This window comes from Streptomyces anthophorae, assembly GCF_049310305.1.
GTDB lineage: Bacteria > Actinomycetota > Actinomycetes > Streptomycetales > Streptomycetaceae > Streptomyces.
This window is the reverse complement of sequence record NZ_JBLWQQ010000001.1, coordinates 1,362,305-1,416,893: the sequence shown is the minus strand read 5'-3', so window position 1 is coordinate 1,416,893 and position 54,589 is coordinate 1,362,305. Positions and strand designations below refer to the sequence as shown.

Genomic DNA, 54,589 nt, shown 5'->3' with positions numbered 1-54,589 from the left:
TGGATCATGGAGGGGACCAACCCCGACGCCAAGCCCTTCTTCAAGGAGGCCGCCGCAGCCTTCGAGAAGAAGACCGGCGCCAAGATCAAGGTCGAGTACCAGCAGTGGGCCAGCGCCCAGCGGAAGTTCACCACCGCCATCGAGGGCGGCGCCGACCAGGTGCCCGACGTCGCCGAGGTCGGCACCACCTGGGTTCCCGGCTTCGCCGACAAGGGGGCGCTCGTCGACGTCTCCAAGGAGGTCGACGAGGCCGGCCTGACCGACGACCTCGTCCCCGCCCTCAAGGACGCGGGCACCCTGGGCGGCAAGCAGTACGGCATGCCCTGGTACGCCGGAGTCCGCTCGGTCCTCTACCGCAAGGACATCTTCGCGAAGCACGGCATCAAGCCTCCGACCAACTGGGCGGAGCTGCGCTCGGCCGCCAAGACCCTGAAGAAGGACGAGCCGAAGATGCTCGCCTTCCCCGTCGCGGGCGGCGCGGAGATGTTCGCCACGCCCTTCATCTGGGGCGCTGGCGGCGAACTCGCCGTGAAGCAGGGCGGCAAGTGGAAGTCGGGCATCAACTCGAAGAAGTCCGTCGAGGGCATCACCGCCTACACCGACCTCGCGCTCAAGGACAAGGTGTCCCCGGCCAAGGTGAACACCTGGACCGAGAAGGAGGTCGGCGACGCCTGGAACAAGGGCGAGGTCGCCATGTCCCTCTCCGGCAACTGGACCCCGAAGGCCTTCACCGCCGCCAACCCCGACCTCAAGGGCAAGCTCGGCGCCATCCCGGTCCCCGGCAAGGACGGCGGCATGTCCCCGTCGTTCCTCGGCGGCTCCTACCTGTCCGCGTTCAAGACGGACAAGCAGGCGCTGTCGTGGGAGTTCATCAAGCTCCTCACCACCGGCAGGTTCGCCAAGAAGTGGGCCGAGCAGTCCAGCTACCTGCCGCCCACCAACACCGACCTCGACAAGATGCCCGACAAGGACGACGCGCTGGTCAAGCCGTTCGTCAAGCAGTTCAAGGACGGCGGCGCGAGCGTCCCCAAGGCCAAGTCGTACACCGAGATCCAGGCCACCCAGGTCATCCCGAAGATGATCCAGTCGATCCTGGCAGGCAAGTCCACGCCGCAGCAGGCGGCCGACAAGGCGACCAAGGAAATGGACGCCATCTTCGCGCAGAGCGAGTGACACCCACCGACGCACGGCGCACGTGACGGCGGCGGCAGGCGAGCGACTCCCACGGCCGAACGGGGAGTCACTCCCACTGCCGAACGGCGAGTGACTCCCAGGACCGACACCGGGGAGTCACTCCCGCGCCGCACCCCTCAACTCTCCCTGCACATCCGACCATTGAGAGCGCTCCATGAACCGCACGCTCGCCACCGGGACCGTGGACGCCCCGGAGAGCCAGGGCAGCCGGCCGCCCGTGCCCCCGCCCTCGCCCGAGTCCGAACGCCTGCTGAAGCGAAAGCGCCGGACCACCCTCACCCGGCCCTGGCTGCTGCTCGCTCCCTCCCTCGTCGTCCTCGCGGGACTGCTGCTGTGGCCGATGATCCAGGTCGGGATCCTGTCGTTGCAGGACTACGAGGTGAAGTTCGGCGGCGGCGTCGCCACCTTCACTGGCTTCGACCACTACGTCGAACTCCTCAGCGGCGATCTGCTGTGGAAGACGGTGCTGCCCAACACCGCGTTCTTCGCGATCGCCTGTGTCGGTCTGACGGTGGTGCTCGGCACCGCGGTCGCCCTGCTCCTCAACCGTCTCGGCACGGTCTGGCGGACCATCTGCTCCACCGCGATCATGGCCGCCTGGGCGATGCCCGCGGTCACCGGCACCTACGTGTGGATCTGGCTCTTCCAGCCGGGCGACGGCCTGTTCAGCGCCCTGGTGGGCGGCTCCGACTCCAGCAACTGGTTCACCGACCGCCTCTCCTTCTACGCCATCGGGACCCTCAACGTGGTCCACCACGGCTTCCCGTTCGTCGCGATCACCGTCTTCGCCGGACTCCTGACCATCCCCAAGGAGCTCTACGAAGCGGCGATGCTGGACGGCGCGAACGCCTGGCAGCGGTTCTGGAAGGTCACCGTGCCCGCCATCAAGCCGGTGTTCCTCGTGGTGACGATCCTGTCGACCATCTGGGACTTCAAGGTCTTCACGCAGATCTTCCTGATGCCCGGAGGCCAGGGCCAGAACGAGCAGGTCGAGAACCTCGGCGTCTACTCGTACCTCGAAGCCTTCGCCAAGGAAGACTATGGGACGGGCGCCGCGGCGGCGGTCCTGCTCACCCTCCTCCTGCTCGTGATCACCATCATCTACATCCGCACCCTGTTCCGGCAGGGCGAGGAGGACCTGTGAGCACCACCGACATGCCCGCCACGACGCGGTCCTCCCTCGGCTCCAAGGTCGGTCTGCCGGCGGCCGTCGCCGCTCTCCTGCTCTTCACCCTCTTCCCGATCTACTGGATGGTCTCGACGGCCCTGGACCCGAAGGCCCAGAGCCGCGGAGCGGACCTCCTGCCCGGCGGCCTCACCTTCGACCACTTCAGTACGGTCTTCGAACGCGGCAACTTCGGTACGTACCTGCTGAATTCGGCGATCGTCGGCCTGGGCACGGTCGTGGTCTCGGCGGCCCTCGCGCTGTTCGCGGCGGTCGCGGTCGCCCGCTTCAAGTTCAGGTTCCGCACCTCGGTGCTGGTCATGGTCCTGATCGTGCAGATGGTGCCGCTGGAGGCGCTCGTCATCCCGCTGTTCATCCAGATGCGCGACTACGACATGCTCAACAGCCTCCTCGGCCTGACCATCGTCTACACCGCGCTGTCGCTGCCCTTCGCCATCTGGACCCTGCGGGGCTTCGTGCAGACCGTCCCCAAGGAGATCGAAGAGGCGGCGTACATCGACGGCTGCTCCTGGTGGCGGATGTTCCGTTCCGTCCTGCTGCCGCTGGTCGCGCCGGGGTTGGTCGCCACGTCGATCTTCGCGTTCATCACCGCGTGGAACGAGTTCGTCTTCGCGTACACCTTCATGAAGAGCAGCGACAAGTACACGGCCGCGGTCGGCATCTTCCAGTTCTTCGGCGAGAACACCACGAGCTGGGGCCCGGTCATGGCCAGCTCCACACTGGTCACGGTGCCGGTCCTGATCTTCTTCGTGGCGGTCCAGCACCGGCTCGCGTCGGGGCTCGCGGCGGGGGCGGTCAAGGGCTGACCCCCGTGGGTCGGGGTGTTGGTGTCAGTCGTACTGCCACTGCCTGCTGTCCTGGTCCTCGTCGGGGATGGGGCCCAGGAGGGTCCAGCCGGGGCTGAGGGAGCGGGTGGTGCGGAAGCCGCGGGGGTCCGCGTACGCGTCGGGGTCGGTGTCGGCGGGGGCGTGCATGAGGGTGTAGATCGGGGGGTCGTTTCCGTAGAAGCGGAAGAAGACGCGATCCTTGTCGTGCGACTGGTACAGGATCACGTCGGTGCCCCAGAGGGCGTCGTACGTGGCCCGGTCCCGCGGAGTCGTCGGCTCGCACTCCTCGGGACGCCCGGCGTCACGGACGCAGATGCGGGGCTGGATCCAGGTGATCACTTCGGCCCTCGGGTGGGCGGCCGCCAGCTGGCGCATACGGGCGTCGGCCCTGGCGAAGGCGGCCTGCCGGGGCTCGATCCGCTGCTCCAGCTTGTCGAAGCGCCGCTCGTCGAAGCCGCTGCCGAAGTGCCACCCCAGCATGGCGAAGACGGCGACCCGCCAGGCCATGACGCCCGCCGCCACGACGATGAGCGTGACGAGCAGGATCCTGGCCGGCGAGCGCCGCCTTGCGCGCTGCTCGAGCTCTAGGGAGTCAGAACGACCCACTGATGGGCACCTCGACGTCTGCCTGGGCGATCGGCGGGGTGTACTTCCCGTCGAACCGGTCGTAGTGCTGCAGCGTAAACCAGTCGATGAAGCCGTACGTGGTGATCTCGTCGTCCGGGTCGAGACCGAAGTGGTCGTAGGAGTGGAAGCGCAGTGTCCCGGAGAACGTGTTCCCGCTGACCGTGTAGTCCTTCAGCTGGATCGTGTGTCCGTGGAACTGGTGGATGGCGATGGACAGCGCCCGCTGGTTGTCGTCGGTCGCGGAGAAGTCGTACACCGGGTACTGCAGGCCCGTGCGGTTGAACTCCTGGTACAGCAGGTTCTGGTCGAGCTTGTCGCCGACCGTGAACGGCGCCGTGTCACCACGGTTCTCCTGGAGGAGCCGGGTGATGATGCCGCCGGCCTTCTCGAGGTACTGCTGCTCCTGAGGCGATGCCGCGACCGCGCGGGACAGGGCGGTGCCGGAGCCGACCGTCTGGAAGCGGGTCGGGTCGAAGTTGTCGTCCACCGTGACGGTGCCTGCGCTCTCGCCGCCGCGGCCGTAGCGGAACCCGTTGTAGAGGTCGACGACCGCCTGCTGGTGGTCGTAGTCCGCGCCCGCCTTTCCGGCGTTCATGATGCTGTTGAACTCGCCCCACATCCAGGACTCCGGAGTGAACGAGGCGACGTAGAACTGCCAGCTGAGATCGGTCAGTTCGTCGTAGGTGTAGTCGTTGAACGTCAGGTCGTCCGCCACCAGCGGGTTCAGCGGCACCTTGACGTCACTCGGGTCGGCCTCCTTGCGGTACCCCTCCCGGTTCGCCGACTGGTGGATCAGCATGTTCGTCGGCACGACCACCAGGGGCTGCTTGTCGGCGTCGTCGCGCTTCCCGTCGCCGTCCGAGTCCCGCTTCAGCGGATCCGAGGCGAGCTTCGCGTAGACCTGGTCCGCCGCCCCCTTCAGCTTCCCGGTGACGACCTCGACCTCCTTGCCGTCCACGACCGAGTCGCCGTCCGAGTCCGGGTCGGCGGGGTCCAGCTTTCCGACAGGCAGCCCATTGCCCGTCAGGATGCGGCCGTCCCGGATCTGCCGCTCGTCGTAGTCGCTGATCCCGTCCTTGTCGGAGTCCTTGGACCGGGTCGCGTCCTGGGCGTCACGGCCGGCTTTGGTGCGGGCGCCCTGCTCGACCGCCTTGTCGAAGGCCCGGCTGTCGAGCACGACGTACTTGGCCGGGCCGCCGGCCGTGGCCGTGATGGTGTCTCCGTCGATCCGCTGGTCCGCCACCTTCACCAGGCGCTGGGACGTGTCGTCGTAGCGGTAGACGGCCGGCTCGGCACCGGGGCCGGTCCGCTTCGGGTCGATCGTGAAGGAGACCTTCGCCCGGTCGGACGCCTTGTCGGCCGAGAGCTGGAAGCCGTTGCCCAGATAGCCCGGCGTGGACTTCGGGAACTGCTTCTGGTCGGCCGGGAGCTTGGTGATGTCGAAGCCCTGCACCTGCCCGGGCCGCAGTCCCTCCGCTGCGGCGGAGGCCTCGGTGACGCCGCCGTCCGCAGTGCGCTTCACGTCGAAGGCGGACTCGGCGGTGCGCGGATCGGAGCCGATACGGCCCTCGGCGCCGTCCTCCACACCGTCGCCGTCGGTGTCGGCCTTGACCGGATCGGTGTGCTGGGCGAGTTCCTTGCCGTCCTTCAGGCCGTCCGCGTCGGTGTCCGGGTTGCCCGCGGCGGTCTTGAGCTTCAGTTCACGCAGGTTGGTGAGGGTGTCTCCGTCCGGGTCCTCCTGGCCGTCGGGGACGCCGTCGCCGTCGGTGTCGCGCTTGAGCGCGTCGCTGCGGTTGCCGAGTTCCACGAAGTCGGACAGGCCGTCGTGGTCGGTGTCCTTGGCCTTCGGGTCGAGCTTGGCGCGCTGCTCGATGTCGTCCGTGAGGCCGTCGCCGTCCGTGTCCTTGGTCGGGCTCGCGCCGTCCTTGGCGAAGTTCGCCCAGGTCGGGGTGTGCGCGCTGCCGTCGGGCCGGGCGCTGTACCAGAGCGTGGAGGTCTCGCCCGGCTCGATCACCTTGTTCGCCGGGGTGCTCTGGAAGGTGGCACGGTCGCCCTGCCCCGAGTCGAGCCGTACCGCGTCGGTGGCGGTGATCCGGTCGGGCAACTCGAAGGTCAGGGACCAGTCGTTGATCCTGTGCTGGGAGATGTTCTCGACCTGGAACCGCGCGAGGTAGGAGCCCTTCGGTGCCTTCTCGCGGATGGCCGGCGGGACCTTGCTCCGCAGCGGGTCGTCGGCGTCGAGCTTGCGGTAGGAGATCTTGACTTCGGTGTCTCGGTAGAGCGTCTTGCCTGGAGTCGAGCCGCCGTCGTCGTCGGCGCCGATGGCCGACGGTGTTGCGGCTCCGAGCAGAAGTAACACGGTGCTGAGCGGAATCGTGACGCGTCTGAACATGGTGCCTCCCACGGATGGAAAGTTCCCTGTCGTCGCGAAGTAGCCCCCGTTTCACGGCACTTCACTGGTCTGCCGGGGCAGCCTACACAGCTGTGAGTGACGGTCCCTCGATAGTCCGGAGGGGATATTGGGGAGGAGGTTACGACTCCGTTTAGGGTGGTTCGCGCAGGGGCGGGCCGAGGCGTTCAGTCAGCGCACGGCGGGCTCAACAGACGTCGTCCACGTGTGTCTCGAACTCGGCGCGGGTCATGGTCTTCCCGTCGACCAGCCACTGCCCGGGTGACAGGCGCTTGAGGTCGGCCCGCTCGAACGCGGTGAAGCCCGAGTAGCGGACGGTGTCGCCGTGCCCGACGAAGAAGTGCACGAAGTAGTCCACGCCGGGCGCCAGTTGGGTGGCGGAGCCCGGGGTGTCGATCCAGCTTCTGGGAGGCCTGAAGAGGCTGATCTCCTGTTCGCCGGTGATCGATGCGGAAGGGCGGGTCCCCCAGCCGTCGAGGACGGCGGTATCGGTGGGCTCGTCCTTCAGGGCAGCGGTGACCGAGACCCGGTAACGGTCGTCGTCCGCGCAGGGGCGCAGCAGCGCCCGTACGTCCCTGTCCGCGCCCTTGCCGATCGCCACCAGCGCGAGCTGGGGCGGAGAGCAGCCGGCGGCCAGCAGCGTCAGAGCGACGGCCACGCCCGACGCGGACAGTGTGCGTGTCATCCTGCTCTCGTTGACGCCGGCCACTGGCTTGCGCACGCTACGTCCTCCGAAGCCGCTCCGCTTGATCGTGTCCCATTCAAGCGCCACCCATCGGGCAGCGGAACCGGTTTGTCGCGCTCAGACGGTGTCGGAGTCGGACTGGACGAGGCGGGTGAGGGCGGGGCCGATGGCGGCGAGGGGGAGGACGAAGTCCACCTGCCCGGTGCTGATCGCGGCTTTGGGCATGCCGTGGAAATCGGCCGTTTCCGGGTCCTGGACGATGACGGTGCCGCCCTGTGCCTTGACCGCTTCGATGCCTTGGGCGCCGTCGCTGTCCGAGCCGGTGAGTACGCAGCCGATGACACCGGATCCGTACGCCCGCGCCGCCGATTCGAAGAGGGGGTCGGCCGCGGGGCGGGCGTAGTTGACCCGGTCCTCGTGCGTGAGCGCCAGAGTCCCGTCGTCCGCAACGCACAGGTGCCGGTCGGGCGGGGCGATGTAGACCGTGCCCGCCCGCGGGCGCTCCCCGTGTTCGGCGAGCTTGACCGGCAGGCGGGTGTGACGCGACAGGATGGCCACGATGTCCGTCTCGCGCGATCGTCTGAGGTGCTGAGCCACCAGTATCGGCACGGGCAGCGCGGGTGTCAGCCCGCCCAGGAGCGTGCCGAGGCCCTGAATGCCGCCGGCCGAAGAGGCGACCAGCACGGCAGCCCACTGCCGCTGGCCATCATCTGGGGGATACGTCTCCACTTGCGAAGGCTAGCGCGCCACGCGGTCCGGGCAGTGGACCTCGACGGCGTGGGCCGCAGGGGTGGGCCGGTACGGGCAGCGCGCCCGTACCGGCCCACCCCTCTCACAGCATCAACAGCGTGCGGTTCGCCGCCCGGCCCGTGGCCTGTAGCGGGAGGACCGCGAGGCGGATCAGGGCCAGGGCGTTGTCGTCGCCCGCGACGCGGTTGGTGGAGAGTTCGCCGCACGCCAGGCACTCGTGGACGATCAGCCACTCACCGTCCGGGCGGCAGGACACCGTCAACGCGGCCATCCGGCCCCGGCAGTCCGACGCGCGGTCGCCCGGGATCCGGGCGTCCACGTGCAGACTGGTCAGGCAGTTCGGGCAGTGGTTGCGGTGGCCGCTGCCCGGCGCGTCGAGCGACACGTCCAACCGGCAGCCCGCGCAGCGGAAGTCGCGGGTGCGGTGGCCGTCGCGCTGGGCGTGCAGGACGTCCTTGTCCCGCTGGCGGCGCCGCCGGGAAGCGGGGGCGTCGGACGACGTTCGGTTACGGCGTGGCATGCCGGGCCTCCCCGCTCACAGCGTTCCGAACGCTTCGAGGGGGAACGGCGGTTGGGCCAGTGGCCGTACCGCCATCCGCATCAGCACCAACTGGTTGTCGTCCGGGCTTACCGGGTTCGAGGTGAGCTCGTCGCACCGCACGCAGCGGTGGACGATCATCCAGTCGCCGGTCCGCAGGACGGCGATGGCGATCGGGGACATCCGGCCGTGGCACTCGGTCCGGCCGCCCTGGACGTGGTCCAGGACATGCCGCGAGTGCAGACACGAAGGGCAGTGGTTACGGCTGCGGCCGTCCGGATCGGCCAGGGTCACGGTGAGACCGCACCAGGCGCAGACGAACGTACTGATCTTGAGGGTGGGGCTGGGGTTCGGGTTGGGGGTGTGCTCGGACACCTGTGCTCCTTGCTGGGGAGTCGGTCATCGACAGCAAGAGCAGGCCGAGCGGCCTCGACGGCTTGATCGGATCGGGTTGGACCGGATCGGATCGGGTCGGTCGGTTATCCGCGGTGTGTACGTGCGGCAGGCGCCCTACGTGCCCTACGTGCCCTACGTGCCCTACGTGCACGTGTACGTGGTACGTCGCGGTGAGGCGCGCTCGGCGCGGGCCGGGTCATCAAGACACCCTCTCGGTGGGCACGGGGCCCGGTCGTTCGGCCACACGGGCAGGGGCGCCGTGCGGAAGGAAGCTGCGGGGAAAGGGTAGGCGGGTCGGTGGGGCGTGGGCGAGTGAATATTTCCGGCGCACGCCAGAAGGCTCATGCCGGAGGCTCGCGCCGGAGTGCGTCATGCCGTCGGCGACGGCAGCTCCGCTGCCGCCTTGATGATGCCGTCCAGGACGATCGCCACCTCCTTGCGGGGCTCGGCACGGCTGGTGCGGTGCCGGGCGATCAAGCGGCGATGGCCGAGCCCCGGCACGGACACCGTCTTGACGCCCTCGACGGGCATGCCGAGCACGGCCAAGGACGGCACCACGGCGACACCCAGTCCTCCCGCGACCAGCGCCAGCGCGGCGTTGTAGTCGTAGTAGCTGTGGGCGGTGCGGGCAACGGCCATCCCGCGGCGTACGTGTTCGGTGGCGTCGTGGGCGGCGGCGTCCGTGTCGACACCGAGCCAGGTGAGGTGTTCGAGGTCCGTCAGCGTGGCGGGGGTCGGGGTTCCCGCGGGCGTGACGACCACCCAGGGCTCCTCGAGGATCGGCACGTCGCGGGTGCCCCGCGCGGACCTGCGGCCGATGGGGGTCTCGGCCTCGACGATCAGGAGGTCCACCGTTCCGGCACGCAGCTCCTGCTGCGCCTTGTCGCCGTCCATCTCCTGGATCTGTAGCTCCAAACCCGGGAACGCGTCCCGCAGTTGGTGCACCAGCGGGACGAGCAGAGCCCGGATCACCGTCTGGAACGCGGCGATGACCACGGTGCCCGAGACCTCCTCCCGCAGGGCCGCCAACGACCGTGTGACGTCCGCCAGTTCGGACTCGATGCGTTCGGCCGTCTCCGTCAGAACCCGGCCTGCGGCCGTGACCACCGCGCCGTGCGGCTGGCGGTCGAGGACCGGGGTGCCGACCTCGGATTCGAGGCGGGCGATCTGCTGCGACACGGCGGAGGGTGTCAGGTGCAGCACGTCGGCGGCCGCGAGGATCCCGCCCGCCCGGTGAACGGCGAGCAGAACGGCCAGTTTCCGCGGGTCCACATCCATTCAATTCAGCTTAACCCCCGGCGTAGAGAACTTCGATTGATCTGTATGCCGTGGGTGTCCACCATGGGGGACATGCAGGCAATGATGACCTCCGCGGCGACGGCAGCAGGGTGGGTGGGCGCCCTGAGCACGGCTGCCGCCTATCTGATGGTCTCGCGTCGGGTCATCGAGCCGGACGCCCCGGCCTTTCAGCTGATCAACATGCTCGGTGGCGCACTTCTGGCCGTCTCCGCCGCCGCCAGCGGGGCATGGCCTTCGGTGACGTCGAACTTCGTCTGGGTCCTCATCGGAGTACAGGCGCTCGTCGGTGCGCGAAGCGGCGTACGGACCGTCGTCGGCCGCGTGACGGCGAGCTTTTCGCGGCGGCGAGGAGCCGGGCGGGCATGGAGCCGGGCCACCGGGCGCTGAGGCCCACCCGGTCCCCGGCGCCCGCCCTTTCGCACCGGCTCAGCTGCCGAACACCGCCTCGACGAGCCTGTCCTGCGCCTTCATGAACGGGACCGCCAGGGTCATCGCGGCGTCGTCCACGTAGTTGAGCGCGGCGGTCAGGGTCCTGCTGCCGTCGGCCGTGCTGTACATCAGGGCCGCGTGGCCGCCCTGGCCGCCGTTGTGGAACAGGAGGGTGTCGCCGCCGGTCTGCTGGATGCGCAGGCCGAGGCCGAAGCCGCTGTCGGGGTGCGGTGTGCTCATCTCGGCGAGGAGCGGGGCGGGCAGCAGTTCGCCGCGGGCCAGCGCGGAGATGAAGGTGTGCAGGTCCTGGGCGGTCGAGATCATGTCGCCGCCGGCGTCGACCCAGGACGGGTTCTGGTGGCTCACGTCGACCGTGTGCGGCCGGCCGGCGTCCTCGTAGCGGTAGTAGGCGTGGGCGTACGGCTCGGGGATGTCCTGCGAGGCGCCGGGGACCACCGTGCCGGTCAGGCCGAGCGGGTCCAGGATCCGCTCCCGTGTCACCTCGGCGATCGGGCGGCCGGTGACGTTCTCGACCAGCAGTCTGGCCAGTACGTAGTTGGTGTTGGAGTAGCTCCAGCCCGCGCCGGGTTCGAACCGTGGCGGCTTCGACAGCGACAGCCGGGCCAGGTCCTGCGGCCGGTAGGTGTGGAAGCGGTTGTCCACCCACTCCTTGCCCGCGAGGGTCGAGGGAATCCCGGGGACCATGGTCCCGTCCGCGTCGAACTCGCCGGTGTGGTTGAACACCCCGCTGGTGTGCTGGAGCAGCATGCGCACCGTGATCCGGCGGTCGAGGTCGAACTCGGGGAGGTGGTCGACGGCCGGCGCGTCGAGGTCGACCTTGCCCTCGGCGACCAGTTGCAGCACCAGGGTCGCGGTGAAGGTCTTGGTGTTGCTGCCGATACGGACGTGGCCGCCGGCCGGGGGCTCGACGCTGCCGTCCAGTTCGGCCGCCCCGGCGGTGGCGACCCACGCGCCCTGGTCGTCGTGCACCCGCAGCTGAATGCCGGTGATGCCGGAGTCGACGATCTCCTGGAGGACGCCGCGCAGTTGCGGACGGTCCGAGTCGGCGGCGAAGTCGGTTGCGGTGTGCGGGGACTGGCTCATGATTGTCTCCTTGGATCGTCTGGGGCGCTGCCTGAAGTGGCAGTACGGCGAGCTTGGTCCCTGCCCTAAGGTCAAGGTCAAGCGTCAACGGGGGGAGTGGGAACGGATGCGTGCCAGAGGTGGGCTCACCATCGGTCAGGCGGCGGCGTACGCCGGTGTCACGATCAAGACCGTGCGGCACTATCACCGGCTCGGTCTGGTCGCCGAGCCGGAGCGGGACACGTCGGGCTACCGGCGTTACGGCTCGGCCGAACTGCTCCGGCTCGTCCAGGCGCGGACCCTGGCCGGGGCGGGAGTGCCGCTCGCCGAGGTCGGTGAACTGCTCGACGCGGCGCCCGAGCGGTTCACCGCGGCCCTGGACGACGTCCACCGCAGGCTCACCGACCAGATCGAGGAGCTGGTCGCGCGCCGCGACACGCTGGACCGGATCACCCATGGCGACAGGGCCCTGCTGCCCGACCGGGCCTGCGCGGTCCTGGACCGCATGACCGAACTCGGCTTCACCGCTGAGTACTTGAGCACGCAGCGGGAGGCGCTGGTGCTCACCCGAGCCCTTGTCCCGGAGATGCTCGAAACCTTCCTGACCCGGTTCGAGCACCTCCTCGACGATCCCGAGCACGTCGAGCTGACCAAGCGCGCCTGGGAGGCGGGCTCCTGGCGGCCCGACGACCCGCGCCTCGACGAACTGGCGGCAGAACTCGCCGAGAAGGTGCTGGCCGACCGCGAGCTGCTGGCGGCGGGAACCGGCCTGCAAGGCCGGTCCGACAACGCGGCCCGCTACGCACTGGTCAACCGCCACCGTGAGGACGACGCACCCTCGATTTCCCGCCTGAACGCCCTGGTTGAGGCGCGGTTGCGCGCTGCCGGTGTCGACTTCCCGCAGGGATAGGCCGGCGAGGACCGGTGAGGTGGCATGCAGGCCGCGCGCCGGTGATCTGCTGTGATCGCCGTCATACCGGGAATGCCCCGCCCCGACCGGCCGTTGGAGGGTTGAGTGCGCACTGCGTGTGTGTGCGCCGTTCCCCCTGCCCTGCGGTGAGCGCCCTGAGCGGCCCGACCCGTCGGGCCCATGACTTCGACCGACTCTTGCGAGGTACAGCCCCACATGAGCCAGCCAACCAACGTCGAGAACGTGGACGCACCCGGGGAGGACGGCAGTACGGCCGCCACGCCCGCGGCCGGGACATCGGCGCGCGCCGGCGTCCTCATCGCGGTCCTTGTCGCGTCCGCGTTCGTGATGATCCTCAACGAGACGATCCTGAGCGTCGCCCTGCGCGACCTCACCGTCGACCTGGGGGTCTCCACGACGACCGTGCAGTGGCTGACCAGTGGCTTCCTGCTGACGATGGCCGTGGTCATCCCGATCACCGGCTTCCTGCTGGAGCGCTTCTCCGCGCGCCAGGTCTTCCTGGCCTCGCTGACGGCGTTCAGCACCGGCACCCTGATCAGCGCCCTCGCGCCCGGCTTCGGCGTGCTGCTCACCGGGCGTGTGGTGCAGGCGTTCGGCACCGCCGTGATGATCCCGCTGCTGATGACGACCGTGATGCGGCTGGTCCCCGCGGAGCGCCGCGGAGCGATGATGGGCACCATCACGATCGTCATCGCGGTGGCCCCGGCCATCGGCCCGACGGTGGGCGGCGCGGTGCTGTCCTCGCTGGGCTGGCGCTGGATGTTCTGGATCGTCCTGCCGCTGGCACTGGTGGCCTTGGCGATCGGCGCGATATGGCTGCGCCTGGACGGCGAGACGCGGAAGGTGCCGCTTGACGTGCTGTCGGTGGTGCTCTCCGCCTTCGGCTTCGGCGGCGTCCTCTACGGCCTCGCCTCCATCGGCGAGTCCGGCGGCGGGGAGCACACGGTCGCTCCCTGGATGCCGATCGTCGCCGGCCTGCTGTCCCTCACGGTGTTCGTGCTGCGCCAACTGCGCCTGCAACGCCAGGATCGCGCCCTGTTGGACCTGCGCCCGCTGGCGAACCCCACCTTCTCCGTGGCCCTGTTGCTGTCCGCGCTGCTGTTCATGTGCATGCTGGGCGCGGCCGCGATCCTGCTGCCGCTCTACCTCCAGACGGTCATGGGGACGACCACCTTCGTCAGCGGCCTCGCCGTCCTGCCCGGCGGTCTGCTCCTCGGCGTCCTGGGCCGCCCGGTGGGCCGGCTCTACGACCGGGTGGGCGCCCGTCCGCTGGTGATCCCGGGAGCGGGCGCGCTGGCGGCCTCCTTGTGGCTGTTCTCGCTGCTCGGCCCGGACTCCTCACTGGTCGCGGTGATCGGCATGCACCTGCTGCTCATGGGCGGGCTCGGCCTGATGATGACCCCGCTGATGACGGCGTCCCTGAACGTGCTGCCGGACCACCTGCACTCCCACGGCAGCGCGATCCTCGCGACGATGCAGCAGGTCGCGGGCGCCTTCGGCACGGCGGTCTTCGTCACCGTGGCGTCCAGCGCGTCCGACAGCGCGTCCGGCGCGCCCGACGCGAGCGGCCTGAGCGCGGCGTTCGTCCTCGCGGGCGTCATCGGCCTGGTGGCGTTCGCGGCGTCGCTGTTCTTCGGGCGGGAGGCGGGGTCCGTGCCGGAGCTGGCGGAGGCGGCGGAGTCCAAGTAGTTGGTGGATTCCCTTGCGGTGACGACGTCGTTCATCACGGGCCTTCGGTGAGGAAGGCCACCACTGCCTCCAGAAACTCCGCCTGCCCCTCGACGTTCGCCATGTGCACCGTGGGCAGGACGGTGAGCCGTGCCCCGGGGACGGCCGCGGCGAGCTCCTTGCCGTGCTCGGCCGATGTGACGGTGTCGTGCTCGCCCGCGATGACCAAGGTCGGGCTGTGGATGAGGGCGACCGTGCGGCGCAGGTCGTAGTCCCGTACCGCGGCCCAGCTGCCGGCCACGCCCTCGCGCCGCGTGGCGAGCAGAGTACGGCGGAAGCCCTCGACGACCTCGTTGTCGCCGCGCAGCATGTGGGCCGGGAACCAGTTGTGCAGGAAGCTTTCCGCCGTGACCTGCATGTCGGGGGCCTCCAGCAGTTCGGCGATCGGCCGATCCCACTGATGCGCCGGTCCGAGGTGCGCGGCGGTGTTGGAGAGCACCAGACGGTCTACGCGCTCCGGGACGTGGATCCCCAGCCACTGCGCGACGATTCCGCCCAGCGACAGGCCCAGCACGTGCACCCGCCTCAGGTCCAGGGCGTCCAGCAGTTCCACCACGTCGCGCCCAAGTCGGTCCAAGGAGTACGGGCCGCTGGGAGCATCGGAGGCGCCGTGGCCGCGCGCGTCGTAGCGCAGCAGCCGGAAGTGTTCGGTAAGAGCCGGCACCTGGCCGTCCCACATGTGGAGGTCGGTACCGATGGAGTTCGAGAGCAGCAGTACGGGCTTGTTCTCATCGCCGTCGAAGCGGTAGGCGATGCGGACACCGTCTCCGGTGGTGATGGCGGTACGGGTATGCGACGTCATGACAACTCCTGTGATCCAGCGGCTATGTGCTGAGCCTAGGAACACCGTCTGCAGAGAGCTATTACAAAGATCGAACGCAGACTGTAGGTTCGCTGGACAATGTCAATGTCGAACTTCACGCTCCACGAATTGCAGTGCTTCGACGCCGTGGTGCGCGGCGGCGGCTTCCAGGCCGCCGCCGATCTGCTGCACCGCTCGCACCCTTCGGTGTTCGCGGCGGTCGCCAAGCTGGAGCGCCAGCTGGGTCTGGAGCTGCTGGACCGCTCGGGTTATCGGGTTCGGCTCACCGAGGCCGGGCACGCCTTTCACCGAAAGGTGCGTGTCCTGCTGCACGAGGCCGATGAACTACAGACCTACGCCGCGCAGTTGGCGATGGGCGAAGAGGCCGAACTGCGCGTGGTGCTCGGGGACCTGTGTCCACTGCCACCGGTCCTTGAGCTACTCAGCAGCTTCTTCGCGCAGCGCCCGCAGACGCGCCTCCACCTGCAGTCCGAGACCGTCACCGGCCCCTGGGAGCGGCTGTTGGAGGACGAAGCCGACCTCATCGTGCACCGGGTCCCCAAGAGCGACGTGCGGATGGAGTGGATCGACCTCGGTCGCGTCGCGCTGGTGCCCGTCGTGGCACCCGGCTTCCTGCCCTTCCCTCCGGACACCGACATCACCCCGCAGCGAATGCAGGCCCTCACCCAGTGCGTGGTCCGGGACTCGGCGCGACATCCGGCCGAGCAAGGTCATTTCCTGGTCGAGGGCGCGCCCCGGAGCTCCGTTCCGGACCACCTCATGAAGAAGGAACTGATCTTGCACGGCATGGCGTGGGGACACGTGCCGCGGTTCATGATCGAGGCCGAGCTGCGCGACGGAAGCCTGATCTCCATCGCCGGACGGCACTTTCCCGGTGTGGTCGAGGAACTCTCGGCAGCGCGCCGGCGCGACCGGCCGCACGGGCCGGTCGCCGACCAACTGTGGGACTTCTTGGCCCGCCAGGCACCGGTCCTGAAACTGCCCAGTGGCTCGGGCAGCGGGCGATCCCTGTGACACGCAACCTGTCCCAAGTGCCCTTGCCGACGACGTGGCCCAACGCCGTTGCGCTGGATACCGTCGCCCACCCTGCACGTGGCCGGAGTCGACCTGGAGCATCCGCCAGTAGGTCGGGATCGGCGGGTCAGGTGGGCTCGAGTCAGCCTCGCCTCCAGAAGTCGTGTGGGTGTCGTCCGGGTCGGAATCCACTGGCTTCCGCCATCGCGGCGGCGTACGTGAAACCATTGGTGAGGCCAGCCGGATCGTGCGCGTCGCTGCCGAAGGCGATGGCTTCACCTCCTTCTTGGCGCCACCACTGCACGATCTGAGGATGCAGGGGGACCTTGGTGTTCACCTCTAGAGCTTTGCCGGCGGTGGCGAGCGCCGCAGAACTCCGGTGCTTCCTGAATATAGAGGCAGGCAACGGGAGTGTTCCTTGCCGAAATGGCACGAAGAATAGCGTTCGGCGCGCGAGGGTCGCACGGTTTCGGCATGACAAACGATCTGGGTTCTGACGTGTTTGACGTGCTGGTGATCGGCGGCGGAGTCGCTGGTCTTTCGGGGGCGCTGGCCCTCTCCCGAGCGCGGCGCTCTGTCTTGGTGCTCGATTCGGGAGAGCCCCGCAATGCGCCCGCTGCTGCAGCGCACGGCCTGCTGTCCCGCGACGGGGTGGCTCCCCTGGAATTGCTGCGCGCGGGTCGGGTGGAGGTCCAGATGTACGGCGGTGTCGTGGTCTCGGAGTGGGCTGTGAACGCGACCCGTGCAGACGGGCTTTTCGGCGTCGAGACGGAGAGCGGCAAGGTCTTCCGGGCCCGCCGCCTGCTGGTCACCACCGGACTGGCGGACGAACTGCCAGAGCTGCCGGGACTGTCCGAGAGGTGGGGGAGGGATGTGCTGCACTGTCCGTACTGCCACGGCTGGGAGGTCCAGGACACCTCTATCGGTGTGCTGGGCACGGGAGTTGCTTCGATGCACCAGGCGTTGCTGTTCCGTCAGTGGTCCAGCCGGGTGACTCTCTTTCTTCATACCGGCCCCGAGCCCGAGGAGGAGCAGTGGGAGCGGCTGGCCGCCCGCGGCATCGAGGTCGTGCACGGTGAGGTGGCCGGTGTGGAGGTCACCGACGGCAAACTGAGCGGTGTCCGGCTCGACTCCGGGCTGCTGATTCCCATGCAGGCGCTGGTGGTTGCCCCTCGCTTCGTTGCCCGTAGCGCTCTCCTCGCGGGGCTGGGCATCAGCCCGGTGCCGCACCCGATGGGCTTGGGTACCTATGTGCCCGCCGACGCTATGGGAGCAACCGAGGTTGCGGGCGTGTGGGTTGCTGGGAATGTCGCTGATCTGATGGCGGGACTTGCTCAGGCTCAGTCCCAGGGGGTGACCGCAGCCGCCGCCATCAACGCCGATCTTGTCAACGCGGATGCGGATGAGGCCGTCGCGCGCCTGCGAGCGGCCCCGCCCGGCGGCCCATTCAGTGCCGCGAGCGATGCGATGGTCACGGAACGCGTTCTGGGGGTGCGACGGCACGGCCTCGATTCCCTGCTGCCGGACGCCGAGTGAGTGCAGTGCGTTAGCCCGGGTGAGCCTTGAGATGAGCCCGCTCGCCCTGCTTGCCGAAGATGATCAGCAGCTCGACCGGCCGGTCGTCGTCCGGCCCGAGCCAGTGCGGCACATGCGTATCGAACTCCGCTACCTCGCCTGGTGCCAGAGTTACTGATCGCTCACCGAGCAGAAGCCGCAGCCGGCCGTCCAGGACGTAGATCCATTCGTAGCCTTCGTGGACGTTGAGCTCTGGCTCGCCCGCAGACGGAGCGATGACGAGCTTGTGGGCGTGCAGGCTTCCGGCGCGACGGCTGAGCGGAATGTAGGTCATGCCGCCTCGTGTAACGGGGCGCAGGTGAACGCGTGGGTCGCCGGTCTCCGGCGCTCCGACCAGATCGTCGAGGGGCACCTGGTAGGCGGCTGCGAGGGGGAGCAGCAGTTCCAGGTTGGCTTTGCGGCTCCCGCCTTCCAGGCGGGACAGCGTGCTCTCTGAGATGTCCGTCGTCTTGGAGAGCGCGGCCAGGGTGAGTCCGCGCTGCTGGCGCAGTGCCCGCAGGCGCGGACCGATGCCGGTGAGGACCTGCTCGATGTTCTTCATGGCTTCACGTTGCCGAAACGGCATGAGGTTTTGCAAGCCTGCCGGGCTGAGGGTCACTCTCCATCTGACGAGGCACACACGGCCGCCCCGCACACATCCTCCACTTGTTCGGGAGAACTCTCCGATGACCAGCCCCGCTCGCCGCGCCACCGCGGCGACCGACCCTGCAGCGACCGACCCACACCGGTGGATGACACTGATCGTGGCATCCGTCGCGACCCTCATGGTTGTCCTCGATGTCTCCGTCGTGAACATCGCCCTTCCCCAGGCCCAGAGCGACCTGGGCATGAGTGACACGAACCGCCAGTGGATGATCACCGCATACGCGCTGGCCTTCGGCGGACTACTGCTGCTCGGCGGCCGGATCGCCGACTTCATCGGCCGTAAGAAGGCGCTGCTCCTTGGCCTGCTCGGTTTCGCCGCCGCCTCCTTGCTCGGCGGCCTGGCCCCCAACCCGGGCACGCTGTTCACCGCACGAGCCCTGCAGGGCGCTTTCGCCGCAGTCCTCGCTCCCGCCGCGCTTTCCCTGATCACTGTCGCGTTCACCGACCAGAAGGAGCGCGCCAAGGCATTCGGGATCTTCGGTGCCTTCCAGGGCGGAGGCGGCGCGGTGGGCCTGCTGCTGGGAGGCGTCCTCACCGAGTACGAAGGATGGCGCTGGTGCATGTACATCAACATCCCCATCGCTCTGGCCGCAGTGCTCGCAGCCCGCCCCTACGTCCGTGAAAGCCGCGCAGCGGGCGACCGCCACTACGACATCCCCGGAGCCGTCCTGGTGACGGGCGGGCTCGTCTCGCTGGTCTACGGATTTGCCCAGGCAGCAGACGGCGGCGGCTGGACGGACCCGACGACGCTCGGGCTCCTCGGCACTGCGGTAGTCCTGCTGACCGCGTTCGTCGTCGTCGAGCACCGCAGTACGCACCCGCTGCTGCCGCTGCGGGTGATCCTCGACCGATCCCGCGCCGGCGTATTCCTCGCCAACCTCCTCATCGGCGCCGGCATGTTCGGCATGAACCTGTTCATGACCTACTTCCTCCAGGTCAATCTGGGCTACACGCCTCTACAGGCGGGCTGTGCGTTCCTGCCCTTCAGTATCGGCATCATTGCCACCACCACCCTGGGCGCCCCTCTGGTCAACCGGTACGGCCCCAAGCTCCTCATGGCCGTCGGCACCACGCTTGCCACCGCAGGGCTGCTCTGGCTCACCCGACTGGACGCCGCATCGGGCTACACCGGTGAGGTACTGCCGACCCAGATCCTGGTCAGCGTCGGCGTCGGATTCTTCTTCCTCGCCGGCCCCAACATCGCACTCTCCGGCGTCAATCCGCACGATGCGGGCGTCGCCAGCGCCGCCCTGAGCACCAGCCAGCAGATCGGCGCAGCGCTGGGCCCCGCCCTTCTCAACACCCTCTACATCTCGGCCGTCACCGGCTACCTCGCCTCACACACCACCACACCCGGCGAAGCCGCCAAGAACCTCCAGCTCGAAGCGTTCCTGCACGGCTACCGCATTGCGTTCATCGTTGCCGGAGTCCTCTTGGCAGCCGCACTCGTCGCTCTCATCACCCTGGTGAAGTCCCCCAAGGGCGCCGCCGGCACCGCGACTGCCGCACCCTCCGTCCACTGACCCTCGCGCATACCCAGGTCACTCGAAGGAGACATGCCGCCATGGACGAATTCACACGCGAGATCCACGCCGTCAGCGACGCTGCCCGGTTCTGGGAGCACCTCTACCGCGGCAAGGACGGCGTCTGGAAGAACACGGCCAATCCGCTGCTCGCCGAGACCGCCGCACACCTGCCGCCAGGGCGCGCCCTGGACCTGGGATGCGGCGAGGGCGGCGACTCGCTGTGGCTGGCCACGCACGGCTGGCACGTCACCGCCGTCGACATCGCGCCCACCGCGCTGCGCCGCACCGCACAACTCGCCGCCGACAACGGCGTCGAAGGACGCGTGGAGACACAACAGCACGATCTGGCAGCCGAGTTCCCCAGCGGGGCCTTCGACCTCGTATCCGCCCAATACCTGCAAACGCCCTACGCGTTGCCGCGAGCCGAGATACTGCGCCGCGCCGCCCACCAGCTCGCCACCGGCGGGATCCTCCTCATCGTCGATCACGGCTCGGTACGCCCCTGGGCATGGAACACCGACCCCGACACCCACTTCCCCAGCCCGGCGGACATCTACGACGACCTCGCCCTCGACACCGGGCAGTGGATCCCCCTGCGCCTGGCCACCCCCCAGCGCGTCGCCACCGGGCCCGACGGACAGACCGCAACGGTCACCGACACCGTCGTCGCCGTGCGCCGCATCGCATAACCCGCACCTCGTGCCCCGTCACGAATGCTGAATCCCCACAGGAGCCACCTTTCATGAACGACCTCTTCGAGCCCGTCACCGTCGGCAAGTGGACGCTGAACAACCGCATCGTCATGGCCCCCATGACCCGCAACCGTGCCACGCCGGACGGCGTCCCCACCGACCTCATGGCCACCTACTACGCCCAGCGGGCGACCGCCGGCCTGATCATCACGGAGGGAGTGCAGCCCAGCGCCGTCGGACAGGGCTACATGAACTCACCCGGCCTGCACACTCCCGAACAGATCGAAGCCTGGCGAAGTGTCGCTCAAGGCGTGCACCAGGCCGGGGGCCTGATCGTCGCGCAGCTCATGCACGCCGGAAGGATCTCCCACCCGGACAACAAGCACCAGGCCGAAACCGTCGCTCCCAGCGCCATCGCCGCCCCCGGCGAGATGTTCACCGCCACCGGACCCCAGCCGCACCCCACCCCCCGCGCCCTGACCCTCGCAGACATCCCCGGTGTCATCGACGAATACGTGCAGGCCGCCCGCAACGCAATCGACGCAGGCATGGACGGCATCGAACTCCACGGCGCCAACGGATACCTGCTGCACCAGTTCCTCGCCCCCTCCGCCAACCAGCGCACCGACACCTATGGTGGCTCCCCCCAGGCCAGGGCCCGTTTCGTCATCGAGGTCGCCCAGGCCGTGAGTGACGCCATCGGAAGGGAACGCGTGGGCATTCGCATCTCCCCGGCGATTAACCTTCACGGTGCACTGGAGAGCGACCCCGAGGCCACAGCGGCCACCTACCGGACCTTGGTCGATGCCCTCTCCGACATGGGCCTGGCCTACCTCCACACCATCGGTGACCCCGCCTCCGAGCTGATCACTGATCTCGCCCACCGCTTCGCAGGTAGCCACATTGTCAGCAACGGCTGGGACCCGGTCACCGACGTCACTGCTGCCCAGAACCTCATCAGCAGCGGTAAGGCCGATCTCGTCGCCGTGGGCCGCGCCTTCATCGCCAACCCTGACCTCGTCCACCGCTGGCAGACCGGAGCCGACCTTAACCAGCCCGACGGAACGACCTTCTACGGAGGCGACCACCGCGGCTACACGGACTACCCAACGCTCTCCGACGACGCCGCGTAACCCCTCTAGGACTTGTCCGGCCGTTCATGTGCGGAGCCAGATGACGAGGGTTGCGGCGGTCGCGGTCCCCAGGAAGACGTAGCCGCGCTTGTCGCAGCGGGTGGCCACGGCTCTGGCGTGCTTGAGCCGGTTGATCGCCCGTTCGACGGTGTTGCGTTTCTTGTACCGCTCTTCGTCGAAGCCGGGTGGCCGTCCGCCGCGTGACCCTTTGCATAGGCGGGCGGCCTGGCTGTCGGTCTTCTCCGGGAACGTGTGCCGGATGCCCCGGCGCCGCAGATACTCGCGGCACGGGCCGTTGCTGTAAGCCTTGTCCGCCGCGAGACTGTCAGGCTTCTTGCGCGGCCTGCCCGGCCCGGTCCGCGGGACGCGGATCTTCTCCAGCACGGGCGTGAACTGCGTGCAGTCCGCCCACTGTCCCGGTGTGACGATCAGGGACAGCGGGCGGCAGCGGCCGTCCGCGCTCAGATGGAGCTTCGTGGTGAACCCGCCGCGCGAGCGGCCCAGGCCCTCACCTCCTGCACCACCTCCACCAGGCGGGCGACGAGGCTCTGCCACGGCGTTTCGCTCTGGTGTTCTGCCGCCGCGTCCCCTTTTGAGGCGGGAGCCGGCGGCGGTTCGGTGCGGGCACCGGCGGCGTGCTGATGTGCCCGCACGATGGTGGAGTCGACCGAGATGTCCCAGTCGATCTTCCCGGCTGCGTCGGCTTCGGCCTGGACCTGCTGGAGCAGGCGTTCCCAGGTTCCGTCGGCCGACCACAGGCGGTGGCGTTCGTAGACCGTCTTCCACGGGCCGAACTGTTCGGGCAGGTCACGCCACTGAACGCCGGTCCGAACCCGATGCAGGATCCCGTCGATCACCTGCCGATGATCCCGCCACCTGCCGCAACGCTGGTTGCTGACTGGCAGGAACGGCCGCACCCGTTCCCACTCGGCATCCGTCAAGTCACCCCGCCCCATGTCCACATCAACGACACGACGGCGAAGTAGTCACATGATCGGCCGGACAAGTCCTAGGTACTCGCGCACGACCTCGGCGGGCGATCGGTGGTCGTAGGCCCCGGAGACTTCGGTCAAACCGTCAGCGACCGCCATGGAGTGCACGGAGGCCAGAACGCGGTCGAAATCTCCCAGGGCCAGGAGTCGCGAGGCGCGGTCGTCGTGCCAGTGTGGCTCGCTGAGTTCGATGCCGGAGCTGATGTGCAGGGTCGGGAAGCGCTTCCGGCACCGCTGAATGCTCTGCAGGTAGCCGTTGAGTTCGAGTTCGGGAGGGGTCAACACAAGGCCATCGACCAGTGGTTGCCACTGGGTGGGTAGGTGCTCGCTGTCTTCAGCCTGCAGCGTCCACGGGGTGAAGTCGGCGTGCTCGGTGAACGTCAGAGACGGCAGGCCAAGCTCGACCGCGCGCACGCAGGTCTGCTCCATCGAGCCGGTCAGCGCATCCCATGACCATTGGCTGTGGACGTGGCTGTCTGGTGGGAGCAAGAGCCGACTCTCTCGTTGGACGTGGAGCCCGGGAAGCACCGCCGTTCGGGGGGACGCCTCGGCCGATGGCGCAGTTCCTGCTGGCGAAGCCGCTGGGTCACCGGATGCGGGCGCTTCGGGGGTGGATGCCCCAACGGTAGGACGTCCGGGTCCGTCGGATCAGGCAGCGGAGGTGATGGTGGCGCTGGCCAGAGAGATGATGAACTCGACCGGGGCTCCGCGTCGCTCGGTGCAGCGACGGAGCTTGCCGAAGTTGTTCATCAAGGAGTTTGATCGCTCGACTACCCAGCGCCCACCGGCCTGGATCGGGGTCTTCGCACCGCGCTCGGTGATCTGGCCGATGAGCCTTGCATCTGCACGCACCAGACCCCGCTCGGGGAGCCGAATGGCAGGGCCTCCGGGGTCCAGCCTGATCCGTCAGAAGGGCCCTAGCCAGCCACTGCCGACAGCACGACATCGACCAGCCGCTCGGCGGCATCGGGACGACCGTGCGCGCGAGCGCACGTGGCCATCTCGTCGCGCCGCACCTCATCGGCCAGCAGCGGGGCCAACGCCTCCTGCAACCGCTGCGGAGTCACGTCGCCCACCAGCGCGACGGCGGCACCGGCGTCTTCCAAGTGCCGTGCGTTGTGGGCCTGTTCGTTCCCGGCCGAAGTGGCCAGTGGTACCAGGACGGCGGCCTTGCCCAGCGCGGTCAGCTCCGCGATCGTTCCGGCGCCGCTGCGGGAGAGCACGACGTCGGCCAGGGCGAGCACATCCGGCAGTTCGGAGCCGACGTAGGCAGTCACGTGGTGGCGTGCGACCAGCTGCGCGGGGAGCTCGCCCGCGGCCGTGCGCAGGCCCTCCACATGGTCGGGGCCGCACTGGTGGATGACGTTGGCCCGCTCCAACAGCCAGGGCAGCACGGACCTCACCAGCTCGTTGATCTGCTGTGAGCCCTGCGCCCCGCCGGTGACGTAGACGGTGGGCAGGCGGCGGTCGAAGCCGGTCAGGTTCAGCACGTCGATGGCCTTGTCCGGCTGTCCGGACAGGACTTCGGGGCGTACCGGGTTGCCGGTCACCACGGTCCGGTCGCGGACGGCTTCCGGCAGCAGCGGCAGTGTCGAGTCCGAGGACACGGCGACCCTGCTCGCGGCGCCGGCCAGCGTCTTGTTGGCCAACCCGAGGCGGACCGTCTGCTCGTGGACGACCAGCGGGACGCGGCACAGCCGGGTCGCCGCGACGCCCACGGGCACGGCCACGTATCCGCCGGTCGCCAGCACCACGTCCGGCCGGAAGGCGTTGATCGCCTTGCGGGCCTGAAGCACGCCGAGCGGCACCCGGCCCATGTCGGCGACGTTCGCCGGGGACGCCATTTTGATCGGGTTCTTCGAGCGGCGGATCTTGCCCACGGCGACCGACGTGAACGCGATGCCCTCACCGGCCGCCACTCGTGCCTCCAGGCTGTCCTCCTTGCCCACCCAGAGGACTTCCAGGCCGCGGCCCGCGGCAGCCAGGCGAGCCTGAAGGGTGCGCACAGCAGTCAGGGCCGGGTACGTGTGCCCGCCGGTTCCGCCGCCCGTCACGATCAAGCGGAGTGGGGTGTTGACGCTGCTCACAGGAGTGGCTCCAGTCGCTGTTGAACCTTGCTCGGAATCATGCCGGGTCCGCACCCGACCACGGATGAGCCTCCCACAGTCGCAGATCCTTCCCGTGGGCCGTGGTGTCCCGCCGCCCGGCCACAGGCCAACAAGCAGTGTTCTCAAGGGTCTTCACATGGGCTGACCTCATGATCGGACGGCACGACCACTCAGGCCGACATCCGAGACACCAGGCTCATCTCGAGCACCTCGGTGCGCGGCGCCGCCCCACCGATCATGTCGAGAGCGAGGCGCGCCGCGACGTGTCCCTCCTCCACGAGTGGCTGCGCGACCGTGGTCAGCGGTGGCTGCGAGGTCTCGGCGATGGCATGGCCGTCGAATCCGACCACGGCGACGTCCCCGGGGACCTGCCGCCCGGCGGCGTGCAGGGCGGTCAGCGAGCCGACGGCGATGCGGTCGGAGCCCGCCAGGATCGCGTCGATGTCGGGGTGTGCCTCCAGGAGGCGGGTCGTCGCGGCGAGGCCGGCCGCGGTGTCCCAGCCGGTGTGCACGACGAGTGCCTCGTCGAGGCGGGACCCGAGTACCTCCGCGTAGCCGCGTCGGCGGTCGACGGTCGCCGGGTTGTCCGCGGGGCCGAGGACGACGGCCACCCGCTCGCGCCCGTCGGCGAGCACCCGCTGCGCGGCGAGGCGGGCCCCGCGCACGTCGTCGGAGTAGACCGTCGAGAAGACTCCGTCGTACGGCGAGTCGTCGAGCTGCCCGCACAGGACCACGGGCAGCCCGGTGCCCGCGAGGGATTCCAGCAGGTCACTGCCCCGGTACGGGGTGAGGTGGACGACCGCGTCGACCGAGCGGCGGCCGAAGCTGCGCAGCGCGAGCGCGCGCTCCGACTCGCTGGACGCCTGGATGATCACCGGCAGGAAGCCGCTGCCCGTCAGGCCCTCCGCGACGCCGCGCAGCACCCTGCCGTACGTCGGGTCGTCGAAGAGCTCGTCCAGCGGTTCGGTGACCAGGACGCCCACGGTCTCCGCGCGGCCGGTGGCCAGGGCGCGGCCGCGCGCGTTCATCACGAACCCGGTGCGCTCCACCGCCTCCTGCACGGCGCGCTTCGTCTCGGGCGTGACGAGGTCCGAGTCGTTGAGCGCGCGGGAGGCCGTCGCGCGCGAGACCCCCGCCTCGCGGGCGACATCGGCGATCGTCACGGAGCGCGGGGCGCCGGGCCTGCCTCGGGGCATCGGGGACCTTTCCGCACGGGCCGGGAGCCCGTGACCAGGACGAACAAAGAAGTGCGGTGCCCAGTATCGCCCAGGTGACGTGCTGTCAGGGCGGCGCGGGCGGACGCGCGAGGTGAGATCCAGGTCACATTCGGCGGCTGTTGTGACGCGTGAATGTAACCGGTTACATTCCGCATCATGACTCTCCACCTCACGGACCCGTCCGACCGGGTCCGAGCCGACCGGGACCCGGCGGACTGGGAGAACCCCGCCCTCACCGGACGCAATCGGCTGCCCGCGCGGGCGTACTTCTTCGGCTACGAATCGGCCGGGCTCGCCCGCACCATGGACCGCCGCCGCTCGCGCGGCTTCGTCGACCTCACCGGCGACTGGCGGTTCCGGCTCTTCGACCACCCCGCGCGCGTCCCCGCCGCCGCGCTCGCCGAGGAGTCCGCGGGCTGGGACACCGTGCGCGTACCGCACCTGTGGCAGGTCGACGGGTACGGGCAACTGCAGTACACCGACGAGGGCTTCCCCTTCCCGGTCGACCCGCCGCGGGTGCCCGCCGACGATCCGACCGGCGTGTACCAGCGCACCGTCGTGCTCCCCGAGACACCGGACGGCGAGCGCACCGTGCTCCGCTTCGACGGCGTCGAGAGCTACGCCGAGATCTACTGGGACGGCGCCTACGTCGGCATGACCAAGGGCTCGCGTCTGAGCGCCGAGTTCGATGTCACCGACGTGGCGCACCCCGGCACCAACCACCTCGTCGTCAAGGTGCTCCAGTACTCGGACGGCACGTACCTCGAGGACCAGGACATGTGGTGGGCGTCCGGGATCTTCCGCGACTGCTATCTGCTGAGCCGGCCTGCCGCCCACCTCGCCGACTTCTTCGTGCGCACCCACCGCCTCGCGGACGACCGCGCCGAGCTCACCCTGACCGCCAGCGCCGTCGGGCAGCCGGATGTCACCTGGGAGGTGTACGACGGCGAGCACCTCGTCGCCTCGCGCGCCGTCACGCCGGGCATCGACGCCACGCTGGTCGTCGAGGGCGCACGGTTCTGGAACCCCGAGGACCCGTACCTGTACGACATGCGCCTGACCGTGCGCGGCGAGGGTGCGACCGTCGAGCACGTGCCGCACCGCCTCGGCCTGGCGGAGGTGACCATCGTCGACGGACGCCTCCTGCTCAACGGCACACCGTTCAAGATGCACGGCGTCAACCGGCACGACCACGACGACCGGCGCGGGCGCGCCGTGGGCATGGCCCGCGTCGAGCGCGACCTGCACCTGATGAAGCAGCACAACATCAACGCCGTGCGCACCGCCCACTACCCGAACGACCCCCGCTTCTACGAACTGTGCGACCGCATCGGCCTGTTCGTCCTCGCCGAGACGGACCTGGAGACCCACGGCTTCGCCAACATCGGCGACCTCTCCCGGATCACGGACGACGAGGCGTGGCAGACCGCGTACGTCGACCGGATCGAGCGGCACGTGCTCGCGCAGCGCAATCACGCCTCCATCGTCATGTGGTCCCTGGGCAACGAGTCCGGGTACGGGCGCAACATCCCTGCCATGTACCGGCGTTGCAAGGAACTCGACCCCACACGGCCGGTGCACTACGAGGAGGACCGGGACGCCGAGGTCGTCGATGTCATCTCCACCATGTACTCGCGTGTCTCGCAGATGAACGACATGGGGGAGCACCCGCACCCCAAGCCGCGCATCCTGTGCGAGTACGGACACGCCATGGGCAACGGGCCCGGCGGACTCGCCGAGTACCAGCGGGTCTTCGAGACCTGGGACAGCATCCAGGGGCACTTCCTGTGGGAGTGGTGCGACCACGGTCTCCTCGCGCACACGGACGACGGCCGCGAGTACCACGCGTACGGCGGCGACCACGGGGACTTCCCGCACAACGGCAGCTTCTGCATCGACGGCCTGGTCTTCCCGTGGCAGGAGCCGAGCCCGGGACTTGTCGAGTACAAGCACGTCATCTGCCCCGTGCGCGTCGACTGCGCGGACGGTGTGTGCACCGTGACGAACGGGCGCTGGTTCACCGACCTGTCCGACGTGCTGGTCGTCCTCGAAACGCTGCACGACGGCCGCGTCGTCGGCTCCCGCACGCTCACCCCGGGGCCCGTGCCTCCCGGCAAGGCATGGAGCGAGGTCGTGCACCCGGACGTCGCGGCCCACGGCGAGACACATGTCACCGCCCGCGTCCTGTCCACGGCCGCGTACGAATGGGCGGAGCCCCTGCGGGAGTTGGGCCGGTACCAGACGCTCGTCGCCGACCGTCCGCGCCGCACCGCGGGGCCGGTGAAGCGCGCGGCCGTCGCCGCCGAGGCCGACGCCACTTCGCTCACCGTCACCACCCCGGGCGCCGACCGGTACACGGTCGACCTGCTCAGCGGCGACCTGTCGTGGCGCAGCAACGGGCGCGAACTCCTCGAGGAACCGCCCCGCGTCGGCTTCTGGAAGCCCCTCGTCGACAACCACCAGCAGGAGAACGACGAGCTGTGGGCGCCTCGGTTCCTCCCGCACATGCAGACCTCGACGCGTGATGTCTCGTGGCGCGAGCAGGACGGCGCCATCGTCGTGGAGGTGTCCCAGCGGATCGCGCCGCCCACCCTCGACATCGCCATGCGCACCACGCTGACCTGGACCCTCGCCGCCGACGGCGTACATCTCGCCGTCGCGGGCGAACCCGTCGGCGACTACCGCGACATCGTCCCCCGCATCGGCCTGTCCTTCGCGGTCCCGCGCGAGCTGCGCTCCGTCGACTGGTACGGCCTCGGGCCCGGCGAGAACTATCCGGACTCCCGCGCGGCCGCCACCCTCGGCCGCTGGCGCACCACCGTCGACGACATGTTCACCCCGTACGTCGTGCCCCAGGACTGCGCCAACCGCGGCGAGGTGCGCTGGGCGGCCCTCACCGACCCGCATGGCGACGGCCTCGCCGTGCGCGCGGCGGCCTCGGGTCCCTTCGCGTTCTCGGCGTGGCCGCATTCCGCGGCCGCGATCGACGCCGCGCGGCACCGCACGGACCTCGTGCCGGAGGGCCGCGTGACCGTGAACGTCAACCACCGCGTGCTCGGCCTCGGTTCCAACTCGTGGGGCAGTGAGGTCCTCGACACCCACCGGGTCCGCTTCGAGCCGTTCCGCTTCGAGCTCGACCTGCGCTCCGTGTCCGCCGCGGCGCCCCACCACGACGAAGGGACCGCACGTTGAGGATCTTCCGCGACCACGCCCACCTCGAAGAGGTCCTCGGCGGTGTCACCAAGTGGGAGCGGACGCTCCAGGCGCTGCGCACCGAGGGACGGCCCCCCGGCGTCATGTACTCGGTCGGCGACTCGCTCACGACGATGCGCGAGCGCACCGACGCGCTCGCCACGGACACCTTCGTCGCCCGCCGCCGGTACCTGTACGTCCTGTCACCCGTAGACGGGGACGCCGAGATCGAGTCGGCCCCCGTGACCACGCTCGAAGCAGCGGCTCCATACAGCGACTTGAGTGACCGTCAGCACCTGCGCGGCACGGGGGAGCGACACACCATTCCGCGCGGTGCCGTCCTCGTGGCAGCACCCGACGACGCCGTCCGCGTCCTGCCCACACCCGCGACGACGGCGGTCGTCGCCCACGTGACCGTGGAGGGCGCCACCTTCCACAACAAGTAGCCGCACCTGCCCCACTCCTCGACATCAGCTCGACATCAGACGGAGCATTCAATGACGAATCGCCGGTCGATCGGTGCGGTGATCCTGTTCAGCATGGTCATCGCGGCCGTCTTCAACTTCCGCAACGTGGTCAACAACTACGTCGCCATCGGGACGCTCGCCGCCCCGATCTTCCTGCTCGCCACGATCCTCTACTTCGTGCCCTTCACCCTCGTCATCGCCGAAATGGTGAGTCTCAACCGCCGCTCGGAGTCCGGGGTGTACCAGTGGGTGAAGTCCTCGCTCGGCGGCCGCTGGGCGTTCTTCACGGCGTTCTGCTACTGGTTCGTGAACCTCTTCTACTTCATCTCGCTGCTGCCGATCGTGCTCGTGTACGCGGGCTACATGATCCTGGGCCACGAGTGGGCCATCCAGCCGTGGCTCATCGCCGTGCTGTCCGTGGTGATCTTCTTCATCGCCACCTACGTGTCGACGAAGGGTGCCCGCTGGATCGGCAGTGTCACCTCGTTCGGGTCCACGCTGATGATGGTCATGGCGCTGCTGTTCGTCGTCGCGGGGGTGGGTGCGCTGCTCGGCGGCATCGCCCCGGCCAATGACATGTCGCCCGGCGGGATGCGCCTCGACCCGGACTCCGGCATCACGGCGTGGGCGTTCCTCGGCACGCTGGCGTGGATCATCCAGGGCGTCGGCGGCGCCGAGTCGATCGGTGTGTACCTGAACGACCTCAAGGGCGGTGTTCGCGCCTTCGTGCGCACGATCGTCGTGTCGGGCATCGCGATCGGCCTGCTCTACTCCGTCGGCACGTGGCTGATGGGTGTCTTCGTGAAGAAGAGCAGCGTCTCGTACAGCAACGGCATCTTCGTGACCATGCAGTCGGCGGCCGGACATTTCGGCCTGTCGGGCGACCTGGTGGTGCGCGGCGTCGGTCTCATCATGCTCGTCGCCACCCTGGGCGGCCTGCTGATCTGGACCTCCGCGCCGGTGAAGATCTTCTTCTCGGAGATCCCCGACGAGGTCTTCGGCAAGCGCGTCGTGGCGCTCAACGACCAGGGCGTGCCCGTCGTCGGCTCCTGGATCCAGTTCGCGATCGTCGTGCCGCTGCTGTTCATCCCGACGCTCGGCGCGGGCAGCTCGATCGACGACCTGCTGAAGATCGTCACCAACATGACGGCCGCCACGGCGCTGCTCCCGCCGGCCCTCATCCTGGTCGCCTACCTGATGCTGCGGGCCCGCTTCGAGGGCGCGGTGCGCGAGTTCCGGTTCGGCTCCCGGGCGGTGGGCCTCGGCATGTCGGTCTTCCTCCTCGTGGTGTTCGCGGTCGCCTTCGTGGCCTCCACGTTCCCCGAGGGGCAGGCTCTGTGGCTGACGTTGGCGTACAACGTCGGCGGTCTCGTCGTCTTCCTCGGCGCCTCGCTCCTGTGGTACGAGCGCTACCTGCGCCGCCTGCGGGAGACGTCCCCGGAGGAGGCCGCTGCCGAGCTGGCGCCGTCGGCCCCGGTCCGGTCCGAGGAGAACGCGCAGTCGTTGCGCGAGAGGGAGCCGGAGGGTGTGGCGACATCGGCGTAGGCCGGTGACGGGGTCCGGACCGCGCCGCCGACGTACGGGCGGCGCGGTCCGGACCCCGTCACCGTCGTCACCTGCGGCGGAGGCGCCGGTGTTCCAGGGCGAGGGCCAGGCCGTTGAGGGCGAGGGCGGCTCCGGCGAGCACGGCCTGCGGGGCGCCCTTCTTGGGCGGATCCATGAAGGCCGTTCCGGGATAGACGATCGCCGAGAGCTGGGTCACCCAGTACAACGAGGCGGCCCCGGCGGCGAGTTGCAGACGGGAGCCGGAGGCTGCACCGCCCCTGCCCCACAGTGCCCACAGCCCGACGGCGCCGAGGGCGGCCCCGGTGCTCATGGTCTGGGCGTTGTGGAACTTCGCGTGGGGCGGCCAGTTGGGGTTGTGGATGTGGGTCTCGTTCCAGTCCGCGACGTAGCTGCCGAGCATCGTGGTGACGGAGGTGAGGGACAACAGGGCGCGTCCCGTGGTGATGGTGGCCACGGATCTCCTCGGGTCGAGTCGAGTCGGGTTGGGGCGTGGTCGGTCGGGTCGGACGGGTCGATCGGGTCGATCGGGTCGGTCGGGTCGATCGGGTCGATCGGGTCGGACGGGACGGTTCGGATCGGCCCGGTCGGGTGCGGCCGTTCCGCCCGCACCGCACATCTATGAAACAACGTGTTCCACAGTACCCCTTGACCTGGGTGTGCCACACTGAGGGCGGCGAGAGGAGAGCAGCGTGACGCCGGCCCCTGACCCCACCGGGACGCCCCGGCGCGGCCCCGACGGGAGCGGCGCGGGACGCGCCGAAGGGCGCGTGGATCCTCGTGCCGCGCGCAGCCGGGCCGCGGCCCTCGCGGCGGTACGGGAGCTGCTCGACGAGGGCGGCTGGCAGGCCGTCACCCATGCCGCCGTCGCCGCCCGCAGCGGCGTCGGCCGTACCACCCTCTACCGGCACTGGCCCGACGCCACCGACCTGTTGCGCGACGCACTCGCGGCGCATCTCGCCCGCTCCCACAGCGAACCGGTGGGGGACCTGCGCGAGGACCTGCTCGCCGAGCTCGACGTGGTCCGCCGCCAGCTGCACACGCCGTCGTCCGAGCGGGCCATCCGCGTCGTGATCGAACGCGCCCGCACCACACCGGCCTTCGAGCAGCTCAAGGAGGAGCTGTACCGCGAGGGCAGCGCGGTCACCCGGGCGATCGTGCGGGCCGCGGTGGACCGGGGCGAACTGCCCGCGGACACCGACGTGTCCCTCGCCGTCGACCAGCTCCTCGGCCCGCTCTTCTTCCGCCGCCTCCTCGCGGGCGCCACGTTCGACAGCGCCCATGTGCGCACGGTGGTCGACCAGTTCCTCGCCCTGCGCCGTCCGTGCACGTAGCGGCAACTACACCGGGGCCGGTGGAGCGGGTGTGACGTAGGCGTACTGGTCCGACGACAACTCGAACACCCTGACTCGCCGACCGCCGACGGGGTTGACGGTCTCACGGACCGGACGCATCCCCAGCTTGGTCATGATCCGTTCGGAGGCGTCGTTGCCCACTTGAGTGATGCTGACGATCCGCTTCAGCCCTCGCTCTTCGATCCCGAACCGTACAGCGGCCGCGGCGGCCTCGGTGGCCAGGCCCTGCCCCCAGTGGGAACGCCCCAGCCGCCAGCCCACCTCGACCGCCGGCAGTACCTCCGGCAAGTAGTGGGGCACCGAAAGGCCGGTGAACCCGGCCAGCTCGCCGGTGGAGCGGATCTCCACGGCGAACAGGCCGAAGCCGTGTGACTCCCACTCGCGCTCCCAGGCCCGGATCCCGCTGCGGGTCTGCGGTTCGTCACGGACGCTGCCGTCGCGGATCCACCGCATGACCGCGGGGTCGGCATTGATGGCGGCCATGGGGGCAACGTCTTCCTCGCGCCAGCGACGCAGGATCAAACGGGGAGTCTCAAGCGTGACCATCCGATCATTCTGGGGCACCCAATGGGCTCCCCGGCATCCGCCCCATGCACCGGCGATGCACGCCCTAGCGCAGCCAAGTAGCCGCGTCCTGCGCCGCCTTGAGCGTCGTCTCCAGGGCCGCGCGCGCGTGTTCCTCCATGTCCGTGAGGTCGTCGGCGTCGGCGCCCGGCGTGTCGACGCGTGCGAGCAGATCGAGGACTCCCTCGGATCCGCCCAGGCGCTCCAGCGCGTGGTTCTCGGCGAGCTGGGCGTCGAGCCGTTCCACCGCGCGGGCGTAGTTCTCAAGGCCCTGCACGCGTGCCGTGACCCCCGTCCGCGCCTGCCCCAGCTGCCTGTTCCGGTGAGAAACCGTTGCGCGGCCCTCGCGACTGATGGCGGCCCTCGCGGCGAGGGCGGCGTCCGCCTCGCCCTCGCCGATCGTGCGCAGGTCCTGGGCGATACGCCACAACTGGGCGGGCAGTTCGACACGGTTGCGCACACTGTCGATGACACCGGTCGCGTGCGCCCTGGACGCCAGGACGGAGTCGACGGCGACCCGGGCGCGGTCCAGGAGCACGCCGTCCTGGGCCGCGAGGCGTTGCGGCAGGACATAGCGACCGTGGTGGCGCCGTGCCGCCTTCCATCCGTCGAGATCCTTGCGGCTCTGCGAGTGCCGCACGCGATCGCCGTGGAGACCGTCCCTGAGCTCGAACACTGCCATCCCGAACGTACCGGTGGCACCGAGCGCCAGCAGGACACCGATCAGGACCGGCAGCCAGAACGACGAACCGAAGCACAGGAAGACCAGCCAACCGAGACCGGAGGCCAGGGCCGCCCATCCGCTCGCGCGGCGCAGCGGATCGGACAGCGCGGCGGCCCGGTGGGGCGGCCGCCAAGCGGGCAACGCGCCGGGCGACGGTGCGTCGGGCGGAAAGCGGTCCACGGGCAGCATGCCGATCAGGCGCCGGTCGTGCTCGGGTACGGCCGGATCGCACACGCACCGGTTCCCCTTCGAGCGGGGTGCGCCGGTCGACGAGACATCGGGCATGCGGACATGCTGACCGGTCATGAGCGGGCCCGGGAGGGGCCGAACAGGCCACATGTCCCGCGACCCCGGCGGTTTGCGACGATCCGGCTCGCACGTCGACACACCTGCCTCAACTCCCGCTCCTTGACCGGAGGACAGGTCACCTGGACGGCGCCGCTCACTCCACCTTCTCGGCGCGTCCCTCCTCGTTCCCGCGCCGGCGGCGCACCCGCTGCGCGATCCCGTTGGAGAACCTCTCCTTGACCGAACCCGCCCGGTCCAGAGACTCGCTGCCGAAAACCATGGCGGCTCCGACGCCCCTCGCGCCTGTCTCGAGCGCCTTGTTCCTGACGTCCGTGGCCGCGTCCGCCCATCGCCTCGACTCCGCCGACCGGTCACCGGACTCGATTCCGAGGCGCCCGTGGAAGTCATGAATGCCGGTCGCGAGCTGGTTGCTCGATCGGACCACGGCAGGGGACTTGGTCGGGTGCAGCAGCACCTTGGTGTTGGCCGTGTCGGCCGCCGCGTTCATCCGGGTCACCAACTGCCCGGTGCTGCGTGAGATGAGGTTCAGCCGGTTCCGGCGGGCGGCTCGGAGCCCGAGGCGATGCCGGTCCAGCTCCTCCGGAGACGCGTCCAGCACCCGGTCGAGTTCGAGCACGGCGATCGCGTCCTGCAGCTGGAAGCAGCGGGCCAGAACAGCGAGCCACTCCCGGGCCTTGGCCTCGGCTTCCTTGGCCGTCGCGGCGAGATCACCGATCTTGGTCTCGCGCTGCACCCTCTCCGCCAGCCCGTCGAGCTGACGCAACGCGTACGCCTGGGTCCGTGCGACCGTCACCGACGTGGTCTGCACCTTCGACCAGGTGATCTCGGAGACCCGGCCCACCTGCTCGCGAACGGTCATGGCCTCCTCGATCACGAGGTCCACTCCGACCATGTCCGCCAGTACGGCGTCCTTCTGTGCGCGCAGTACGTCGTCGACCTTCGCGTCGATCCTGGAGAGGTAGTCGGTGATCTCGTCCATGGTCTGCTGCATCGCGAACTGCGCCATGACCCCCGCAACACCGGCGAGAGCGGCCGGGTTGGTCAGAAACGATCTGGGTGCCTTCGAGATCTCGACGAATCCCTTGATTCGGCCCTTTTGCCCTTTCAGCACGCCCGTGCTGAGACCCGTCTTCGAACTCTCCCTCAGCCCGTACTTCTTGACGAGCCGCGCCGACTCGGGAGTCAGCTTCACCCAGCGTCCCGAGCCTGCGGCGATCTCCGAACCCGCCTGCGCGGCCGCGGCCCCGGCGCCGAGGACGGACTTGAGGCGTTGCGGCCCCAAGTCCCTCGACGACGACAGCCCCTCCGACGCCAGGAAACGGTCGACATCCGTCGGATCCCCGATGACCGCCAGGCCGTCACCGTCACCGACCAGCTGAATCTCGTTGTCCATTGACCGCTCCAGAAGTGGTGTGATGGGAGAGGGGAGCCGACGTGCGGGTCGCGATCACCCGGTGGATCTCGAGGTGCCTGCTCGGTGGTCGCCCGCGCGCAGGAAGGGCATCGCCGCGCAGAGCCAGGTCAGGCCCACGAGCGGAAGGTACCTGAGTGACATCGTGACCGGCCGCCGGACGAAGCCGAGCCAGATCTCGCCCATGAGGCGGCGGTGCTTGACGGTCCAACTCACGGCGAGTGCGAAGAAGACGAAGCAGCCGGCACCCAGGGGCGGCAGAAGGTACGGCATCAGCGGTGAGTCGGGCGTGTACCAGTGCAGGGTGTGGGAGTCGAGATCGCGCCACGCGCCGAGGCCCGGGTCGTAGACCGCGTTGCGTTCGACGTCGTGGACAGCCTCATCGTGCGGCCCGAAGCGGAAGAGCCGGTGCCGCACCAGCCACTGTGCCCAGACGCCACCCGTCAGCGCGGCAAGCGCTGCCAGACCCCATACGGCTGTCCGCCGCTTCCCCCGCCCCATCGCACAGAGGATACGACGGGGACGGGGTCCTTGATCTGGCGGCGGGAACCCGGTGGCGGAAGATTGTCAGTGGCGTGCCGTACAACGGTTCCTATGGACAGGGAACTCGAAGCTCGTATCAACGACATCGTGGGGCTGACCGGCGTCGACGCCGAAGGCCCGACCGTTGCCGAGCAGGCGCTGGCTCAGGAGCGTGCGCGGAGAACGCGGGTGCGTGCCTGCCAGGGCAAGACCGAGTTCCTGGATCGTGAGAGCGCTGAGCGGCGGCTGAAGGAGATCCGTGACCGGCCGAGGCACACGGGCAGCGTTCCGCAGCGGGTGTACGAATGCCCGCAGTGCGGGCGCTGGCACCTCTCCTCGCGCGCGGAGTGGAAGGCGAAGCCGCCGAAGAAGCCGGCGGCCGAGCAGTCGCCTCCGTCGTCGGCCTCGTACCGCAAGCACCGCGCTCGCGCCTTGCTGCGCGGTCGGGAGGCGCTCGTGGCGGCGCACATCGCGGAGTTCAGGGAGCAGCACGGAAGAGGCCCGTCCTGGGGCTTCCTGCGGGAGTGCTTCGACTGGACGGTGGCGGAGCTCGCCGGTGTTCTCGAGTACCTCGCTCAACGTGGCGTGGTGACCTACACGGATGCTTCGTACAGCCTGGCGCTCGGCGCCACGCCGCCGGAGGACCTGCCGTCCACGCCGACCGGGCTGTCGGGGCAAGCACAGCAGGATGCCGTCGCCTGGGTCTCTGCGTACGAACGGCGGGTCGGCGGGCATCCCACCGCCGGTCGGCTGCGGGATGCCTTCCACTGGAGCGACGAAGAGCATCTGGGGCACCTGCGCAGCCTGGTCGACCTCGGCCTGCTGCGGTACGCCCCCGAGGACGGGACACTGCGCGTCGGACAGGCCGCGCCGCAGTCATGGACCGGGCGGCCGGACGAGTGAGCGCTTCGAGGGCAGGGAAACGAGTGTATGAACAGGGACGACCTGGAAGAGTTCACCACGACGTTCTACGTCGCGGCGCCCGAGGACCAGCCGTGGGGTCTGGATGCACAGCGTTTCGAAGCGGGGCTGCGACGGCTGAGAGGTCACGCCGCAACCACGCTTGTGGCGCCGCCGTTGGGCGTGGCCCCGCAGGTCGCGTTCGACGGTCACCCAGTGGTGTTCGCCGCCGACCTGGGCGTCGGGGCGGTCGAGGGGCAGTTCATGGAGGCGGCGCAGAGCCTCAATGTCGGGCCGTGCACAGCCGCCGAGGCGGCGGCACTCATCGAATGGCTCCAGAGCCTGCTGCCCGGTGGATCGCGTATGCGCTTCAACAGTGAAGAAGGGGTCGAGAGCGGCGACCTGAGTGACTACTGGATCTCAGCGGGAGCCCGGCGCGACGCGGTCGCCGAGGCACTGCTGCGCCACCTCGACGAGGTGGTGGACGACTGACGGCGGTGCGAGTGGCCGTTCAGGAATCGAGAAGCGGCGCGTCGGCGCCGGACGTAGCGTAAAGGCGTCGCCGGGAGGACCGGTACCGGTGGTCCGCAGTCGAGCCGCGTCATCAGGAGGGCATCATGCCGTACACCGTCGACTTCAAGGACGTGTCCACCGTCGGCCTGGAATCGTCTCCGGTGACCGAGGCGCTCGCTGGGCTGCGCGCCAATGAGGCGCGCTATTTCAAGAACAAGTACGACCACGAATTCACGGTCCGGCCCGCGAGCGAGGCGTCGGACGTGGTCGACCACGTGGCCCGCGTGCTCTCCGAGGAGCGCGACATCGTCATCTCCTCCCGCCCCTTGGAGGCGACCTCCTTCGAGGCGGGCGGGTTCCGGATGGCCTATGTGTTCTACGAGTCCGGCCTGGTCGTCAACGTGATGTACGGGATCGAGAGCGGAGCGAAGCGCGCGGTGGGCTTCAAGCTCTCGCAAGGCATGGACGTGCCCGAGGAGCTGGCGTCGAAGTTCAAGTTCGCGCGCCAGAAGTCGAAGCTGGCCGGAGAGATCCGCGGCTCCTTCTTCGTGATCAAGGGCGAGTACTGAGCGCTGTCGGGTACCGGGCGGCGCCGTTCCGTCATCCATCGATGGGAGGGGCATCGCAGCCGATCGGTTGATGCCCGGCGGCAGGCGGGCCGCCGATGATGGGTGTACGACATCCCTCCGCCCGCACAGGGAGACATCATGGGACTCTTTTCCCGAATGCATGAGCGAACCGCCCGGAAGATGGACGAGTCGCGTACGAAGGCCTACGAGAAGGCTCTCGCGCGAGGTGCCACGGAGCAGGATGCGGTTGCCGCGGGGGAGCGGGCCGCTCGCCGCCGTCGTCGAACGCGCCGGTCCATGCCCATGTAGCCGCGCCGCGGCGCCTTCAGGATTCGGCCGCGGGTGCGTGGTGGGCCAGTTCGGTGGCCAGGCGGCTCATGGCCGTGCGGTTGGCGCGGCGCATCACGGCGCGGACGGCGGGGGCAAGGAGTCGGTCGGCGAGCGGGGCCCGCAGCCACTTGTAGGTGAACGCGATACGGGTCCCGCCGGTCGGCCGGGGTTCCAAGGTGTACGTGCCCTGGGCCAGGCGGCGGCCGGCCGCGCTGACGTTGCGTTCCACGATGAGCCTCGGCGCTTCGGCCTCGACGACCTCGATGGCGACGTCGGCCTTGGTGCCGCCCAGGGCGGCGGTGACCGTCGCGCACGATCCGATGCCGCGGGCGGGACCGCTGTAGCGCCAGTCGGTCAGGTAGTGGTCGGTGAAGCGCTCGTGGTGAGCCATGACATCGAGGAAGTCGTAGACCTCCTCTGTCGTCTGAGGTACGTCGATCGACACGATGACAGACTTCATGTACCACACGGTACATCCCGGGTGTACCGATTGGTACACTCGCGGCGTGGTGAATACGGGCGACACGCATTCCGGCGGCAAGGTCGAGCAGGACATCCGTGGGCAGGAGCGGCGCGCGCACCTGGTCGCCGCGGCCGTCGATCACGTCGCGGCGCACGGCATCGGCGAGCTGAGCCTGCGCGGCCTTGGCACGGCGATCGGCGTCAGCCATCGCATGCTCATCCACTACTTCGGCTCCAAGGAGCAGCTCTTCGTCGAGATCGTCCGGGAGTCGGAGCGACGTCAGCGTGATCTCCTGTCCCGGTTCCGCCTGGAGCCCGGACTCTCGCCCGCCGACGCCGCGCGCCGACTGTGGCGGCAGCTGGCGGACCCTCGGCTGGCCGGTCAGGAGCGGCTCTTCTTCGAGATCTGCGGGCACGCGTTGCGGGGCCGCCCCGAAGCGGCCCCGTTCCTCGAAGGGCTCGTGAAGGACTGGCTCGAGCCGCTCGTGGCCGCCGAGATCAGCGCGGGCGCGGACCCCGCGGTCGCCCGCAACCGCGCCAGAGTGGGCCTCGCCACGGTCCGCGGCCTCCTGCTCGACCTCCTCGCAACCGGCGACCGCGAAGGCGTCGACGCGGCACTGGAGGAGTTCCTGCGGCTGTACTACGGCCCGGGGTGACGCAGGGGCGGGAGCGTGTTCAGGTGTGCCGCGCCAGCAGGGCGCGGGCCGTCGCGGCCATCGCCTCGTCGACCATCTCCCCTTCGAACGCCACCGCGCCCACGCCCCGCGCCTGCGCCTCCTCCACGGCCGCGATCAGGCGGACCGCATGGGCGAGTTCGTCCGGGTGTGGGGCGAACACCTCGTTGATGACCGGGACATGCGCGGGATGGATGGCCATCATGCCCGTGTAGCCGAGGGCCCGGTTCCGTTCGGCGAAGGCGCGCAGGCCGTCGAGGTCGCCGGTCCGTGTCCACAGCCCGGCCACCGGATGCCGAATGCCCGCCGCCCGTACGTCGAGCAGCACACGGGCGCGCAGGGCATGCGTCTCGTGGCCCTCCGGACTCCAGCGGTAGCCCACGGCGCGCTCGACGTCACCGCCCGCTCCGGTGACCGCCCCCGCGTACGCGACGCGGTCGGCGGCCACCGCGCAGCCGTAAGCGTCGCGCAGCGCGCCGGCGCTCTCCAGCAGCGGGACGAGTGCCAACTGGCCACCCGGCAGGGCGCGTTCGCGTTCGCACCAGGCGAGCAGACGGTCGGCGAGGCGGACGTCGTTGGGGCCCGAGACCTTGGGCAGCACGACGCCGCTCAGGCCGGGGCCGCACACCGCACGCAGTTCGTCCGCTGCCTCCCACCCGTCCAGCGGCCTGACCCGGACGAACAGCTCCGGTCCTGCCGGGGAGTCGCCTGCGGCCCGCCGGGCGAGGGCCTCGGTCACCTGGCGCACGGCCGCCGCCCGGTCGCCCGCGGGCACGGCATCCTCCAGGTCGAGGACGACGGCATCGGCACCGGCCGCACGGGCCTTGGGCAGCCAGTCCGTGGTCTTGTTGCCCGGCACGAACAGCAGCGAGCGCAGCGGGGCTCGGTGCGGCTGCGTGGCGGAGGCGGTCGGGAACTCAGACGACACCGTGCTTCTCCAGCTCCGTGAGTTCGTCCTCGGCCAGGCCCAGCCACTCCCCGTAGACGAGTGCGTTGTCCTGGCCCAGCGCGGGCCCGGTCCGCCAGACCGCGCCCGGCCGCTGCCGGAAGTGCGGGATGACCGACTGCATCCGTACGGGGCCCAGATCGGTGTCGTCGACGGTGACGATGTCCTCGCGCTCGGCGTAGACGGGGTCCGTGGCGATGTCGGCCGCGCTGAACACCCGGGATGCGACGACCTCGGCCTGCGCGAAGGCCTCCAGGCACTCGGCGGCCGTGCGCTCGGCCACCCAGGTCCGCAGGCCCGTGTCCAGCTCGGCCCGTCCGGCGAACTGCTGCTCCGTGGTGGCGAAGTCGGCCTCGTCATGGCCGAGGAGCACGGCCACGTTGCGGACCGAGCGCAGGGTCGCCGATGTCACCGTGATCCATTCGCCGTCCCGCGACCGATAGGTGTTGATGACGGCGGCCGGCGCGACCGCGAGCTGGTTGCCGGTGCGCTCCGGCACCGTACCGAGCTGGTCGTGCACGATGACCTGCCACTCGACGAGGCGGAACAGGGGCTCGAACAGGGCGAGGTCGATCCACTCGCCGTCGAAGTCCGGGTCGTTGTCGCGCCGGTGCAGGGCGGCCAGCACGGCGTAGGCACCCATCAGGCCCGTCACGGCGTCCCCGTGGGAGAAGCCGGTGTGCACGGGTGGTGTGTCGGCGAAGCCGGTCAGGTGCACGACGCCGCTGCGGGCCTCACCGACCTTGCCGAAGCCCGGTTCGTCGGCGCGCGACGAGGTGGCGCCGAAGCCGGAGATCTGGAGCAGTACCGCCTTGGGGTTGACGCGGTGGACGGACTCCCAGTCCAGACCCCAGGAGCGCAGCCGGCCGTTTCGCAGCGTCACGATCACGACGTCCGCCCAGGCGACGAGGCGTCGGGCGAGCTCGCGGCCCGACTCCTGGTGGAGGTCGAGCGTCACGGACCGCTTGTTGCGCCCGGCCACCTTGAACCAGAGCGGCTGTCCGTCCTTCTTCGGTCCCATGGCCCGCGCGGCGTCGCCGGCGCCCGGCGGCTCGACGTGCACGACGTCGGCGCCCTGGTCGGCGAGCATGGAACCGGCCAGCGGTCCCGCCACCACATGCGCGAACTCGACCACCTTGAGGCCTTGGAGCTGGCCCCGGCCGCCGGTTTCCTGATCCTTGCTCGACACCACCACTGTGCTCCCCAACTCCCCGCTGTGCACGCACGATTGCCGCGCCTCTCAAGGTCTGCCCCGAGACACGTCCCAGCCTGCCGAGCCATCGACATGCGCGTCCAGCATGAAAGGGCGATCAATCCTTGCGATCTCCGCATAGGTGGGGTGGCTCGGCTTCACGCCCACGTGACGCCGGGCGGCAGCTCGTGCCGCCGAGCCCGGAACTCCTGGAGCGTTTCAAGGAACCGGTCGGCCGCGCGGGGCAGCGGGCGGCGGGCGCGTACGGCGATGTCGAGGCGACGGTGCACGGTCGGCTCGACCAGCGGCCGGTGCACGAAAGGCCCCGTGCCCAGGAGCGGCAGAACGAGGGCGGGCATGGCGGTCAGGCCGAGGCCCGCCGCGACGAGTCCTCCGACGGTGGCGACGTTCCCCGCTTCCGCCGCCGGCGCCGACCCCGCGCCGATCTGTGCGAACGCGGCATCGGTGAGGCGCCGCACACTGGAGTCCGGGCCGACCGCCAGGAACGGCTCGCGCGCCAGCTCGTCCCACGTGACCTCGGAGCGCTCGGCCAGCGGATGCTCCTGCGGCAGCACCGCCACGAAACGGTCCCGCACCAGCGGCCGGTGCTCCAGCTGTCCGGACGGCTCGCCGGTGGTGATGGCGAAGTCGGCGTCCCCGGACAGCACCCGGCTCAGCACGGACTGCTCGAGCCCGTCCATGAGCTGCACCGCCACCTGGGGCCACCGCTGCCGGAAGTCGAGGATCACCTGGGGCAGCAGCACCGCGGCGACGGACGGCAGAGTGGCCACGGCGACCGTGCCCGAATCGCCGAGCAGGAAGCGCTCCAGTTCCCTCATGCCGGAGCGGTGGGCGTTCACGATCTGCTCGGCTATGCGCAGGGCCTCGACGCCCGCGGCGGTCAACTCCACGTTCCGGGTGTCGCGTTCGAGGAGCCGGGCGCCCAGCTGCCGTTCCAGGTCCGCCACCGCGCGGCTGAGCGAGGACTGGGAGACCCGCAGGTGTGCCGCGGCCGCCGTGAAACTCGTCGCGCGGGCCACGGCGGCGTAGGCCGTGAGTTGACGCAGTGTGCTGTCCATGGCGAGGGACCCTACGTGTCCGCCCGCGCCATGGGTATGGAAACTGATGCGGCAACCGCATGGATAGATCTCGGTTTGATGCTGGACTCCGATACGCCGCCGCTCCGACACTCATCGGCGAGAACAGGCCGATCGAGAAGGTGAGCGAGAACCATGCTGGCAGCGCTGGGATTTACCACGATCGGCCTGTTCCTCGTGCTCACCATGACCAAACGGGTCTCCGTCCTGGTGGCCCTCGTACTGCTGCCGGTCCTCACGGCCCTGGTCGGCGGATTCGCCGGCGACATGGGTGACATGATCCTCGACGGCCTCAACACGGTGGCCCCGACCGGCATCATGATCGCCTTCGCGGTCCTGTACTTCACGCTGATGGTCGACGCCGGACTCTTCGACCCGCTCATCAACGGCATCCTGCGGGCCGCCCGCAACGACCCGGCACGCATCGCGGTCGGCACGGCCGTCCTCACCATGTGTGTGGCACTCGACGGCGACGGGGCGTCCACCTTCCTCATCACCGTCTCGGCGCTGCTGCCCGTCTACAAGCGCCTCGGCATGAGCCCGCTGGTGCTGTCCGGTGTGGTGTGCCTCGGCGCCGGTGTGATGAACATGGTTCCGTGGGGCGGGCCCACGGTGCGGGCCATGGCGGCGCTGAAGCTGGACAGTTCGGAGGTCTTCACCCCGGTGCTGCCGGCGATGGCCTGCGGGATCGTGTGGGTACTGCTCGCCTCGTACTGGATCGGCCGCCGGGAGCGTCGCCGACTCGGAGCGGTGCCGGCCCAGCGCGCCGCCGCGGACGTGGACTCCGAGGCGCCCGCCGCCCGTGTGGTGGGCGACGGCCCGGGCACACCGCTGCTGCCCGCGGCGAGCCGCGCTGCGCTGCCCCTCACCATGTTCAACGCCCTGCTGACCGTCGTCCTGATCGTGGCGCTCGTCCTTCAGCTCATGCCGCTGCCTGTGCTGTTCGCGGTCGCCTTCGCCCTCGCGCTCGTCGTCAACCACCCGCGCTGGGAGCAGCAGCAGGCACTCCTGGAGAAGCACGCGAAGAGCGTGGTCCTGGTCACCACGATGATCTTTGCCGCCGGTGTGTTCACGGGTGTCCTCACCGGCACCAAGATGATCTCCGAGATGGCCGAGGCGCTGGTCTCCGTCGTGCCGGACTCCCTCGGCGGCCATCTCGCACCGATCGTCGCCGTCACCGGCATGCCGCTGAGTCTCGCCTTCACCCCCGACGCCTACTACTTCGGGGTGCTTCCGGTCCTCTCGCACACGGCATCCGGGTTCGGGGCCGACCAGGCGGAGGTCGCGCGCGCCGCCATCCTCGGCCAGATGACCACCGGCTTCCCGCTCAGCCCGCTGACCGCCTCCACGTTCATCCTCGTCAGCATGAGCGGCGTCCAACTCGGCGAACACCAGCGCTTCATCTTCCGCTGGGCCTTCGGCACGACCCTCGTGATGACCGCCGCGGCGCTGCTCACCGGCGCGATATCCCTCTGACCCGCCGACATCCGGGCGCGCGGCGGCCTCGGCCCGACGGCCTGTCGCTGCGCGCCCGGTGTGCGCCGGTCAGCCCGTCAGGGTGCCTTCGTAGACGCGTCGTCCGGATTGCAGTGCCTGGACTTCGTGTCCGCCGAAGTCCCCCTCATGGGCCCGTAGTTGGAAGATGCACGGCTTGTCGGGCTCCGTGTAGCCGGTGAAGGTGGCGGTGACCCGGTGTACCGGCTCAGGGGCGAGGCGCACCGCCGCCGACGCCAGGAGCATGCCCGGGATGTGGTCCACCGGGGTGCCCCGGAACACCAGCTCCTCGGTGTCGGGACTGAACTCCGACTCCGTCGCTCCCGGCCACGCCTCCTGGGCGGCCGTGTCCGGGGTGCCCGAGCCGCGGACGAACCGGTACACCGCCGGGGACAGAAAGGCGAAGTCCACCTCCGCCGTGCCAAGGCGCACGGGTCCCGCGTGCGTCGTGGCACGGAACAGTGAGCCGACCAACTGGCCGCGCCGCAGGTCAGGTTCGGCCAGCTCCACGTCGACCGTCAGATCGCCGGGCGCCCCCAGGACGTCGTGTGCCGTAGGCACCTCGCTGGACAGGGAGCGGAACACGCAGTGGTGTCCGCGCGGCACCGCGTACGCCTCGTGGGCGACGAGCAGTGCCGCCTGGCGGGCCGCGTGGGCCAGGAACAGCGGGTCCGTCCCGCCGTCGTGCCGGGCCCGCACGGTGTATCGGTGCTCGCCGTTCGCCGTGCGCCGCCATTCGGTGGGGCTGATGCCGGACGCGGGGTCCGCGAGGTCGGCGGGCGCCTCCTCGTACGCCGCGGTGGCCGTGTCGGTGGTCATCGGCCGCTCCGGCGGCGCAGCGCGGCGTCGGACAGTTCCGGCGGACTCCAGCCGCCGTCCTCCGGGTTGAGGGTGCGGCCCGGCGGCACGATCTCGTCGATGCGGTCCAGGACGTCCTGGGAGAGCCGGACGTCGGCGGCGCCGAGCTGCGACTCCAGCTGCTCCATCGTGCGCGGCCCGATGATCGCCGAGGTGACGGCGGGGTGCTCGGTGACGAAGGCCAGGGCCAGGTGGATCAGGCTGATCCCGGCCTCCTCGGCGAGCAGGGCGAGCTGCTCGACGGCATCGAGCTTGCGCTGGTTGGTGTCCAGGGACATGTCGTAGCGCTTGCCCCAGCGGCCGGCCCGCTTGGTGGGCGCGATCTCCTGGTCCTTGCGGTAGCGGCCGGTCAGCCAGCCGCCCGCCAGCGGGCTCCACGTGGCCGTCCCCATCCCGTACTTGAGACAGGTCGGCAGTACGTCGGCCTCGATCTCGCGGGCCAGGAGCGAGTACGGGGGCTGCTCGCTGACGAAGCGTTCACGATGGCGGCGTTCGGCCGTCCACTGGGCCTCGACGATCTGGTGGGCGGGGAACGTGGAGCTGCCTATGTAGCGGATCTTTCCGGCCTGGACGAGGTCGGTGAGGGCGCCCAGTGTCTCGTCGATGTCGGTGTGCGGGTCCGGCCGGTGCATCTGGTAGATGTCGATCCAGTCGGTGCCGAGTCGGCGCAGGCTGTGGTCGACGGCCTGGTGGATCCAGCGCCGGGAGTTGCCGCGGGAGTTGGGGTCCACGCCCATGGGGGAGTGGGCCTTGGTCGCGAGGACCACGCGGTCCCGCTTGCCGGACTGCGCGAGGGCCTTGCCGATGATCTCCTCGGCCTCGCCGCGCGAATAGGAGTCGGCGGTGTCGATGTAGTTGATGCCGGCGGCCATGGCGCGTTCGATGATGGCGGTGGAGTAGTCGGCGCTCTTGTTGCCCCACGCCCCGAACATCAGGGTGCCCAGGCACAGTTGACTGACGCGGACGCCGGTGGTCCCGAGATGGCGGTACTTCATGCGGTGACGGCCTCCGATGCCGCCCAGGTGGACACGCGCGAGGCGACGTGACCGGGCCAGTCGTAGAGGAAGTAGTGGCCGCCGGTGAGGTGTTCGACGTCCACGGACCGGGTGGTGTACGCCGACCAGCCCGGCAGCTGGTCGGCCTGGGTCATCTCGTCCTCGCTGCCGGCCAGGACGTGCACGGGCACGCCGACGCGGTGCACGGGCTGCGCCGGGGTGTAGGCGTGCACCATGCGCTGGTCGTTGCGGATGATGTGCAGGAAGCCCTCCGCCATGGCGCGGCTGAGGCCCTTGGGGACGCCGCCGACGGAGCTCAGCTCGGCGAACAGCTCGTCGTCGGGGAGCCCCGCCACCCGCTTGCCCCAGTCGGTCTGGAGGTGGGCGGGGTTGCGCCCGGAGATGATCAGGGTGCGCGGCACGGGCAGGCCGCATCGCTCCAGATGGCACACCATCTCGTAGGCGACGAGGCCGCCCATGCAGTGCCCCAGCAGATAGAAGTCGTCGCAGTCGAGCCGGTCGACGAGCCGGGCGGCGAGGTCGGCGGCCGCCTCGGTGACCTCGGTGGCGAACGGCTCCGAGCGGCGCACGCCGCGCCCGGCGGGCTCCAGCGGCACCACCTCGATGTGCTCGGGGAAGCTGCGCTGCCAGGGGCGGAACACGCCGGCGGAGCCGCCGGCGTGGGGGACACAGAACAACTGGGTGCGGCGGGGCGCTGTGGTGGTCACGGTGGTGACGGTCCTTTCGTGCGCGGTCACTTGTGCTGGGCGGCCGAGGCCACGGGGACGACCGTGATCCGGTCGGGGCGCTCGCTGCGCAGCAGCAGCGGCCGCAGCTCGTCGTGGATCATCGCCTCGGTCACCAGGACCGGCTCCGAGGCATGGATCTCCAGGTCGATGCGGTTCTCGCCGTCCTCGTCGCGGCGGACCCGCGGGACGGCGCGGGCCACGCCCGGGATGGACTGCGCGGCCTGCCGGATCGAGAAGAGGGAGACCTTCTCGCCGCCGACGAGCACGAAGTCCGTCAGGCGCCCCGCGTAGTGGAGATAGCCGTCCTCGTCCCGGCGGAACAGGTCGCCGGACGCGACGAGCCCTGGTTCGAGCAGCGGTTGGCGGGCGGCCGGGCCGACCTTGCGCAGCAGTGCCGTGTCGGTGGAGACGAGGAGTTCGCCCACGCCGTCGGGGCCCGGGTCGCGCACCGTGACGGTGACGCCGTCGAGTGGCAGGCCCACCGACGCGTGACGGTGCGCGGGCTCGCGGTGCGCGGCGAGCGTGGCCACGCGCGGCCCGGCCTCCGTCAGGCCGTACGTCAGGTACAGCTCGCCGCCGGGGTTGAGGGCGAGCAGGCCGGCCACGTGCTCCGGGTCGATCCGGTCTCCGCCCACCGCCAACGAGCGCAGTGGCACGGGGAGTTGTTCACCGATCTCGATGAGCTGACGGGCGATGGTCGGAGTGATCGACGACGAGGTGACACCGTGCCGCCGGATCGTCTCGCGGTAGGCGGCCGCATTGAACGGCGGCCCCGAGATGACCAGACCCGCGCCGGTCACCAGCGCGGTCATCGCCTGGGCGACGATCGCGTACGAGTAGTAGAGCGGCAGGCTGATCAGCAGCCGGTCGTCCGCGCGCACGCCCACGGCGTCGGCGTGCCGCCGCGCGTTGCGCAGCAGGGACCCCACGGCGTGCAGGCAGGCGCTGAACATCCCGGAGGTGCCGGAGGTCAGCATCAGGACCTGCCCCGGCTCGTACGTGCCCTGGGCTCCACCCATGGGCAGCAGGACGGCCTGCTGCTCCCCGACGTCGTAGCGCTGCTCCGTGTCGTAGCGGGCGGGGTCGACGCGTGCGGCGATCAGCGCTCCGGCGTTCAGGTGCGAGGCGAGCGCCCTGATCCGGGCGGACGGGGTGGAGGGGGAGACGGCGAGCGGGACGCAGCCGCTGAGCAGCACGGCGAAGTACTGCTTGAGCAGATGGCTGCCGTTGGCGAGGGCGATGACGACGGGCGTCCCCTCGGCGAGGTCCAGTTCGGCGAAGTCGGCCAGGACGGAGTCGAAGTCGGGGCCTTCGTCGCCGACGGGGCGACTGAGGTCGGTGGTGCGGTCCAACAGGGCGACAACGTCGTCGCGCCGGATACTCAGGTCCACGGTGGTGATGGGAGTAGCCATGGCAGATGACACCCCTTTCAGCGGATCACGGGCGGCGGTCGTGGGCCGGGGCCGTGAGGCGGGAGAGATCGGGCTCCGCGTGCGGTTCGTGAGCATGCGCGGTCTGGAGGATCAGGCAGCGCACCGCGTGGACGTCGTCGTCCTGTCGGTGGGTGGCGATGGCCACGTAGCGGGCACTGCCCTGCCGCAGCCATCCGGCGGCCAGGGCGGCGGCGGTGGCCGCGCCGTCGGCGGGGGGCATCGACAGGGCCAGGGTCGGGCCGCGGAACCCCTGCCGGATGCAGGGGAGCCCGGCCACGGAGCCCGGGTTGGCGCCGGCGAACTTCAGGGGCGACAGGCGCCCCCGTGCGGTGGCCTTGGCGATGCCCCGCATGGTGTCGAGGGTGCACACCTCGCTTACGGTGATCATCCCCACCTGGTCGCCGACCGCGGTGAGGTCCTCGCCGCAGTTGCTGACCGCGTGCTCCAGGGCCTCCGCCATCAGCCAGGCCTGCGGATCGGCGAACAGGGATGCGCCGTTGCGCGAGTGGGCGGCCGGGTCGTCGGTGACCACTTCGCCGTAGCCCACGGCGACGGGGGGCGCGGGCAGGGGGCCGTCAGTCATGGTCTCCTCCCGGCACCGAGAAGAGTAGCGCGGTGTTGAAGCCGCCGAATCCGAGCGTCAGGCTGAGGCCGCAGCCGTCGGGGACGGGCGCGGGCGCACCCTGGGGGAGCGGCAGCGGGAAGTCGTCCATGGGCCGCTCCAGGCCCTGCACCGGCGGAACTTGACGGTCCGTCAGCGCCTTGATGAGGGTAATGGCCTCGATGGTTCCGCAGGCGCCGAGGCTGTGGCCGAGCGCGCCCTTGGTGCCGTAGACGACGGGCCGGTGGCCCCCTGCGGTGAACAGCGCCCGCAGACTGGTGGCCTCGACCGCGTCGTTGACCGGAGTGCCGGTGCCGTGCGCGCTGACCACGGCGATGTCGTCGACGCGCAGCGCGCTGCCCGCCAGGGCGCGTTCCACCGCCAGCACGACGCTGCTGCCGCTGGGGTCAGGGGCGGTCATCCCCGCGGCGTCATTGGCGGAGCCGGCGCCGCGCAGGAGGGCGTGGACGCGTGCCGATCGGCGCCGCGCGTGCTCGGCGGACTCCAGGACGACCACGCCGGCGCCCTCGCCGAGCACCATGCCGTTGTGCCGGGCGTCGAAGGCGCGCAGCGCCTCCGGGCTCATCGTGCCGAGCAGCGAGTGGCCGAGCCGCTTGGCCGGGCTGACCACGTCGGCGCCGACACACACGCAGACGTCGCGCTGACCCGACCGGATCAGTTCGGCGCCCATCAACAGCGCGTCGGAGCCGGCAGAACAGGCGGTGGTCACGCACAGCGGCGGCTCCGGGTGGCCCACCTGCTCGGCGGTGCGCCGGGCCCACTCGTACAGGGAGAAGACCTCGAGATCGTCGAGGTTCCCGGCATAGCTCGTGCCGAGGATCAAAGCGGTGCCGGACGCGGAGAGTGTGTCCGCCGGGAGATCGGCGTCGGCGAGGGCCGAGCCGATGGCCGCCGTGGTCAGTGCCAGCTGGCGATCAGCGGGCGCGTCGCTGAGGGAAACGGTGTCCACCACCGCCGCGAGCGAACTGCGCAATGAAATGTCGGACGGTAATTCACGAATGCCGGACTCGCCTTTGAGGAGCCGGGTCCACGTGTCGTCCAGAGAATTTCCGAGGGGGGTTTCCCAGCCCATTCCCGTGACGTGCGGATCGAGCGGATCCATTCAGTTCTATTCCTTCTGTGCGGACGAAGGTCAGGCGGCGGCGGCCGACGACCGGAGGTTTTCTATCAGGCCGCACAGGGAGGCGATGGTGGAGAAGTGCTCCGGCGTGAAGTCGTCGTCGGAGATCTCCACGTCGAAGGCTTCTTCGAGCTGAACCCGCAGCTCAACGAAGCCGAGGGAGTCCACGCCCAGGACGTCGCGGAGGCTGTCCCGTTCGCCCATGTCGCTGGTGGGCACCTCGACGTAGATGTGCGAGACGAGGATGTTCTTGATGGTTTCTGCGGCGTTCATTTAAGAGCCCTTCGCTGTGGATGAGTTGCTTGCGGCGGTGTTCGTCGAATCTCTGATGGATTCTGCACCGACCGTAACCGTCCAGTGTTTCCAGTGGATTTCGGAAAGAGCGGCAGAAGGGATACAGGATGTGAATAGGAGAATCTTTTGCGTGGCCTTTGCGCACGGCTGGGCATGGCGCAGCGCGGCGTCACGAAAAGGTACGCCGCGCGGTGCCCGCGAAAGCTACTTGGAGCGTGTGCCGGTGCGCTGCGACAGTGCCGCGCCCAGGAGGATGACCACCGCGCCGACGGGCTGATGCCACTTCAGGTCCTCGCCGAGGACCGCGACGCCGGCCACGGTGGAGATGATGGGGACGAGGTAGGTGACCATCGAGGCCACGGTCGCCCCGGCGTCGCGCACGAGGCCGTACTGGATGAGGAACGCGATGCCCGTGCCCATCGCCCCCAGGACCACGAGCGAGGCGGTCTCCGCGAGCGGGAAGTGCCGGGGCAGTGAGGTGAGGAACGGGGCCGCGATCGCCAACTCGACCGTTCCTGCCGTCAGTTGGGCCGCCGCCAGGGATACGCTCGAGTGCCCCGAGTCGGTGAGGAAACGGCGTACGTACACCCAGCCGGCGCCCATGCTGAGCGCGGCGCCCAGAGCCAGTCCGGCGCCGAGCGGGTCGCCGGCGCTGGCGCCGTTCCAGATGCCGAAGACGACGAGGACACCCAGGAAGCCGATCCCCATGCCGGTGAGGCGGTTGCGGTCGGGGCGCTCGCCCGGCAGCACGGTGACGGCCACGAGCAGGGTGAACAGCGGGGTGGTGGCATTGCAGATGCCGGTCAGCGCCGAGGTGATGCGCTGCTCGGAGTAGGCGAAGAGGGTGAACGGCAGCGCGTTGAGCAGAAAGGCCGCGACGGCCAGATGTACCCACAGCCCCGGCCTGCGCGGGAACGACTCCCGTTTCACCGCGAGGACGCACAACAGGGCCAGGGCGCCGAACGCCACGCGCCCCAGGGCCACTTGGAGCGGCTCGTACGCCTCACCGCTGATCTTCACGAACAGGAAGCTGAGACCCCAGACCAGGGCCAGCAGCAGAAAGCGGATGCGCCAGTCGAGGCCGCTACGGCCGGATCCGGCCGGGGTGCCGGACTCGCTCGACCGGGCTCTGGAGGGTGGCGGCCCAAGACCGCCGCCGCCCTCCTCCTCGGTTGCGGACGGTGATGTATCCATGACCGTCACTATGGGATCCGGCACCTGACCTGCACAAGCGAGGGTTTCTGAGAACTCGTTGTAGCATCCCTTCACTATGCTGAACCTCGATCGACTCCGGGCGTTGCGGGCCATCGCGGCATACGGATCCGTCAGCGCCGCGGCCGAGATCCTGCACGTGACCACCTCCGCCGTCTCCCAGCAGATCCGCAAGCTGGAGCAGGAGACCGGCCACCAGATGGTCACCAGGAGCGGCCGGGGCGTCGAACTCACCCCCGCGGCACGCCTGTTGGCGAACCGCGCGGAACGCATCCTCGGCCTCGCCGACGAGGCCGAGGCGGAACTCCAGGCCCGCAACGACTCGGCGGTGGGTCAGCTCACCCTGGGGGCCTTCCCCACCGCGGCCCGCGGTATCGTGCCCGGCGCGCTGCGCCTGCTGGCCGACCGCGCACCTCAACTCCAGCTCCACATAAGGGAGATGGACTTCGACTCGCCCATGTCCCAGGTGGAACGCGGGGACCTGGATGTCGGCATCGTCCAGGACTGGGACCACGTCCCCATCGCCTGGACCGACACCCTGCACCGCAGCCTGCTGATGACGGACTCGGCGCGCGTCGCCCTGCCCGCCGACCATCGCCTCGCCGATCGCGACGTGGTGTCCATCGGCGAACTCGTCGACGAACCCTGGGTCAGCCGGGTGCGCCGCTCCACCTGCCACGAGTGGCTCCTGCACACGATGCGCGAACAGGGGGCGGAACCCCGCATCGTGCACTCGGTGACCGAGCACCCCACCCAACTCGCCCTGGTCTCCGCCGGGGTGGCCCTCGCCATGGTGCCCACACTGGGCATGGGCCCGCTGCCGCCGGGCGTACGGACGGTGGCCCTGGAGCGCCGGATGACGCGCCGCATCTACGCGACATGGCGCCCCGAGAGCTCACGGCGTCCCTCGGTACGGGTCACGGTGCGGGCGCTGGCGGAGGCGGCCAGGGGAGCGTCGGGGGTGACGGGGGCGTCCGTGTGACCCGCAGCGGGGCGCTGAACCTGGACCCCCTTTGACTCATGCCCGCAACCACCACGTCGTCGGCGCCTGGTGTCAGCGGAGCCACTGGCTCTGGTCGGCGGGGCGGTACAGGGTGATCGCGTTGGTGATTTTGTCGAGGACGAGGTGCCGGTAGGTCGCGTCCGTGACCTCGCCGTCGTAGGCGAAGTGGGGGTCGCCCCGCAGGACGTGCAGCTCGAGCCGGCGCACCTGGGCGGTGGTCAGGACCCGGGAGTTGTGCAGGGTCCCGGTCAGGACGGCGAGGAGGAGCCGTGTGCGGGCCAGCGGGGTGCCGGCCTCCACGGCGCGGATGTCGAGCAGCCCGTCGTCGAGCTGGGTGCGATAGGTGGGGGCGAAACCCGCGGGGTGGTAGATGCCGTTGCCCGCGAAGAGCAGCCAGATGCTGCGTGGGCGGCCGTTGATGGCCACCGAGAGCGGGCTGCCGGTGGCCAGGACCTTGGCCAGGCCGACGGCCAGCGCGGGCCATTTGCCGATCCGCTCCTCCAGGCGTTCCCGGGCGTGGACGAGTTCGGAGTACACGCCGATGCTGAACGTGTTGAGGAACAGCTGCTGTTCGCTGTTGCTGTCGGAGCTGTCGGAGCTGTCGGAGCTGTCGGAGCTGTCGGAGCTGTCGGAGCTGTCGGAGCTGTCAGAGCTGTCGGAGGTGGTTGCCCGGCCCGCGTCGGCAGTGACCGCCTCGCCTTCCCGGATGGCGCGGGCGACGTCTTCCATGGTCTGGTTGCCGAGGTCCCCGGCGAAGTGGTTGAACGTGCCGCCGGGGAAGACCGCGAGCGGGACGTGATGGCGGGCGGCCGTCGCACCGGCCGCGTTGACGGTGCCGTCGCCGCCGCAGACGCCCAGCGCACCGCCGTCCGCGAGGGCGCGCAGCGCTGCCGCGTGGAGCAGGGCCATGAGATCGTCGCCCGGTTCGAGGACGGTGATCGTGGCTTCGGGAAGGAGCGTGGGCAGCAGCGTCGCGGTGTCCTGGGACCAGGAGATGCCGGAGGACGGATTGACCACCAGATGCAGGCCCTTGCCGTCCTTGAGCGCAGGGGCCGGCTTGCGCGGAGGGGCTGCCGCCGCCGCGGTCTCCGGCTTCGCCGGCCACCAGCGGTAGGTGAGCAGTGCGGCGCTCGCCCCCGCGATGATCCCGGCCGCCGCGCGACCCCGGTGGGGGAGTTTCCCGTGGCCTCGCAGGTAGGTGAGGCCGGCGGCGAAGGGCAGCACGGCGAGGCCGTGGCGGGGCGACTCCACCGCGACCGCGGCGGCGAAAGCTGCGGCCGGCGCCACCGGGTTGGAGCGCGGGGGCGCGGTGCGCGGGCGGGACGCGCCCCCGGTGAGGGCGTCCACGAGGGGGCGGGTGCCGCGTGCGGCGGGTTTGGTCAGCGCCCGGCCCAGTGCGGTGACGATGGCCACGGACCCGATGCCGCGCAGTGCGGCCCGGCGGGCGCTCTGGCCGCCCGAGACGCCGAGCACGGCGGCGACACCCAGCCATACGGCATCGTGCCCCGCGACGCCGCGCAGCACGCGCGTCGCGGAGTTCCCGCGCGTGGCCCGCTCGACGGAGAGCGTGGCCCGCTTGACGGAGAGCGTGGCCCGCTTGACGGAGAAGGGCACCCGCGGCCGGCTTCCCCACCCGGGTGTCTTCCCCGGCAGTCCAGGTCGCTTCATGCGCTCGCCACACCCCTGCCCATCGAGTCCAGTACGCGACGACCGGGTCCGACCGTGGCGCCCCGTCACCCTATCGGCGCCTGATCTGCCCACGACGGGCAGCACGGGGAAGGGGGGCGAGGGGCGCGTCCTCGTATGCCTCGCGAAACGGCCTTCGACGCGGGGGCCGGGATGGGCGCCGCCGCGTGGCTGTCAGCCGGTGGTCGCGTTCGGTGCGAAGACGGCCGGCGACGGGCCGGAGTCCGGACGGTCGTGGGCCGGGGGAGGCCACACGGGCCGATGTTCCGTCGGGAGGTCCGCCAGCGCCTGGCCCACGGTGGGGCGGGAGGCCAGGAGGTCGGTGCTGCCGGTCTGGGCGAGGAGGTCGATCAGGCGTCGCCCGGGTCCGGCGAGCAGAAGCAGGCCCTCGCGGCGCCGCAGCAGCCAGCGGGCGGCGAGCAGGCAGTTGAGGCCGCGGGAGTCGCAGAACGTGAGCGCCGTGACGTCAAGCACCAGATGCCGGTGCCCGGCCAGCACGCGGGTTCCGATCGTGCGGAGGAAGAA

The 54,589-nt window shown here is 70.0% G+C and carries 55 protein-coding genes and 1 pseudogene (2 of these 56 cut by a window edge); 21 read left to right on the top strand and 35 right to left on the bottom strand.

Translation table 11 applies throughout. The features are described 5' to 3' along the window. The 3 genes from ACNYS0_RS06310 to ACNYS0_RS06300 all read left to right on the top strand — a co-directional run. On the top strand, positions 1 to 1,173 hold the 3' portion of the coding sequence (locus ACNYS0_RS06310) for a sugar ABC transporter substrate-binding protein (protein ID WP_422471670.1). Its footprint begins 126 nt before the window's first position; 1,173 of the gene's 1,299 nt are visible here — the last part of the coding sequence; the start codon falls outside the window, past its left edge; it ends in the stop codon at positions 1,171 to 1,173. A 175-nt stretch (positions 1,174 to 1,348) separates the two neighbouring features. Then, entirely contained in the window at positions 1,349 to 2,338 is a 990-nt protein-coding gene (locus ACNYS0_RS06305) for a carbohydrate ABC transporter permease (RefSeq protein ID WP_422471669.1), read from the top strand. Positions 2,339 to 2,349: 11 nt separating this feature from the next. Beyond that, positions 2,350 to 3,186 (top strand): carbohydrate ABC transporter permease, encoded by an 837-nt coding sequence (locus ACNYS0_RS06300; protein ID WP_422482478.1) that lies wholly within the window; start codon positions 2,350 to 2,352, stop codon positions 3,184 to 3,186. A 24-nt stretch (positions 3,187 to 3,210) separates the two neighbouring features. Here the strand turns inward: ACNYS0_RS06300 and ACNYS0_RS06295 are convergent, their stop codons facing one another. From ACNYS0_RS06295 to ACNYS0_RS06265, 7 genes are all read right to left on the bottom strand, one after another. Continuing rightward, entirely contained in the window at positions 3,211 to 3,813 is a 603-nt protein-coding gene (locus tag ACNYS0_RS06295; RefSeq protein WP_422471668.1) for a hypothetical protein, read from the bottom strand. Beyond that, complete coding sequence (locus tag ACNYS0_RS06290; RefSeq protein WP_422471667.1) at positions 3,800 to 6,226, bottom strand: DUF3289 family protein; 2,427 nt, start codon at positions 6,224 to 6,226, stop codon at positions 3,800 to 3,802. Before ACNYS0_RS06290 ends, ACNYS0_RS06295 begins: the two co-directional genes overlap by 14 nt. A 205-nt stretch (positions 6,227 to 6,431) precedes the next feature. Beyond that, the gene (locus tag ACNYS0_RS06285; protein ID WP_422471666.1) at positions 6,432 to 6,929 is read right to left on the bottom strand and encodes a hypothetical protein; all 498 of its coding nucleotides are present in this window, start codon (positions 6,927 to 6,929) and stop codon (positions 6,432 to 6,434) included. Between the two features lie 117 nt (positions 6,930 to 7,046). Continuing rightward, a complete protein-coding gene (locus tag ACNYS0_RS06280; protein WP_422471665.1) occupies positions 7,047 to 7,658 on the bottom strand; it encodes a chemotaxis protein CheB in 612 nt (203 codons plus the stop codon). A gap of 103 nt (positions 7,659 to 7,761) precedes the next feature. Continuing rightward, positions 7,762 to 8,199, bottom strand: coding sequence for an RNHCP domain-containing protein (locus tag ACNYS0_RS06275; protein ID WP_422471664.1), 438 nt, complete (start codon positions 8,197 to 8,199; stop codon positions 7,762 to 7,764). A 15-nt stretch (positions 8,200 to 8,214) separates the two neighbouring features. Next, positions 8,215 to 8,592 (bottom strand): RNHCP domain-containing protein, encoded by a 378-nt coding sequence (locus tag ACNYS0_RS06270; protein WP_422471663.1) that lies wholly within the window; start codon positions 8,590 to 8,592, stop codon positions 8,215 to 8,217. Between the two features lie 390 nt (positions 8,593 to 8,982). Next, complete coding sequence (locus ACNYS0_RS06265; protein WP_422471662.1) at positions 8,983 to 9,891, bottom strand: LysR family transcriptional regulator; 909 nt, start codon at positions 9,889 to 9,891, stop codon at positions 8,983 to 8,985. 72 nt (positions 9,892 to 9,963) lie between these two features. On the opposite strand from ACNYS0_RS06265, the gene ACNYS0_RS06260 reads away from it, so the two are divergent. Continuing rightward, the gene (locus ACNYS0_RS06260) at positions 9,964 to 10,299 is read left to right on the top strand and encodes a CBU_0592 family membrane protein (RefSeq protein ID WP_422471661.1); all 336 of its coding nucleotides are present in this window, start codon (positions 9,964 to 9,966) and stop codon (positions 10,297 to 10,299) included. A gap of 39 nt (positions 10,300 to 10,338) precedes the next feature. Here ACNYS0_RS06260 and ACNYS0_RS06255 read toward each other — a convergent pair whose 3' ends face one another. After that, complete coding sequence (locus ACNYS0_RS06255; RefSeq protein WP_422471660.1) at positions 10,339 to 11,445, bottom strand: serine hydrolase domain-containing protein; 1,107 nt, start codon at positions 11,443 to 11,445, stop codon at positions 10,339 to 10,341. 106 nt (positions 11,446 to 11,551) lie between these two features. Here ACNYS0_RS06255 and ACNYS0_RS06250 point away from each other — a divergent pair, with 106 nt between their 5' ends. Then, positions 11,552 to 12,334 carry a MerR family transcriptional regulator gene (locus ACNYS0_RS06250; RefSeq protein WP_422471659.1) on the top strand — a complete coding sequence of 261 codons (783 nt, stop codon included), beginning with the start codon at positions 11,552 to 11,554 and terminating at the stop codon, positions 12,332 to 12,334. A 216-nt stretch (positions 12,335 to 12,550) separates the two neighbouring features. Next, positions 12,551 to 14,044: a DHA2 family efflux MFS transporter permease subunit gene (locus ACNYS0_RS06245; RefSeq protein WP_422471658.1), complete on the top strand. Its 1,494-nt coding sequence runs from the start codon at positions 12,551 to 12,553 to the stop codon at positions 14,042 to 14,044. 34 nt (positions 14,045 to 14,078) lie between these two features. On the opposite strand, the gene pcaD is transcribed toward ACNYS0_RS06245, so the two are convergent. Further along, positions 14,079 to 14,885, bottom strand: coding sequence for a 3-oxoadipate enol-lactonase (gene pcaD, locus ACNYS0_RS06240; protein WP_422471657.1), 807 nt, complete (start codon positions 14,883 to 14,885; stop codon positions 14,079 to 14,081). A 105-nt stretch (positions 14,886 to 14,990) separates the two neighbouring features. On the opposite strand from pcaD, the gene ACNYS0_RS06235 reads away from it, so the two are divergent. Beyond that, positions 14,991 to 15,920 carry a LysR family transcriptional regulator gene (locus tag ACNYS0_RS06235; RefSeq protein WP_422471656.1) on the top strand — a complete coding sequence of 310 codons (930 nt, stop codon included), beginning with the start codon at positions 14,991 to 14,993 and terminating at the stop codon, positions 15,918 to 15,920. Between the two features lie 142 nt (positions 15,921 to 16,062). Here the strand turns inward: ACNYS0_RS06235 and ACNYS0_RS06230 are convergent, their stop codons facing one another. Next, on the bottom strand, positions 16,063 to 16,257 hold the full coding sequence (locus ACNYS0_RS06230) for a hypothetical protein (RefSeq protein ID WP_422471655.1): 195 nt from the start codon (positions 16,255 to 16,257) through the stop codon (positions 16,063 to 16,065). 137 nt (positions 16,258 to 16,394) lie between these two features. On the opposite strand from ACNYS0_RS06230, the gene ACNYS0_RS06225 reads away from it, so the two are divergent. Beyond that, complete coding sequence (locus ACNYS0_RS06225) at positions 16,395 to 17,456, top strand: NAD(P)/FAD-dependent oxidoreductase (protein WP_422471654.1); 1,062 nt, start codon at positions 16,395 to 16,397, stop codon at positions 17,454 to 17,456. A 10-nt stretch (positions 17,457 to 17,466) separates the two neighbouring features. Here ACNYS0_RS06225 and ACNYS0_RS06220 read toward each other — a convergent pair whose 3' ends face one another. Further along, positions 17,467 to 18,036 carry a helix-turn-helix domain-containing protein gene (locus ACNYS0_RS06220; protein ID WP_037762577.1) on the bottom strand — a complete coding sequence of 190 codons (570 nt, stop codon included), beginning with the start codon at positions 18,034 to 18,036 and terminating at the stop codon, positions 17,467 to 17,469. Positions 18,037 to 18,160: 124 nt separating this feature from the next. Between ACNYS0_RS06220 and ACNYS0_RS06215 the strand changes: the two genes are divergently transcribed. Genes ACNYS0_RS06215 through ACNYS0_RS06205 form a run of 3 tightly spaced genes read left to right on the top strand, consistent with a single transcriptional unit; the run spans position 18,161 to position 21,491 of the window. Continuing rightward, positions 18,161 to 19,663: an MFS transporter gene (locus tag ACNYS0_RS06215; RefSeq protein ID WP_422471653.1), complete on the top strand. Its 1,503-nt coding sequence runs from the start codon at positions 18,161 to 18,163 to the stop codon at positions 19,661 to 19,663. Between the two features lie 41 nt (positions 19,664 to 19,704). Continuing rightward, positions 19,705 to 20,355, top strand: a complete 651-nt coding sequence (locus ACNYS0_RS06210) for a class I SAM-dependent methyltransferase (protein WP_422471652.1) — start codon at positions 19,705 to 19,707, stop codon at positions 20,353 to 20,355. Positions 20,356 to 20,408: 53 nt separating this feature from the next. Continuing rightward, positions 20,409 to 21,491: an alkene reductase gene (locus ACNYS0_RS06205; RefSeq protein ID WP_422471651.1), complete on the top strand. Its 1,083-nt coding sequence runs from the start codon at positions 20,409 to 20,411 to the stop codon at positions 21,489 to 21,491. Between the two features lie 24 nt (positions 21,492 to 21,515). On the opposite strand, the gene ACNYS0_RS06200 is transcribed toward ACNYS0_RS06205, so the two are convergent. The 5 genes and pseudogenes from ACNYS0_RS06200 to ACNYS0_RS06180 form a co-directional block, all read right to left on the bottom strand. Then, a protein-coding gene (locus ACNYS0_RS06200; protein WP_422471650.1) for an IS5 family transposase occupies positions 21,516 to 22,447 on the bottom strand; the annotation gives its coding sequence in 2 pieces (ribosomal slippage) (positions 21,516 to 22,112 and positions 22,115 to 22,447; 930 coding nt in all). Positions 22,448 to 22,477: 30 nt separating this feature from the next. Further along, entirely contained in the window at positions 22,478 to 22,972 is a 495-nt protein-coding gene (locus ACNYS0_RS06195; protein WP_422471649.1) for a PHP domain-containing protein, read from the bottom strand. Positions 22,973 to 23,069: 97 nt separating this feature from the next. After that, a pseudogene (locus ACNYS0_RS06190) lies at positions 23,070 to 23,329 on the bottom strand (IS5/IS1182 family transposase); the annotation flags it as partial. Positions 23,330 to 23,400: 71 nt separating this feature from the next. Then, the gene (locus tag ACNYS0_RS06185) at positions 23,401 to 24,570 is read right to left on the bottom strand and encodes a UDP-N-acetylglucosamine--N-acetylmuramyl-(pentapeptide) pyrophosphoryl-undecaprenol N-acetylglucosamine transferase (protein WP_422471648.1); all 1,170 of its coding nucleotides are present in this window, start codon (positions 24,568 to 24,570) and stop codon (positions 23,401 to 23,403) included. A 191-nt stretch (positions 24,571 to 24,761) separates the two neighbouring features. Then, complete coding sequence (locus ACNYS0_RS06180; protein WP_422471647.1) at positions 24,762 to 25,787, bottom strand: LacI family DNA-binding transcriptional regulator; 1,026 nt, start codon at positions 25,785 to 25,787, stop codon at positions 24,762 to 24,764. Positions 25,788 to 25,964: 177 nt separating this feature from the next. Here ACNYS0_RS06180 and ACNYS0_RS06175 point away from each other — a divergent pair, with 177 nt between their 5' ends. Genes ACNYS0_RS06175 through ACNYS0_RS06165 form a run of 3 tightly spaced genes read left to right on the top strand, consistent with a single transcriptional unit; the run spans position 25,965 to position 31,012 of the window. Continuing rightward, positions 25,965 to 29,000 carry a glycoside hydrolase family 2 TIM barrel-domain containing protein gene (locus ACNYS0_RS06175; protein ID WP_422471646.1) on the top strand — a complete coding sequence of 1,012 codons (3,036 nt, stop codon included), beginning with the start codon at positions 25,965 to 25,967 and terminating at the stop codon, positions 28,998 to 29,000. Next, positions 28,997 to 29,446, top strand: coding sequence for a NanQ anomerase/TabA/YiaL family protein (locus tag ACNYS0_RS06170; protein ID WP_422471645.1), 450 nt, complete (start codon positions 28,997 to 28,999; stop codon positions 29,444 to 29,446). The genes ACNYS0_RS06175 and ACNYS0_RS06170 overlap by 4 nt, the downstream gene beginning before the upstream one ends. A gap of 51 nt (positions 29,447 to 29,497) precedes the next feature. After that, positions 29,498 to 31,012 carry an amino acid permease gene (locus tag ACNYS0_RS06165; RefSeq protein ID WP_422471644.1) on the top strand — a complete coding sequence of 505 codons (1,515 nt, stop codon included), beginning with the start codon at positions 29,498 to 29,500 and terminating at the stop codon, positions 31,010 to 31,012. Between the two features lie 67 nt (positions 31,013 to 31,079). Here ACNYS0_RS06165 and ACNYS0_RS06160 read toward each other — a convergent pair whose 3' ends face one another. Next, positions 31,080 to 31,487 carry a DUF6640 family protein gene (locus ACNYS0_RS06160; RefSeq protein WP_422471643.1) on the bottom strand — a complete coding sequence of 136 codons (408 nt, stop codon included), beginning with the start codon at positions 31,485 to 31,487 and terminating at the stop codon, positions 31,080 to 31,082. Between the two features lie 235 nt (positions 31,488 to 31,722). Between ACNYS0_RS06160 and ACNYS0_RS06155 the strand changes: the two genes are divergently transcribed. After that, complete coding sequence (locus ACNYS0_RS06155; protein WP_422471642.1) at positions 31,723 to 32,364, top strand: TetR/AcrR family transcriptional regulator; 642 nt, start codon at positions 31,723 to 31,725, stop codon at positions 32,362 to 32,364. A 6-nt stretch (positions 32,365 to 32,370) separates the two neighbouring features. Here the strand turns inward: ACNYS0_RS06155 and ACNYS0_RS06150 are convergent, their stop codons facing one another. From ACNYS0_RS06150 to ACNYS0_RS06135, 4 genes are all read right to left on the bottom strand, one after another. Further along, complete coding sequence (locus ACNYS0_RS06150) at positions 32,371 to 32,931, bottom strand: GNAT family N-acetyltransferase (RefSeq protein WP_422471641.1); 561 nt, start codon at positions 32,929 to 32,931, stop codon at positions 32,371 to 32,373. A gap of 64 nt (positions 32,932 to 32,995) precedes the next feature. Continuing rightward, positions 32,996 to 33,958, bottom strand: a complete 963-nt coding sequence (locus ACNYS0_RS06145) for a hypothetical protein (protein ID WP_422471640.1) — start codon at positions 33,956 to 33,958, stop codon at positions 32,996 to 32,998. Positions 33,959 to 34,115: 157 nt separating this feature from the next. Further along, positions 34,116 to 35,375 carry a hypothetical protein gene (locus ACNYS0_RS06140; RefSeq protein WP_422471639.1) on the bottom strand — a complete coding sequence of 420 codons (1,260 nt, stop codon included), beginning with the start codon at positions 35,373 to 35,375 and terminating at the stop codon, positions 34,116 to 34,118. Positions 35,376 to 35,429: 54 nt separating this feature from the next. Then, positions 35,430 to 35,894: a hypothetical protein gene (locus ACNYS0_RS06135; protein WP_422471638.1), complete on the bottom strand. Its 465-nt coding sequence runs from the start codon at positions 35,892 to 35,894 to the stop codon at positions 35,430 to 35,432. A 93-nt stretch (positions 35,895 to 35,987) separates the two neighbouring features. Here ACNYS0_RS06135 and ACNYS0_RS06130 point away from each other — a divergent pair, with 93 nt between their 5' ends. The 3 genes from ACNYS0_RS06130 to ACNYS0_RS06120 all read left to right on the top strand — a co-directional run bounded on the left by ACNYS0_RS06130 (position 35,988) and on the right by ACNYS0_RS06120 (position 37,897). Continuing rightward, positions 35,988 to 36,818, top strand: coding sequence for a hypothetical protein (locus ACNYS0_RS06130; protein WP_422471637.1), 831 nt, complete (start codon positions 35,988 to 35,990; stop codon positions 36,816 to 36,818). Positions 36,819 to 36,845: 27 nt separating this feature from the next. Then, complete coding sequence (locus tag ACNYS0_RS06125) at positions 36,846 to 37,307, top strand: hypothetical protein (protein WP_422471636.1); 462 nt, start codon at positions 36,846 to 36,848, stop codon at positions 37,305 to 37,307. 125 nt (positions 37,308 to 37,432) lie between these two features. Beyond that, positions 37,433 to 37,897, top strand: coding sequence for a phage tail protein (locus ACNYS0_RS06120; protein ID WP_422471635.1), 465 nt, complete (start codon positions 37,433 to 37,435; stop codon positions 37,895 to 37,897). A 325-nt stretch (positions 37,898 to 38,222) separates the two neighbouring features. Here ACNYS0_RS06120 and ACNYS0_RS06115 read toward each other — a convergent pair whose 3' ends face one another. Beyond that, the gene (locus ACNYS0_RS06115) at positions 38,223 to 38,687 is read right to left on the bottom strand and encodes an SRPBCC family protein (RefSeq protein WP_422471634.1); all 465 of its coding nucleotides are present in this window, start codon (positions 38,685 to 38,687) and stop codon (positions 38,223 to 38,225) included. 46 nt (positions 38,688 to 38,733) lie between these two features. Between ACNYS0_RS06115 and ACNYS0_RS06110 the strand changes: the two genes are divergently transcribed. Continuing rightward, positions 38,734 to 39,345 (top strand): TetR/AcrR family transcriptional regulator, encoded by a 612-nt coding sequence (locus ACNYS0_RS06110; RefSeq protein ID WP_422471633.1) that lies wholly within the window; start codon positions 38,734 to 38,736, stop codon positions 39,343 to 39,345. 19 nt (positions 39,346 to 39,364) lie between these two features. Here the strand turns inward: ACNYS0_RS06110 and ACNYS0_RS06105 are convergent, their stop codons facing one another. The 3 genes from ACNYS0_RS06105 to ACNYS0_RS06095 form a co-directional block, all read right to left on the bottom strand. After that, positions 39,365 to 40,291: an HpcH/HpaI aldolase/citrate lyase family protein gene (locus ACNYS0_RS06105; RefSeq protein ID WP_422471632.1), complete on the bottom strand. Its 927-nt coding sequence runs from the start codon at positions 40,289 to 40,291 to the stop codon at positions 39,365 to 39,367. After that, positions 40,281 to 41,498 carry a CaiB/BaiF CoA transferase family protein gene (locus ACNYS0_RS06100; protein WP_422471631.1) on the bottom strand — a complete coding sequence of 406 codons (1,218 nt, stop codon included), beginning with the start codon at positions 41,496 to 41,498 and terminating at the stop codon, positions 40,281 to 40,283. Before ACNYS0_RS06100 ends, ACNYS0_RS06105 begins: the two co-directional genes overlap by 11 nt. A gap of 161 nt (positions 41,499 to 41,659) precedes the next feature. Continuing rightward, the gene (locus ACNYS0_RS06095) at positions 41,660 to 42,580 is read right to left on the bottom strand and encodes a LysR family transcriptional regulator (protein WP_422471630.1); all 921 of its coding nucleotides are present in this window, start codon (positions 42,578 to 42,580) and stop codon (positions 41,660 to 41,662) included. A 153-nt stretch (positions 42,581 to 42,733) separates the two neighbouring features. On the opposite strand from ACNYS0_RS06095, the gene ACNYS0_RS06090 reads away from it, so the two are divergent. Continuing rightward, the gene (locus ACNYS0_RS06090; RefSeq protein WP_422471629.1) at positions 42,734 to 44,074 is read left to right on the top strand and encodes a CitMHS family transporter; all 1,341 of its coding nucleotides are present in this window, start codon (positions 42,734 to 42,736) and stop codon (positions 44,072 to 44,074) included. Between the two features lie 69 nt (positions 44,075 to 44,143). Here ACNYS0_RS06090 and ACNYS0_RS06085 read toward each other — a convergent pair whose 3' ends face one another. The 8 genes from ACNYS0_RS06085 to ACNYS0_RS06050 form a co-directional block, all read right to left on the bottom strand. Then, positions 44,144 to 44,911: an AfsA-related hotdog domain-containing protein gene (locus ACNYS0_RS06085; RefSeq protein WP_422471628.1), complete on the bottom strand. Its 768-nt coding sequence runs from the start codon at positions 44,909 to 44,911 to the stop codon at positions 44,144 to 44,146. Next, the gene (locus ACNYS0_RS06080; protein ID WP_422471627.1) at positions 44,908 to 45,945 is read right to left on the bottom strand and encodes an aldo/keto reductase; all 1,038 of its coding nucleotides are present in this window, start codon (positions 45,943 to 45,945) and stop codon (positions 44,908 to 44,910) included. Before ACNYS0_RS06080 ends, ACNYS0_RS06085 begins: the two co-directional genes overlap by 4 nt. Then, positions 45,942 to 46,673: a thioesterase II family protein gene (locus ACNYS0_RS06075; RefSeq protein ID WP_422471626.1), complete on the bottom strand. Its 732-nt coding sequence runs from the start codon at positions 46,671 to 46,673 to the stop codon at positions 45,942 to 45,944. The genes ACNYS0_RS06080 and ACNYS0_RS06075 overlap by 4 nt, the downstream gene beginning before the upstream one ends. Before the next feature lie 26 nt (positions 46,674 to 46,699). Then, complete coding sequence (locus ACNYS0_RS06070) at positions 46,700 to 48,106, bottom strand: class I adenylate-forming enzyme family protein (protein WP_422471625.1); 1,407 nt, start codon at positions 48,104 to 48,106, stop codon at positions 46,700 to 46,702. Positions 48,107 to 48,131: 25 nt separating this feature from the next. Next, positions 48,132 to 48,710: a hypothetical protein gene (locus tag ACNYS0_RS06065; RefSeq protein WP_422471624.1), complete on the bottom strand. Its 579-nt coding sequence runs from the start codon at positions 48,708 to 48,710 to the stop codon at positions 48,132 to 48,134. Beyond that, positions 48,703 to 49,851, bottom strand: a complete 1,149-nt coding sequence (locus tag ACNYS0_RS06060) for a beta-ketoacyl-[acyl-carrier-protein] synthase family protein (RefSeq protein ID WP_422471623.1) — start codon at positions 49,849 to 49,851, stop codon at positions 48,703 to 48,705. Before ACNYS0_RS06060 ends, ACNYS0_RS06065 begins: the two co-directional genes overlap by 8 nt. 30 nt (positions 49,852 to 49,881) lie before the next feature. Next, positions 49,882 to 50,142, bottom strand: a complete 261-nt coding sequence (locus tag ACNYS0_RS06055; RefSeq protein WP_422471622.1) for an acyl carrier protein — start codon at positions 50,140 to 50,142, stop codon at positions 49,882 to 49,884. 225 nt (positions 50,143 to 50,367) lie between these two features. Then, on the bottom strand, positions 50,368 to 51,357 hold the full coding sequence (locus ACNYS0_RS06050) for a DMT family transporter (protein ID WP_422471621.1): 990 nt from the start codon (positions 51,355 to 51,357) through the stop codon (positions 50,368 to 50,370). Positions 51,358 to 51,433: 76 nt separating this feature from the next. Between ACNYS0_RS06050 and ACNYS0_RS06045 the strand changes: the two genes are divergently transcribed. After that, positions 51,434 to 52,357 (top strand): LysR family transcriptional regulator, encoded by a 924-nt coding sequence (locus tag ACNYS0_RS06045; protein WP_422471620.1) that lies wholly within the window; start codon positions 51,434 to 51,436, stop codon positions 52,355 to 52,357. Between the two features lie 72 nt (positions 52,358 to 52,429). Here the strand turns inward: ACNYS0_RS06045 and ACNYS0_RS06040 are convergent, their stop codons facing one another. Both ACNYS0_RS06040 and ACNYS0_RS06035 read right to left on the bottom strand, forming a co-directional pair. Continuing rightward, a complete protein-coding gene (locus ACNYS0_RS06040; RefSeq protein WP_422471619.1) occupies positions 52,430 to 53,992 on the bottom strand; it encodes a diacylglycerol/lipid kinase family protein in 1,563 nt (520 codons plus the stop codon). Between the two features lie 246 nt (positions 53,993 to 54,238). Beyond that, on the bottom strand, positions 54,239 to 54,589 hold the 3' portion of the coding sequence (locus ACNYS0_RS06035) for an STAS domain-containing protein (RefSeq protein WP_422471618.1). 102 nt of this gene lie beyond the right edge of the window; only the last 351 of its 453 coding nucleotides appear in the window; its start codon lies off the right edge, out of view — the gene reads right to left on this strand; its stop codon occupies positions 54,239 to 54,241.

What these genes read in the sequence shown, in the direction of transcription:
- ACNYS0_RS06210 (WP_422471652.1), top strand. Translation starts at nt 19,705, where the DNA reads ATGGACGAATTCACACGCGAGATCCACGCCGTCAGCGACGCTGCCCGG.
- ACNYS0_RS06145 (WP_422471640.1), bottom strand. Translation starts at nt 33,958, where the DNA reads ATGCCCGATGTCTCGTCGACCGGCGCACCCCGCTCGAAGGGGAACCGG.
- ACNYS0_RS06055 (WP_422471622.1), bottom strand. Translation starts at nt 50,142, where the DNA reads ATGAACGCCGCAGAAACCATCAAGAACATCCTCGTCTCGCACATCTAC.
- ACNYS0_RS06305 (WP_422471669.1), top strand. Translation starts at nt 1,349, where the DNA reads ATGAACCGCACGCTCGCCACCGGGACCGTGGACGCCCCGGAGAGCCAG.
- ACNYS0_RS06150 (WP_422471641.1), bottom strand. Translation starts at nt 32,931, where the DNA reads ATGGTCACGCTTGAGACTCCCCGTTTGATCCTGCGTCGCTGGCGCGAG.
- ACNYS0_RS06045 (WP_422471620.1), top strand. Translation starts at nt 51,434, where the DNA reads ATGCTGAACCTCGATCGACTCCGGGCGTTGCGGGCCATCGCGGCATAC.
- ACNYS0_RS06125 (WP_422471636.1), top strand. Translation starts at nt 36,846, where the DNA reads ATGAACAGGGACGACCTGGAAGAGTTCACCACGACGTTCTACGTCGCG.
- ACNYS0_RS06235 (WP_422471656.1), top strand. Translation starts at nt 14,991, where the DNA reads ATGTCGAACTTCACGCTCCACGAATTGCAGTGCTTCGACGCCGTGGTG.
- ACNYS0_RS06165 (WP_422471644.1), top strand. Translation starts at nt 29,498, where the DNA reads ATGACGAATCGCCGGTCGATCGGTGCGGTGATCCTGTTCAGCATGGTC.
- ACNYS0_RS06050 (WP_422471621.1), bottom strand. Translation starts at nt 51,357, where the DNA reads ATGGATACATCACCGTCCGCAACCGAGGAGGAGGGCGGCGGCGGTCTT.
- ACNYS0_RS06225 (WP_422471654.1), top strand. Translation starts at nt 16,395, where the DNA reads ATGACAAACGATCTGGGTTCTGACGTGTTTGACGTGCTGGTGATCGGC.
- ACNYS0_RS06260 (WP_422471661.1), top strand. Translation starts at nt 9,964, where the DNA reads ATGCAGGCAATGATGACCTCCGCGGCGACGGCAGCAGGGTGGGTGGGC.
- ACNYS0_RS06300 (WP_422482478.1), top strand. Translation starts at nt 2,350, where the DNA reads ATGCCCGCCACGACGCGGTCCTCCCTCGGCTCCAAGGTCGGTCTGCCG.
- ACNYS0_RS06245 (WP_422471658.1), top strand. Translation starts at nt 12,551, where the DNA reads ATGAGCCAGCCAACCAACGTCGAGAACGTGGACGCACCCGGGGAGGAC.
- ACNYS0_RS06220 (WP_037762577.1), bottom strand. Translation starts at nt 18,036, where the DNA reads ATGAAGAACATCGAGCAGGTCCTCACCGGCATCGGTCCGCGCCTGCGG.
- ACNYS0_RS06115 (WP_422471634.1), bottom strand. Translation starts at nt 38,687, where the DNA reads ATGAAGTCTGTCATCGTGTCGATCGACGTACCTCAGACGACAGAGGAG.
- ACNYS0_RS06065 (WP_422471624.1), bottom strand. Translation starts at nt 48,710, where the DNA reads ATGACTGACGGCCCCCTGCCCGCGCCCCCCGTCGCCGTGGGCTACGGC.
- ACNYS0_RS06180 (WP_422471647.1), bottom strand. Translation starts at nt 25,787, where the DNA reads ATGCCCCGAGGCAGGCCCGGCGCCCCGCGCTCCGTGACGATCGCCGAT.
- ACNYS0_RS06265 (WP_422471662.1), bottom strand. Translation starts at nt 9,891, where the DNA reads ATGGATGTGGACCCGCGGAAACTGGCCGTTCTGCTCGCCGTTCACCGG.
- ACNYS0_RS06095 (WP_422471630.1), bottom strand. Translation starts at nt 42,580, where the DNA reads ATGGACAGCACACTGCGTCAACTCACGGCCTACGCCGCCGTGGCCCGC.
- ACNYS0_RS06275 (WP_422471664.1), bottom strand. Translation starts at nt 8,199, where the DNA reads ATGCCACGCCGTAACCGAACGTCGTCCGACGCCCCCGCTTCCCGGCGG.
- ACNYS0_RS06080 (WP_422471627.1), bottom strand. Translation starts at nt 45,945, where the DNA reads ATGAAGTACCGCCATCTCGGGACCACCGGCGTCCGCGTCAGTCAACTG.
- ACNYS0_RS06175 (WP_422471646.1), top strand. Translation starts at nt 25,965, where the DNA reads ATGACTCTCCACCTCACGGACCCGTCCGACCGGGTCCGAGCCGACCGG.
- ACNYS0_RS06135 (WP_422471638.1), bottom strand. Translation starts at nt 35,894, where the DNA reads ATGGGGCGGGGGAAGCGGCGGACAGCCGTATGGGGTCTGGCAGCGCTT.
- ACNYS0_RS06140 (WP_422471639.1), bottom strand. Translation starts at nt 35,375, where the DNA reads ATGGACAACGAGATTCAGCTGGTCGGTGACGGTGACGGCCTGGCGGTC.
- pcaD (WP_422471657.1), bottom strand. Translation starts at nt 14,885, where the DNA reads ATGACGTCGCATACCCGTACCGCCATCACCACCGGAGACGGTGTCCGC.
- ACNYS0_RS06250 (WP_422471659.1), top strand. Translation starts at nt 11,552, where the DNA reads ATGCGTGCCAGAGGTGGGCTCACCATCGGTCAGGCGGCGGCGTACGCC.
- ACNYS0_RS06120 (WP_422471635.1), top strand. Translation starts at nt 37,433, where the DNA reads ATGCCGTACACCGTCGACTTCAAGGACGTGTCCACCGTCGGCCTGGAA.
- ACNYS0_RS06130 (WP_422471637.1), top strand. Translation starts at nt 35,988, where the DNA reads ATGGACAGGGAACTCGAAGCTCGTATCAACGACATCGTGGGGCTGACC.
- ACNYS0_RS06205 (WP_422471651.1), top strand. Translation starts at nt 20,409, where the DNA reads ATGAACGACCTCTTCGAGCCCGTCACCGTCGGCAAGTGGACGCTGAAC.
- ACNYS0_RS06255 (WP_422471660.1), bottom strand. Translation starts at nt 11,445, where the DNA reads ATGAGCCAGTCCCCGCACACCGCAACCGACTTCGCCGCCGACTCGGAC.
- ACNYS0_RS06085 (WP_422471628.1), bottom strand. Translation starts at nt 44,911, where the DNA reads ATGACCACCGACACGGCCACCGCGGCGTACGAGGAGGCGCCCGCCGAC.
- ACNYS0_RS06290 (WP_422471667.1), bottom strand. Translation starts at nt 6,226, where the DNA reads ATGTTCAGACGCGTCACGATTCCGCTCAGCACCGTGTTACTTCTGCTC.
- ACNYS0_RS06285 (WP_422471666.1), bottom strand. Translation starts at nt 6,929, where the DNA reads ATGACACGCACACTGTCCGCGTCGGGCGTGGCCGTCGCTCTGACGCTG.
- ACNYS0_RS06060 (WP_422471623.1), bottom strand. Translation starts at nt 49,851, where the DNA reads ATGGATCCGCTCGATCCGCACGTCACGGGAATGGGCTGGGAAACCCCC.
- ACNYS0_RS06070 (WP_422471625.1), bottom strand. Translation starts at nt 48,106, where the DNA reads ATGGCTACTCCCATCACCACCGTGGACCTGAGTATCCGGCGCGACGAC.
- ACNYS0_RS06215 (WP_422471653.1), top strand. Translation starts at nt 18,161, where the DNA reads ATGACCAGCCCCGCTCGCCGCGCCACCGCGGCGACCGACCCTGCAGCG.
- ACNYS0_RS06090 (WP_422471629.1), top strand. Translation starts at nt 42,734, where the DNA reads ATGCTGGCAGCGCTGGGATTTACCACGATCGGCCTGTTCCTCGTGCTC.